Below are 41,486 nucleotides of genomic sequence, written 5' to 3' on the forward strand. Positions count from 1 at the left end.
GTCCTATAGGGCCTTGGTGGATATCGGAGGGATTATTATGAGCTTGGAGCAATACCATAGATTATCAACAAAATATGATAGGTTTGTATATGAAAGTTATCAGGTGGAAACCATAGATGAGAAGTTGATGCTGAATTATCAGTACAGGTTAGAAGGTGACAACCAAACGCCTATAACTTTTTTTCATCGCGTCAGTTACGAACTGATACACGAGTTGGAGGAGCAACTGAATCTTGAGCAGTTAAATAAATTAGATGCCCTCATATTCTCTATTGGTTTGATTGAAGGAATTAATTATTATAAGAGTGTATGTCCCAAATCATATGTGATTGCATGTGGCACCATTGATGTTGATCAAAAAAAATGGTGGCAAAAATTATTTTATCACGGACTAGGGGAATTGATTTACCTAAATGGGATGTCGGATGAGGTGACGGAACCTAATTTGGTTCATTTTATTTGTGACCATAAGTGGCCAAATATTTTTGAAGAGATGGATTTGGATTTGTCTGGGAACTTGATTCCTGTAGGAGGTGGTAAGGATTCCGTGGTGACCTTGGAGCTTCTAAAAGGTATGAAAGAGGATAATCTGTGTTTTGTGATGAGTCCACCTCAAGCAGCGATTGATTGTATTCATATTGCCGGGTATAAGAATTATCTCTTGGCCAAACGTTATATAGATAAGAAAATACTAAAGATGAACGATCAAGGGTTTCTTAACGGTCATGTGCCTTTTTCGGCCATATTAGGCTTTATTGCGGTAATGGGGGCAGCCTTAGTCGGTAAACGCTACATTCCCCTATCTAATGAGCGCAGTGCCAATGAATCAACGGTTATTGGTGCCAGCTTTAACCACCAATATTCTAAGAGCTATGAATTTGAAAAGGATTTTAATAATTATGTGAACCGTTATTTGATTCGGGACATTAATTATTTTAGTTTACTTAGACCATTGTATGAAATAGATATAGCAGAAAGATTTGCTAAGCACGAGGCATATCATGAAGTTTTTAGAAGTTGCAACCGAGGTAAGAAGGATAACAGTTGGTGTGGTCACTGCTCCAAATGTCTTTTTGTTTTCATTATTTTAGCGCCTTATATGTCAGAAGAAGCCTTGATACGTATCTTCGGCTATAATCTGTTGGATAACATGGATTTGGAACCCATATTTCTTGAACTCATTGGTGTCAAAGAGGTTAAACCTTTTGAATGTGTGGGTACCATCGATGAGATTCGTTGGTCTATGAAACACATCATTGAAGAACTTGAAGAAAAGAACAAACTAAAACCAAGTCTGGTCAAAGTTTTTGAACAAATCATACCCCTAGACACGATTAATCCACCGAGTAAGTTTGAAGAAGAAAAGGATATACCAGATCACTATTTGGGATTGCTTGAGGAAAAGTTATGATAACATATTGGAAGGACCAATTTGATAATAAAAAAATTGTGATTTTAGGCTTTGGAAAAGAAGGTATTTCAACTTATCGATTCATCAAGTCCATTACTGATAAATGCCTTATACAGATTATGGATCAGAATATTGCCCAACCGGATAAGCAAGTTCAAAAAATAGATACATCGACCTATTTTTATCCAAAAGAACGGTATTTAGATTTTGACAAAGACATTGATTTGGTTTTTAAAAGTCCGGGCATACCTTTAATGCATATAAAAGGCTTAATAGAGCCAGATAAAATAACGTCTCAAAGCAATGAGTTTATCAAAGTTTATAAAGACCATATGGTTGGCATTACAGGAACAAAAGGTAAAAGTACAGTTTCTACGTTAGTATATGAGCTTCTTAAAGGAGAAGGTATGAATGTTGAGCTGATTGGTAACATTGGGAAACCACCTTTTGACCATATCCCCCCAAAGGCGCTCTCCACTTTTTTTGTCTATGAACTATCATCACATCAATTGGAAACGGTCAGTGTATCACCTAAGTATAGTATCATACTTAATATATTCCAAGAGCATTTGGATCACTATGCGTCTTATGATCATTACGCAGAAGCCAAAATGAACATAGGTCGGTATCAAAGCAATGAAGATGTTCTGATTTATAGCGCCTTGGATGAAGAAATCCCAAAGAGACTGGATGGGTACAAAAGTAAGCTTATACCAATTACAAAGAATGAAGCTGTAAGAGTCGGCCTAATCGTGACCCCTAGTGGTATAGATTTGACAGGTGATTTTAACACAGTGCACTTAGATCAGAACTTAAAAAGACATTTAATGGGCGATCATAACCTAATCAATATTGGTGTGGCTGTATATATAACCTTATTATTAGGTTATAAGCAATCAAAAACAAGAGAAAAGGTCATTGAGAAATTCCCAGGATTACCCCACAGGTTGGCTTTCGTGGCACGTGTCAATGGCGTAGATTTCTATAATGATTCCATCTCAACAATACCTCAGGCCACCATTGCAGCCGTTAACGCATTAGGAAATGTGGATTCAGTTATTATTGGCGGTATGGACAGAGGGGTAGATTATGGGTGTCTAGTGGATTATTTCAATAATCATGAGAAAATAAAAGTTATACTGCTACCGACAACAGGCCACCAGCAATATAGCAGATTAAAACACCCGGACCGACTTTTTTTGGCCAAGGATATGGAAGAAGCGGTTGCTATGGGCAAGCGGATTACGGCCAAAGACAGTATTTGTCTACTGTCACCGGCAGCCGCTTCCTATGGTGTATATAAGAATTTTGAATCACGAGGTAGGCATTTTGAATCGTTAGTCAAGCATCTGCTGTAGATAAGGTTGGCATTGACAAATGATCATTAAAATACTAAAATATAATTAAAGTATTTTATGGTAAAGGGTTCAAAACAATACAGTTGAACTTAAAAAACTTGGTTTTGACTCTATAACCATTTTGTGAAACTAATAATAGAGTTGAAAAACAGAAAGAAAAGGGAGAAATGATATGTACAATGATGGAGGCGCAATTTTTGCACTATTTGGTGGGTTTATATTTTTGTTCTTTTTGATTGGTATTGCTAATTATGTATTGATGGCAATGGGTCTTATGAAAATGGCACAGAACCAAGGCATTGAAAATCCTTGGTTAGCATGGGTGCCTATCGGTAACATCTATATCCTTGGCAAGCTTGTAAGAACAATAGAATTCGGTGCCAACAAATATGAAAAAGCAGAGATGATTTTATTGATTGGATTTGCAGCAACAGTTGTATTAGGTGTTATTCCATTAATTGGTACACTGATTAGTTTAGCTTATATGGTATTGTCCTTTATGGTAATCTTTAAGCTTTATAAGATGTATGCAGCGGAAAACGCGACATTATACCTAATTCTATCCATCGTGTTTGCCATTATAGCACCAGGTATTATCTTATTTAAAATAAAAGACAATACACCTGTAGAAGTAGCATAAAATCGTCCCATTACCATGAGACGACTTATAATGTGATGCTTGAGCAACTAAAGATATATATCTTTAGTTGCTTTTTTTCTAGAATAACAATTAAGCATATTGACTAGGATTTATTCATTTTTCTGCGAAGTTCGTCTAAGGGAATATGGCAATAGCCATAAGGATTTTTCTCTAAGTAGTCTTGATGATAAGCCTCTGCATTCCAAAACTTGATAAGGGGCTGTATTTCTGTGACAATCGGCGCAGAATATTTTTTTTGTTCTTCAAGTTTTGAGACATTAATAGTGTCTAAGTCTTCAGAATCAATGAAATAAATGCCTGTTCGGTACTGCTCACCAACATCCGGGCCTTGGCGATTGAGAACAGTTGGATCTATAATAGCCCAATAAGCTTTAAGCAGCTCAATAAGGCTTATTTTATTTTCATCATAGGATAAATAGCAAGCTTCTGTATGGCCGGTTTTTTTTGAGCAAACTTCTTCATAGGTTGGGTTGGTGGTGTGACCGTTAGCATAACCAACTGTAGATGATATAACACCATCTATGAGCTTAAAATAGGCTTCAACACCCCAAAAACAACCACCTGCAAAAACAATTTCTTTCATGAGAGTAACAACTCCTTTCATAGTTTCATAGTAAAACAAATGTAGCAAAATAGCAACTATTTAATATCGGTTGATAATACTTCTTGAGAAGTAGAAGAAATAATGTTATTATATAAATGATTAGGGTATCAACTAAGATTGGTATACTTTGAAAGTCTTAGTTTTGACATCTTAACCGTTATGGAATTACTATACTATATAGAGGTGATTGATATGAAAGGTACCGTTGTTTCCACGTGGTTAAAAACATGTAAAAAAATGCTGGGTGAAGATTTAATAGAAGGCGCTTTGATTAAGTCAAATATAGATCCTAATCGAGTTTTTTCACCATTAGAAGATGTTGAAGATCGTCAGGTATTTGGTTTAATCTCAAATATAGCTTCAGCAGGTAACATGGAAGATAAAAAATTATGGCGTCTTATTGGTACCGATAATTTAATTACATTTAAGACAGATTATCCAGGATTTTTCAGAAGGGAAAATGCTTATCAATTTTTGAATGCAATGAATGACCTACATGTGATAGTAATGAAAAGATTCTCAGGTGCAAAGCCACCGGCTCTTGACATGACCGTGATAGGCACCAATAAAGTACAATTTAAATACAGTTCTAAAAGAGGTATGTTTGATTATTTCCTGGGCCTTATGGAAGGTGTCAAATCGTATTTTAAAGAGAACTTTACTATGGTTGAGATAGGTCGAAGCGATACTGAACTTACACTGGAAATTGAATTCGAATACCCTGTTGAAGTGATTCATAATTATACACTCAATCGATTTTTTTCATTTAGATTCATTAAAGATATATCTCTAAAAATAAGCCTAGGAACGATGTTGATGGTAGCTGTTTTAGGAACGATTATAAGCCTTTTTGCACCGGAAGTCATTGGACTAAATGGTGTTGTTGGTTTTACATTGTTATCCGGGTTGGCTTCATTAATAAATGCAAAATGGTTAAATAAGCCTTTAAACTTACTAAGTAGGAGCCTTTCAGAGATGCAACAAAAAACATATAGCAAAAAATATATTGTATCATCCAAAGATCAATATGAAGATCTATTAAAACAGATTGAAGCTTATAAGGATAGTTTGAAAATCGATTTTCAAGGTTATAATGGTATTGTTGATGAGATGTCTATTTTCAGTAAAACCATGGATGAGATTTCAAAAAGTATGGCCTTCACTTCAGATGAGATTGGTGATGTGGTGGAACAACTTGCATATGCAGCGACCAGTCAAGCTGAGGAGACTGAAAGTTCAATTTATATGCTCAATGATAACATCAATGAGGTTAAACGTATTGCTCATGAGGAAAATGAGAATAAAGATGAGTTAGAGGTTTCGGTTAAGAAAATAGAAGACAGCTTTGACAATGTTGAAAAAACAGCCCATGAGATTCAAATTATTTTGAAACATTTTGAAAAAGTAAAAGAAAATGGCTTGAAATTAAAAGATAATGCTCAAGGTATTACCAACATTGTATCTTTAGTATCAGCTATATCACAACAGACCAATTTATTAGCACTGAATGCATCCATCGAAGCTGCAAGAGCTGGTGAGGCAGGAAAAGGTTTTGCAGTTGTAGCCGAAGAAGTGCGCAAGTTATCAGAAGCAACTAATGATGCTGTAGGTAAGATAAACAGTAGGCTTGGAGATTTTGTAAGTGAGATTGGTCAGATGGTTACAGATGTGGATCATCAATATTCAAGTCTTGAAGATGAGAATGAAAAATTATCACATGCGGTTAGTGCCTCAGGAGTAGCTAAAGAAACCATACAAGAAGTGGCCAATAAAATGGTTGAAACATCAAAGAAACTAGAGACAGAGACAGAGGCAATCGCAAAAGTGTTTACAAATATGGAATCACTTGCGGCCATTGCAGAAGAAAACTCCGCCTCCGCACAGCAGGTGAGCGCGAATGTCACCAATTATACAGAGCAGATTCATAATCTAAGTGGAAACATTAGTACGTTTAAAGGTATAACAGCAGGCTTTAGTGAAGATTTAAGTGTTTATAAGATATAGTGTTATAAGGCAAGCGTATGTGAACTGTGCGCTTGTCTTTTTTCGTTCTTAGTTTTGACTAAGAGTATTTCATCTAGACCGTCCCTAACCGATAACAGCTTGCCAATAATAATAGAATTCGATATGATAGTAAATAAGATAAAAATCAGAATGGACAAGAAAAGGTGGATAATCAAATGGAGCAGACCATGGAAAATCTAATAATACCCAATGGCTATAAAACAGATTTGGATATTAAGGAAACAGAAAAAGCAATTAAACTTATTAAAGACTTTTTTGAAAGAGATCTAGCAAGAAAATTAAAACTGTCAAGGGTATCCGCACCCTTATTTGTTAGACCCGAAACAGGAATGAATGATAATCTAAATGGGGTGGAACGACCAGTTGCCTTTGAAGTAAAGGCGATAGGAGATAAAGAAGTAGAGATTGTCCATTCTCTTGCAAAGTGGAAGAGAATGGCGTTGAAGCGTTATAGATTTGAAGTGGGTGAAGGTTTATACACAGACATGAATGCGATACGCAGAGATGAGGAAACAGACAATTTGCATTCAATCTATGTGGATCAATGGGACTGGGAAAAAATCATCCATAAAGAAGATCGAAATGAATCTACCTTAAGAGATACCGTCAACAACATTTACAAAATATTCAAAGATACAGAAGTACTCATTGCTAGGCACTATCCGAGCATTGAAGAATTTTTGCCGAATGAAATAACCTTTATGACCACTCAAGAACTGGAAGATCTATTCCCTGACTTAACACCTAAAGAAAGAGAAAACAGGATTACCAAGGAAAAAAAGGCAGTGTTCTTAATGCAAATCGGTCACATACTCAGTTCTGGAGAACGCCATGATGGTCGGGCTCCAGACTATGATGATTGGACATTAAATGGAGACATCCTTTTTTGGTATCCCTTATTAGAACGTGCTTTCGAATTATCTTCTATGGGTATTAGGGTGGATGAAGAAGCCCTTAATCGTCAACTTGTATTATCTGGTTGTGAAGACCGAAGAAAATACCCCTTTCACCAAGCACTTCTAAATGGCCAACTGCCATATACAATGGGTGGTGGTATAGGTCAATCAAGGCTTTGCATGTATTTTTTACGTAAGGCCCATATTGGAGAGGTTCAATCCTCTATATGGCCGGACGCAATGCTTGAATTATGTGGGAGTAACAACATTATGTTACTATAAGAGCATCATATATTGGAGGTCAGTCATGGCATATCAACGCATTTATTTTAAGGACAAGATGCAAGAAGGGTTTTATGATCTTACAGAAGAAGCAGGTCAGAATTTTCATGAAATGTTTGAACCGGAGTTGACACCCAAAGAGATGTTAGCCCTTGGTGTCTTTGGTGGTAAATATATGACGGACTGTAAGGATGAATTTCCAAATTCATGGTTTGAAGGTGCAAAACTATCACCACAGAAGAAAGACATCCGTCTTAATTACTTCAAAGTAGATGCATCCTTACCCTTACAGGTATGGCAGGATAAAGGATGGATTTATCCGGGAGACCCTAGGGGTTGGTTTCAATGGTATTGTAGATATTATCTTGGCAGACGCTTACCTGAAGAAGATCTAAGACAGATTAAGCGATGGAAAGCCATGAGACGCCATATCGGTGCCATTAGAAAAAATTGTCAGCCTCTAGACCTTAACTGTAGAAAAAAGCAAAGACAGGTCTTGTTGCACTGGGCATATGACAGCCGGAAGATATGACCCTATGTCATGACATAGTGAGGCGTTGTTGCATTGACACTTGTATTTTATAGGCTTAGACTGAAGTAAAGATACTGTAATCAATAAAGGAGGACAACCATGAATCTAGCCAAATACATTGACCACACGATATTAAAGCCGGACGCAAGACGGGATGAAGTAAAAAGAATATGTGAAGAAGCCAAAAAATACGGCTTTGCTTCTGTCTGTGTGAATTTAGTATATACTAAGTTCGTGAGTGAAGCATTAAAAGATAGTGAAGTTAAAACTTGTACAGTAGTAGGATTTCCACTCGGTGCGGTATTACCTGAGGTGAAAGCATATGAAACAGAGAAAGCCCTTGAAAAAGGATCGGAAGAGATTGACATGGTGATTAATATTGGTGCTTTGAAAGATCAAGATTATGAGCTGGTTGAAAGAGACATAAAAGCAGTAGTAACAGCAGCAAAAGGTGCACTTGTAAAGGTTATTTTTGAAACCTGTTTATTAACCTCAGATGAGATTGTAAAAGCTTGTGAACTATCTATGGCAGCAGGTGCAGATTTTGTTAAAACAAGTACCGGTTTTAGTTCGGGTGGTGCAAGGGTTGAAGATGTAGCATTGATGAAAAAGACCATCGGCAATGATGGAAAAGTAAAAGCATCCGGTGGTATTCGTGATTATGAGCAAGCGACTAAGATGATTGAAGCCGGTGCAGAACGTATAGGTGCATCTGCCGGCATCGCAATTGTCAAGCATGAAACAAACAAAGGGACAGGATATTAAAGTAATTAAAAAAAGCGGACATCTTTATGCTAAAAGAGTGTCTGTTTTTTTTATTCTCTAGGAAAGTCATACTCTAGCATTCAGCTTTAAAACATAGCTAATGCGTCAAGGTCCGTTCCTTTCCTTCGTTCGGAAATATGAGCAGAACTTCTTTTCTTGTTTGTTTGAAATCATGGCTTGTTTTTTTGTTAGTGTTGGGTTTTATGGTCATCTTGAAGAATGCGTAATAATTCATCCAACAATAAATCATTATCTTCTTTACACAAGATACAAAACCTTAAAAATTTATTGGATAAGAATGGAAAACTTGAAGCATCGCGTATCATGAGATTCTTTTTGATGAGCTTTTCAAATACTTCAAAACTGTTATGTGCACTCAAAAGTTTTATTAATATGAAATTTGCGGTTGCAGGATAAACTTTAACCATGGGCCATTGACCTAAAACATTTAAAATCCGTTGGCGTTCAGTTGAGATCAAATGCCTGCTCTTATCGATATAAGCAAGGTCTTGAACCATAAGTTCTCCGGCATAGGCAGCCAAGGAGTTGATGGTCCAGGGATTTTTCAAATCATTAATTTTATGAATAAGGGCTTTGTTTCCACTGATACCGTATCCAAGTCTTAAGCCGGGAGCAGCATAGAATTTAGATACACCACGAATGATAAAAAGGTTCTGGTAAAAGGGTGTTAGTGATACAGCAGAGATTTCATTTACATCTTCAGCAAATTCCACATAGGTTTCATCAATAACAACATCTACATCTTGCTCTAGACAGAAATCCAATATTTCTCTCATTTCTTTTTTGGAAATGGACGTTGACGTAGGATTGTTAGGGTTACAGATGACCAATAAGTCTGTTTGCTCAGATAGGTGTTGCTTTAGATTTTCAATGTTAATTTCAAAATCATCTTCCTCAAGAAGAGGGAAGTATCTGGATTTCCCATTATTAATAAATATTTCTCGTTCATATTCAGAATAGGTAGGTCCAATGATTAAAGCATCCTGAGGGTGCAGTACTTTGATAAACAGAGATATTAATTCTGTTGAACCATTACCAACCAGAATATCTTCATAGGGAGCACCTATGTATTTCCCTAAGGTTTTTCGAAGGTCTAAATAGTCTCGGTCAGGATAAGCTGCAATCAAATGAATTTGTCTTGCCAGTTCTTCTTGTATGGTGGCTGAGAGCCCTAGAGGGTTCACGTTACCACTGAAGTTGATAATATCGGTTGGGATTAAATGGTAATGGGCGGCAATTTTTTCTAAATCACTACCATGAAAGTGCTGTTTAATGTTTGCCATGGAGATAACCTCCCTATAATTGTACATTAGATGTGTGGTTAGATTAATTATACACAGATATAAAAAGTTTGCAAGATATCTATTCGTTTCTATGCGTTGTTTGCTACCTTAAGGAATGATATAATAAGTATACCTTAAAACCACTCCCATGGATATATTGTAAGTGCAAGATCAAGGAGAATTTTATAATGGATTATGATTTTGAAAAACGAATTGAGGCAGATTATGAGTTACTGTTACCAAGGCCGGTATACTCAGTTGAGCAAATAAATATAACCATTGAAAAAGGTGAAGTATATTGTAGTAAAATCTTTATGGAAAACATAGGTGAAGGTTATTTTTTTGCGTATGTAAAAGCAAATGGAAAAGGTATACGTATAGAGCGCCAACAGGTTGAAGGCAATAAAACGGATTTGGCTTATGAAGTGGATGCTAAGGCATATAAACTTGGCGAAGAAATAGATGGTTTTTTATTATTCACTTACCAAGGCGGGGAGAAGAAGATCACAATAAAGGGGAAAATCATTCAAACAGCCACGTATTCAAATCAATGGATCGAACCCAATAATAAAAAATCAAAAGCTCAACTTCTACCTCAAAAAAAAACCTATCAGATTGTCATGAATAAAAAATCATATAGCACTCAAGAAAAGGCTAGAATTCTTATTTACAATCATGAAATATACCCCATAACGGTTAAAGTAATAAAGAAAGACAAAGACTTAATGGTTGAAGATGCCTTTATAACAGTTGAAGAAATGAACCATCTAGATGTTCATTTGAAAACATCTTTTTTTTCCAAGCTAAGGAATGGTTATTTTAAGAGGTATTTTCCGATTATTGAGAAGCATCTAACATTGGAAATACACACTGAACTTGGATACGAACATATTGAATATAAATTAACCTTTACCAAATTCAAAATTTTGCAAGTTGATACGAAAATAACATCCGAAATGGAGTTCAAACAATCTCTCATTGAGATTCATAAGCTATACAGATCTTATCTTTTGAATCATGAAAAGCATCTTATAAATAAAACGTTAGTAGTACTTAAGCAAGCCATAGCCTATCATATGACCGATATGAATCTTAAACTTTTTTATATCTTGTTATTAATTGATTTAGATGAGGTGGATGAAGTCAACAATCAGCTCTTGGCACTTTCAAAATATAAGCATTATTATCAAGACCTTGACTCGGAAAACTATAGTGAGTTGATGACTACACTCTATAGCTGGTTAAAGGGTGATGAAGTAAGTGATATCGTAAAAAAATGGCCTATGACACCGATGAAGCAAATTTTTCGTATGCATCTTTTTAATCCGACACGTCTTACTTTTTATGACTTTGAAAAGTTATATATAGAAGGTATAAGAAGCCCATTTCTTTATGCGGAAGCAACGGTTCTACTAAATGAAAAACCGATGGTTCCATTGGGATCATCAAAGTTCTATAGATCCTTGTTAAGATGGGCATTAACAAAAAACATGCTATTGGATAAATGGATTGATCTTATTGAGAACAGATATTATCAAGTCATTCAGACGGAAGTGTTAGACAGTAATCTATGTTATATTTTATACACAATGAGATTTTCCATGAATCTGAAAAAATTGTTTTGTACAACGCTGATTCGAGAAAAAAGAATTGATTCAGAGGCGCATGCGATTTATGCTGAAGTATTAAAGGATAAAATTTTTATAAAAGATTTAATGACATATTATATAAAATCTGCTTTTTATAACCGTTTAAACATTGAAGTTGAAAATCTGACTTTGATGACCGTATATCAGAATCTAACTCATGATGAAATGGCATATTGCTTAAAACAATATAGTCAGAAAGCACGTCCAAATGATAATTACTATGGTATGTATAGAAGGCTGTATTATGACTTTTTACCTACATGTATGCATGAGAATATGAACAAGGATGAGAGTGTGCTTATTCTAAAAGAAATAGAATATCTTTTAGAGAGACAACAATGGATTGAACTAAAAGCATTGATTTCAAATAATGGTCTAAAGCAATTGGTTTTGATAGACGAAAAAATCATTAAAGATCTATTGGAACATGGTATTGATGGTCTGGATTTTATATGGTTAGAGAACCAATTAGAATTAAAGATAATAATCCGACTGATTTCAGATAAGTACTATAAAGCATATGTCAATTTATTACTAAACCAAGAGCGCTTTAAAGACCTTATGATACTGGAACAGGAAGGTTTGCTCAAACGTGATGACGGCCAAATTCTCATTACTATCCTAAAGCGACTACGTGAAAAAAAATCAGAATATGCTCATGAGTTAGCCTATAGAATGAACAAGGTAAAAATCAATCATCCTGTGGTTCTAAAAACCATAGCAGAAACATACGAAGATTGCTTAGGTCATATGTTGGATTTTTTAGATCAAATGCAAGCAATAGGCGTTTCATCAAAAACCTATATGGAGCGCGTCTTATATAAAGGTATGATAACGCGCTTGCATCATGAACGGGTGTATGAAGCTTATTTGAATTACAGAAAAATGTTTTATGATGAAATTGTATACGAAGCCTTAGATCGATATTATGCTGCACGTATCTTAATTGAAGAAACTTACGGCACTTATAGACTTATTGAAGTGTTTGAAGAAGACATTTATAATTGTAGACAGGCCTTTCCAATCGGGTTGGCGCTACTTAAATTATATGATCACTATGGCAAAAAAAACGAAGTAATTTCCAATAATCTTATCAAAAACGCTGTAAAGAATGGTATAATATTTCCGTGGTTTGCCAATTTAGCCATTCCTTATTTAGAAACAAGTCGATTTAGAAAAGGCACATTTTTTTCTTATAATTGTAGATCAAAGATGGATGTGACCATGCATTATAGAGCAGACGGACAAGAGACATATCAGGCCCTTAAAATGAAGCATGTTGCTTTTGGTCTTTTTATCGGTTATATAATTACTTTTTACTTGGACCACGTAGACTATTATTTTGTTGAGTCTTCTAAGGATGGAAAAAAAGATATAACAGAAAGCCATCAGTTTGTTCAGTCTCAATTTCTTGAACCACAAAACGAATGGAATGGGTTCGATGTTATTAATACAGTTAAGATGAGTCAAATTATGAAAGATAATGAAAGTTTGGATAAAATCATGAGACATCATATAGGGATTAGAAAAACCATCCGGGATACGATGGAAATACTGTGAGGGATAAAAAATGGGGACATTAACACTAGAATTTGAAAAAGGACTTTTCTTAGGTATCGATTTTGGTACAACAAACACTGTGGTTAGCGTCTATGATTATGATGAAGACAATGTTTATACAATACCTATCGATGGACAACTCATATTTCCAACTGCTATACAATTTGAAATGGATTTGGAAGTAGCCGGAAAACTCAACAGCATTTTTGGTATCCAAGCAAAAGAATCAGCCATTATCTATCCAGAAAGCACGGTTTTATCAGTGAAAAGGCTATTAGAAAAAGATCAACCTATAAAGGTGATAGTAGAAGAGACCACTTATGATTTCAAGCCGGAGGATATTGTAGCTCAGATATTAAGCTATATAAAGATCAAGGCAAATGATTATATCCATGAAGAGAAACATGTTAGTGGCGAATTTGGCGGTTGTGTTATTACGGTACCGGCCAACTCGACGGACAAGCAGAAAAATAAGATGCGTTATGCAGCTATGGTTGCGGGTTTTATGGAAGAGAACATATTTTTAAGGCTTGAACCAGCTGCAGCTGCCATAAGTTATGCACAAATAGCTACGAAAAATAGTCATGTTTTAGTTTATGATTTTGGAGGCGGAACATTTGATGCATGTCTTTTGAATTTAAGATCTATACAAGATGAAGAGCCGGAGATATCTATTACAAGCACATACGGAGACAATCATTTAGGTGGAGATGATTTAGATCGTTTAATGATGGATATGGTTTATGATGCTTTTTTAGAGACAACGGGTCATAAAATCAACTTATTTGATTTATCAAAAGAGGATGGTGTATCAAACCAACAGAAGAAAATGGCTTTAGTTCGTATAAAACAAGTAGCCAATCATGCAAAAGAACAGTTATCCAAGACAACTTCCACCAAAATAGTCCTAGCACCCTTGCTACAGGAACCGGAGTTGATTAACATAAGCCTTGTAATAAGCCGTGAGGCTTATTACAATCATAGAAGAAAGCATAAGTTGGATGAAAGCCCAGAGGATTTCAAACAAATGGAAGGGTTTTCTCTTAAAGACTTAGTTGCAAGAACGATGAACTGTGTAGATGGATGCCTAGAAGCAGCAGGTCTTATGCCTCAGGACGTGGATGAAGTATTCCTTGTTGGAGGAAGTTCAGCCATTGTCGAGGTAGTAGAACAGATTACAAACAAGTTTGAGAAGGCGCCATATAAAACAATGATTAGTCCTGCTCTTAGTATTTCTCAAGGAGCGGCTTATTATTGCAATATGATTATGTTACCGTCTATTAAAGGCCCCAAAGTACTAGAAAAGACAGTTCATCCATTGGGATTAGAAATAGCAGGACGTCGTTTTATGGAGATTATTGAGGCAAACATGTCAATTCCTGAAGAAGGTCTTGAGATTGAAGGGGAAGAGTTACTTTACACCAACTATGATGATATTACTAGTATGGCCATTGTTGTCTATGAAGATACATTAGTCGATGGTGGGAAGCGACTGAAATTTGTAACAGAAAAAGGTATGAAAAGGTTGGGAGCCACGACACTAAAGGGCATTCCTAACGCGCCAAGAGGTGAAGAAAAGGTGAAGGTTGTTTTTAGAGTTAATCGAAATCATCTAATGACAGTTATAGCCACAAGTACAAGCACAACAGGTGTAGAAACTATGTTGGCTGTCGACCAATTATATTAATCATCGGAGGCAAACATGAATCGAATTATAAAAGAAAATGAGATAGAAAAGATTGTACTTGAATATAGGGTCAAAATGCATGCAATTGAAGATTTAACTTGTAATCTTATTAAATGCCAGATTGAGAATATCTCATCAAGGATGCTCTTGGTAATAAATCAGAATCTAAAAAACAAAGATGAATCAAAAAGTTTTGAAAGTTTATATTATATGATGAAAGATACCAAAAGCATATATGAAAAATATATTCGTTTTATAGGCGATCATGAAATTCGAATAGAAAATAAGCAATTGGTGGACTTCGTTACCGGGATTAAAGAAATGGCAGAAAATGCTATATTTAATTTGGAAAATGGCAAGGACAATCCGATTGCCTATGAACGTATGGTAATCATAAGTGGTGGGATTCTTAAAATCAAAGAAGCCTACCGTAAGAAAATGGACATGCTTCATGAGACATGTGCAATTGATAGCCACATAACCAAAGTAGAACTGTTAGATTATATCCGAAGTTATATATCATCGTTTTTTGAAGCTATAGATAAACCGGTAAAAGAAATTATAAAAAATATTCTTGATGATTTATGGGATAGTGTAGAGAAAAAGAAGTATATAGGTCTTTTATTGGAACAAAAAAAGGTTATGGAAGTCCTTATGATGGTTAAGGTAGATGACTTTAAAGGTGCGTTAAAGCGTCAAGAAGTGGATTTTCTTGAGGCACTAACGAGTATCATACATGATGGTTATGAGAGGATTTTGATGAAAGAAGATCAGTTAAGCAGAACCAGGCAAATTGAAGTACATGAAATCGACTTTTTATCAGATGAGAGCATTAAGCAAGCAATAGAAAAAAACATGTCCATCTATAAAGACAATTTGAATACAATGTTAAAATATGTGGATGAGAACCATCAAAATAGTCATGAAGCTTTTATTCATTTGATGTACGATGAACTATACAAAACACATAAAAGCCTGCTGATGAAAGTAAAAAAAGAATCCACAAACTATCAAATTCTAAGCTGTCATATACTGGAAATATTTGATCAATTAGTGGTCGGCCTCCAGAATCTGAACTTGAAATACAAAACAACAGAAGGTCAAAAAATTGGAGATGCCATTTGTGACACAATATATATGAAATACGATACATTAAAAGAAAAAGATACAGAATATCAGTTGGTCAAGAAAGATATCAGTATTATAGAGGACAAAAAGCTCTACGATATGAGGATGTTGATTGGAGAAAAAGCTGAAGGGTTATTAGAAGATGCTATAGATGGGTTGACGGAAAGATTGTTAGATGTTCAGACCCATTATCTAAAAGAAATGGCTCTAATTGAAGAAAAGGTTCATAAACAAAATATAGTCTATCTCAAAAACGACATATTGTTTGAACTAAGAACATACGAAGAGATGATGCGCCATTCACTAAAAAAACTTGTGGATTTGGAAGGTGACCATGTAAAGGCATTATCTTTACTGTTAATAGAAACGCAACGTGCTCTTATGAATGCATTGGATAGGGTACATATAACAGTTATTGAACCCCATGAGCATAATCAATTTGATGGGAAAATACATGAGGCTATTTTAGCAGAATCAATAGAAGGGTTTGAAAAAGGGAGCATTATCAAGTGCCAGAGTGTTGGGTATCAATCAAAATCCGACGTACTTATTAGAGCCATGGTCATTGCAGCCAAGTAGCAAGGAGGTTATTAATGAAGCTCATTAGAATTCATGAAAACCATTATTATGTGGGTGTTGATTTTGGGCATCATACAGTAAGTATGAGTGCGTTAGAACATCGGACAAAAAAACCGGTTATGTTGGATAGGACAGGTGGATATGGACAAATCTATGTGCCGGCCAAGATGGCGTATTTAGTCAAGGAGGCGACATGGCTCATTGGTGAAGAGGCCGTCATGATGCATATAAGTCAAGATACGATATTTTTTAAGAACCTATTGTTAGCCTTTTATGAGAGAAAAATATTTGAAATAGGGAGTGTTAATTACGAATCTGAAACTTTAATTGCCATTTATATCAGTGAACTGCTTAAGCATTTAGAAAATATTAATCCTAATAGTATGATTAAGGGCTTGACCATAACCCTACCGGATAGAGTTGATTATAGGGCGCACTTAATATTGAAAGAAGCTGTAACCTTATACTTAGAAAAATCATATAAAGGATTGAGTAAATTACAGATCCATGTAATCTCTAATTCCGAAGCGATGCTCGCTTTCTTGGAAGGCTATAGTCTAATTGAAAGGAAACAATGCTACTTTATGGATTTCGGTCATGAAGCCTTTAGAGTCTATGATGTCCGCTTAGGGGAAAATATAACCATCCATCTCATCATTGAGTCAAAAGCCTTATCTGGTTATGCTATATTAGAAGAAATAGAAAAATTAATAAGCACAGCTTATTTAAGTCATAATAAAAGAAAAAATTTGGATGAAGAAGAAATTAGACAGATTCAGGATATGTGTAAAACATATTATTTATATATTCTAAGGGCTTATCAAGGCAAGAATGATGTAAAAATAACCTACAAATTTGCACACCCACCTTTTCAGGCCAAGATGTATGCACCTGAATTAACGAAAGCTTTTGAACCTATTGAGTCATTATTTGAAAAACAGTTAGACAAGCTTAATATATTAGAGGGTGATTGTGAGGTTGTGGTTATGGGAAACGGATTCAGAAACTTATGGCCAAAGTATCACCTTCAGGAAAAAAGAATAAGTATCTTGGTGGAAGATTTGGACGCGGCATCAAAAGGGGCTTCATTATGGTCCTTAAAACCTTATAGAAATCAAAAAGTGAATTATATTGGACGTTTAAAAAAAGACTTTGGTGTAATGGTTCAAGAGGGTGAAATAGAGCGTTTCTTGACAATTGCACAATCAGGTAGCCACTATGCTTCAGACTTTGCATCGGTGGGGCTTATTATGGTTAAGGATAAAGACTTAAATCTAAAGTTATGCACAAAGGATGCTAAGGACAAAATTGAGGAAGTTACTGCCATGGAGTTAATGCCTCCTCAAAATAGTGAAGCAATATTTAGAGTCACATTAAAAATAGAATTTGATCATGAGATGCACTTGGTGCCAACGGTCCTTTATGACGAATTATAGACGAGGTGTTATATGAACTGGGAACATTACAAAGAACAGATAAAAATCAAGGGTGAATTAGAAGAAGATTGGTATATAATTGGTATCGACCTTGGCACAACAAACTCTGTTGCCAGTTATTGGAACAGTAGAACAGGTAAACCTGAACCAATTGATGTTAGTAATGGATTTGGCAAGATTCCGATGCCTTCAGTGGTTCAATACCGACAGGAAGAAGAACGTGAAGGAGAATGGGTTATTGGTGAAGAAGCCCTTCAAACCTTCAGAATTTATCCTGAAACAACCATTATGTCCATAAAAAGGAAGATGGGTTCGAAAGATAAAATAAAGATTAACAACCGAGATTATTTACCGGAAGAAATAGCAGCCATGATTTTGAAAGCATTGATTGACCATGTCAGAGGACTGAACCCTAAAATGATTTTGGCAGGTGTTGTGGTATCTGTGCCTTATGATTTTGATGACGCAGCAAAAAAGGCAACCATACGAGCTTGTCAACTGGCAGGTTTAAGTGACGGTCTTATTGGTTTAATGGAAGAACCGAAAGCCGGTACATTGGCTTATAACTTTAGGCATGATTTAAGCAAAGACGAAAACGTGATGGTGTTTGATTTTGGTGGCGGCACTTTGGATATAACCGTCTTTAATGTGGCCGAAAAAGAAGACGAAGCCATCCATCTTAAGGTCATAAGTGAAGGCGGTGAAGCCTATCATGGTGGTGACCATATTGATGCGTTGCTTTATCAACAGATGGTCAAATGGATGGAAGAAAAAACAGGACAGACAAGAGAGATGATGACGGTTGAAAGTGTAGCAGAGCTGACACAAAGAGCGAGGGAGACGAAGGAACGTCTTTCAGGTGTTATAAACTATAGAGTCCCATATACTTTTTGTGTACCTCCCTTTGTACAAAACTTATCTAGAGACGCATTTGAAGATATTATTCGTCCTTTTATAGAAAAGACAAAAGCATTGGTGCTTCAGACGTTAAAGGAAGGGTACAATGGACCTATTAGCCCAGATGAAATAAATAGAGTTATACTAGAAGGTGGATCATCCCAAATGCCATGGGTAAAAAGAATGCTTGGTGAAATATTTGATGACTCAGATAAGATATATGTATCTGAACAACCGGCCCTAGATATATCTATGGGGGCAACTTATTATGCCGCTATGAAGCTTGGTCTTCTGAAACATAGAGATTTACATACTTCAGATCGACAAGTTCATTTTGAAATACCGGTACCCCATGACATAGGTTTTGAGATAGATTATGAAGATAAAAAAGATTTCTATTCAATGATAAAAAGAGGCACACCCTATGCATTAGCAAAAAAAACCATGAGATTCACCTTATCAGGCAATAATGATGAAGATATGACCAGCATAGACCTGAAAATTCTAGAAAGAATTAAGAAAGAGGATCAGCTGGAAAATTGCAAACTGATTGGAGATGTCAGAATACTAGGTCTACCCAAACGTCCTAAAGGTAAAACCCGATTAGAAGTGACATTATCAATTGATGAAATGAGTGGCATAGTGAATGGTCAGGTTAAAGATATGGGTTACAGTGGTGAATACATGGCAAGTGAATTTAACCGTAAGTTTTCTCCAAGCCGCAATGAGATGCAGATCATACAAGCAAACTAAAAGGAGCAGTTATATGGGATTTTTAGGAATAGATCTTGGTACGACAAATTCAGTTGCCGTTATATATGATGATAAAAAAGATGCCTTAAATATTGTCAAAATTGATGGTATAGAAGAGGTGCTGGCCTCTGCGGTGTGTATCTTGGACGATGAGATTATTGTTGGGAATGAGGCGAAAAATAGTGCCATCATATATCCGGAGGAGACGATTTTATCAATAAAACGACAGATGGGAGAATCTTATACCATTAAAATTGGAGAAAGGAACTATCAACCGGAAGACATAAGTGCCATACTTTTAAAGCACTTAAAAGAAGCGGCCCAGTTGCAAAGTGGAGAAACTTATGATGAGGTAGTCATCACCCATCCGGCTTATTTTACTGACAGACAAATATATGCTACTAAGAAAGCAGGAGAACTGGCTGGATTTAAACAGGTACACTTATTATCAGAACCTCTGGCATCTGCTATTGAATATGGTTATAAACAAGGTTATGCTCAAACATTATTAGTTTATGACTTAGGTGGAGGGACCTTTGATGCGTGTGTACTGAAAGTAGTTAAAGATTTGAATGGCCATGAAACCTTTCAAGAGTTGTCGGATGTAGGAGATATGCATTTGGGAGGTGATGATTTTGATCAGATTCTTGTAGATTATATGGTCGAACAGTTTAAAGTGATGACGGGCATTCGGATTCGGGACATTGAAGCGCGTGAATCTGCAAGAGTACTTCATAAGCTTAAGCAAGAAGCAGAGCTACTGAAGAAAAAATTGTCCAGTACCAACAAAGTCAGCGTAAAGATATACCCGCTTATGGTACATGAAGGCATGCCTATGAATCTGTCGCTAGAGGTGACGAAAGATGAATTTGAAGCGCTTATACGACCGATGATTGATAAGAGTAAGGATATTATTAGTGAAGCTTTGAAAAGGGCGCAGCAAATGCCAGATGATATTTCCAAAGTCATACTTGTAGGTGGCTCTACCCTTGTACCGATGGTGAAAAGGATGGTAGCAGGTTTTATTAAAGAGCCATATCGAGCTACAGATCCTGCAAAAAGTGTTGCCATGGGTGCGGCAATGTATAATTATCTGATTCATTTGCCAAACAGTCAAGTAAAAGTTGGGCAGATTACAAGACAAAACTTTGGAACAGAAGCCATCACCAACATAGCTACGCATGAAAAATCATTAATCCCAATCATTCCTATGGGCAGCATCATTCCTATTGAAGTGACTGAGGAAGGTTTTAGCGCCACATCAGGTGCTAGTACCCTTAGAGTAGACGTATTTCAGTGGGAAGAAGGTCATGAAGAAGAAAAAAAATATACAGGCTCTTTAATGTTAGAAGGGATTAGCGAAGAAGCGCGTATTTCAATAAAGTATACCATTAATAGTGACAATATTTTTGAGGTTACAGTAAGAGATAAGAGCACTGAAAAGGAAATATCAGGCGAGTTTGACCGAAAGAAAACAATGCCTATATTGCCGGACGTAGAAAAACATACAAGTGGAGAGGGTGAAGGCCTTAATATTGTTTTTCTTATGGATACCACAGGCAGTATGGATACTTATATTGAAGGAGTAAAAGAAAAAGCCATCGCCTTTTCTAATGTCCTAGAAGCAAAAAAAATAGATTATAATTTAGGCCTTATTGGTTTTGGGGATTTATTAGAAAAAGAAAAGCCAAAAGTCTATAAGTGGACAAAAGACATACATAAATTTCAAAAAAAAATAACAAAAATACCAAGAACATGTGGTGGAGACATACCCGAGTCTTCGATGGATGCACTAGAAACAGGGATAGACTTATTGAATAAACTAAAAGAAGGTGAAAATTACAAGAACATATTCATCTTGATTACCGATGCGCCACCTCATGTGCCGACAATGCGTGGTAAGACAGTGGAAGACGTTGTAAATGCACTAATATCCCAAAAAATAACCACATATGTCGTAGCAAAAAAAGACAATAAAAGTCTTGAGGCATACGAACCCCTTACACGCACAGGAGGTTGTTATTACTCAATGCAGGATGATTTTATGGATATATTGGATGCAATAGCATACGCCATAGCGGATTTAGTTAAAACAACTTAATGCGATATGAGAAAAACTAAAGGTTTGATAAAAAATGTATAAAAGTATAAGCCCTATTGGAATGGAGCATGGTTTCATCATTCATATGATTTCAAAAAACGTCTATAGTTTTGAGGGTTTTTGTTATTGGATGTATCATCATGTAGAAGCATTTACGGACATCATAGAAGATAGAAAATTTATCTATTGGTTAAAAAAAGACCTTGGTTTGACAAAACTTGCCAATGAGATAGAGTGTCTGTATGAGAATAATCATAATATCGAAGAAATTATGGTAGGTATACTTAAGCTTTGTTCATATGCTAAGATGTTTGATGAATATGATTTTTTAAAGCGATTGAGAAACCACTTAGAGAGACCAAAGCATCTGCAGTACAAGCAAAAAGCAGATAAGTTCTTTAAGATGGGGTATTATAAGGATGCTCTAAAATGGTATAAATCAGCTCAAAAAATACACTTTAATCCCTTAGTAGAAAACAATATGGCAGTTGTTTATATGATTTTTGAAGAGTTTGAAATGGCAAAAAAATCTCTTGAAAAATCCCTTCAATCGAATGGACATATTACCATATATCTAAATAAAGTCAAATACCATACAATGCTAGGTCAATATCCTGAAGGGCTTGAGGTATTAGATGAGATTGTAAAAACTTTTGAAGACCCATTGATTTGGTACTATTATGGTCAAATTTATGAGCAACTCAAGCAATATATGGAAGCCTTATCTGCATATGAACGTGCATACGAGTTAACCCATTCTTCAAAGATTCTTAAGGATATGGTTAGGATAGATTTAGAACTTGGTAATTTTGACAGGGTAAACTGGAGGATAAAAGAACAATGTAGTGAAATATTGCTTAAGTTATATATTAAGGCTCAACGAGAGAAAAGATTAGAAAATTGGTCTGAGTATATTTTGTTAATGGACGAAGTTGTTCGGTTGTCAGAATACAATAAAAATTATGTTCTAGAACTGGCTCATTATTATAAAGATTGTCAACAGATTATAAAAGCCGTAGGACTTATTAATATGATAAACAAAAAGGAACGGTACCATGAAGAAGTACTATATACCCAAGCAAGTATAATTAAGCAAACAGGCAATTATGAAGGTTTTGATAACCAAATTGATAAGATTATTAATCAGTGGAAAAAAGAAGTGCGTAGCAACACAATCGACTAAAGGAGAAAACATGGAAAAATTAAAAGTTTTGTACACACCTTTTTTGAAGCTGTTTGACCAAATCAGATTGTATATAAACAAAAAAAACCATATTGAAGAAAGTGTTGTTGGCGGTATTGATATTGATCTTGAACAACTATATGAAGATTCTGAAATAGCAAAAAAACTACAACAACGTTATATTAAAACAATAGAAGACATTGAAATGTTTAAAGAAAAATATAAAGCAGTCATCAATGAAATCACAGCCATGCAACGCATTGAACTTATGTCGAATAGAGGAAAAGCAGAACTTGAAAAACTTTGTAAAGTGTATTCGGAGACATTAGTGAAAAAAGGCGAGTTCAAAGATAAAATAAAAGGGCAAGGCTACCGAACAGTTGATTATCTAGAGCAATATGAAGATCAAATGGATAAAATAATCGAAATGATGAAAGGGCATGAAAAAAATCAGAGCATGGTGAAACGGGATTTGGCCTACTTGGAATCTGAAAAAAGTGAACTGATTTATCAAAGCAATCGGTTAAAAAATGCCTATAAATTTGTAAAAAATGCATTTATCGTTGTTGCCATTCTAACCGCTATAACAGCTTTCATTCTATCCATCATTTATTTTATTAATAGAAGGCCGATTCTTCTTGAGGCAATGATAAGTATGGTCGTCATTATTGCAGCAACGGTATGGATTTATGTATTTAGACGCTATTTGGTCTATGAATTAAGTAAAAATCAAAAAATGATGAAACGAACCGTCGAACTGACAAATAAGACAAAAATCAAATTCATCAATAATCAGAGTGTCATTGATTATCAATGTAAAAAATATAAAATTGACAGCAGTGAAATGTTAGAACTACGCTGGGAAAACTATAAAAACCATATGCATGCGGAAAGACAGTATAAGAATATTAGCAACAGCATAGCCGCAATGATGACGGATATTGAAGACCTATTAGAAAAAAACAATATTATTGAAGTGGACTTTATTTTGGACCACATGGATTATTTTGCCTCTGAGAAGGGTAGGAAAATACTATTAGAAAAACATGCAGCAAAAAAAGATGAACTATACCATAATCTACAAAAAGCAGAAAGAGAAAGTGGTATAATGAACCTTGTTCTGACCAATTATAAAAGTCATATCAGTCATGAAAATAATAAAGATAAGAAAAATTGACTTGACAAACACTAGAACCTATTATACGATTATTTCAATCGAAAATAATACATGCAATGAAAAAGAGGAGTATGTTGAAAGAGATCCCTTAGAGAAGAGAGTCCTAGGCTGAAAGACTCTTGGATAATCCCAACAGAAGGTAGCTTTAGAGCAGTTGTACTGAAAAAAGTAAGTACAAACGTTTGGTCGCGTTATCGACCCATAAGTGCCTAGTTAAGCTAGGAATTAAGGTGGTACCACGGTCTGATCGTCCTTTGTTAAGAGACGATAGGCTTTTTTTTTGTACTTAGGTGTAGCGGCTAAGAAGGAGTGGGTAATGGAGATTTTTGGAAGTATGTTAGCATCAGTTGGACTTATTCTATTGGTAAGTTCAAGATCAATATATAGAAGTGGTGTCAAAACAATAAAAAATTATGAAGACCAACCAAAAGACAATAAATCATATCTTATGCTTATTGCAAGTAGCATGCTTGTACTGAAAATCGTCGGTGGCCTAATGTTGCTGTTAGGTGTCTTAATTTTAATCGCATCATTTATTTAGGAAATGAATGTCAATATATAGGCATAGATTATTGGAGGAATAAAAATGGCAAGAGAACTGGAAAAAACCTATGATCCCAAAAAAGTAGAAGAAAGAATCTATCAGGACTGGATGGATAAAAAGTATTTTCATGCAGAAGTCAATCCTCAAAAAGACCCTTTTACAATTGTGATACCACCACCGAACATTACCGGACAGTTACATATGGGTCATGCCCTAGATAATACGATACAGGATATTATCATCCGTTGGAAACGGATGCAAGGGTATGAAGCACTATGGCAGCCAGGAACGGATCACGCGGCTATTGCTACGGAAGTAAAGATTGTAAAAGCATTGGCGGAGCAAGGTGTCGATAAAGATACACTAGGGCGTGAAGGCTTTATGGAGCACGCATGGAAATGGAAAGAAGAGTATGGTGGCATCATAGTATCACAGTTAAAAAAACTTGGAACTTCATGTGACTGGGAAAGAGAAAGATTTACACTGGATGAAGGGTGTTCAGATGCGGTACTCGATGTGTTTGTTAAGTACTATGAAAAAGGTTATATTTACAAAGGCGCTAAAATAATTAATTGGTGCCCTGTTTGTCAAACCACCATATCTGAAGCTGAAGTTGAGCATGAAGAAATGCAAGGTCATTTTTGGCATATAAAATATCCGATTGTAGGTGAAGATGGTTTTGTAGAAATAGCGACCACACGACCGGAAACTTTACTTGGAGATACAGCGGTTGCGGTTCACCCGGAGGATGAACGGTATGAGTATCTTATTGGTAAAAATGTCATGTTACCAATCGTAAACCGAGAGATTCCAATTATTGCAGATACGTATGTGGACAAAGACTTTGGAACGGGTTGTGTCAAGATTACACCGGCACATGATCCTAATGACTTTGAAGTTGGTGAACGGCATAATTTAGAGAAGCTTAATGTCATGCATGATGATGGCACCATCAATGAACAGGGTGGTAAATATTCAGGTATGAATCGTTATGAGGCTAGAAAAGCTATTGTTAGGGACTTAAAAGAGAAGGGCTATTTAATCAAAGTAGAGGATCATATCCACAATGTCGGTCTGCATGACCGATGTAATACAGTTGTTGAACCACTCATTAAGTCACAATGGTTTCTTAAAATGGATGAGCTATCAAAACCGGCTATAGAAGCTTATAAATCTGGTGAGTTAAAGTTTGTGCCCGAACGCTATGGAAAAGTTTATATGAATTGGCTTGAGAACATACACGATTGGTGTATATCTAGACAACTGTGGTGGGGACATCGTATACCTGCTTATTATTGTGATAACTGTGGTGCAACGACCATAAGTAAAAAGCATCCAACGGTTTGTAGTCATTGTCAATCCAATCATATTCGACAAGATGAAGATAGCTTGGATACTTGGTTTAGTTCTGCGCTCTGGCCATTTTCTACCTTAGGTTGGCCGGAAAAAACACCGGAGCTAGAATATTTTTATCCAACCAGTGTGCTTGTAACCGGTTATGATATTATTTTCTTTTGGGTTATTAGAATGGTGTTTTCGGGTCTTGAATTTACAGGGAAATTACCTTTTGATACGGTGGTTATGCATGGGTTAGTTAGAGATTCAGAAGGCCGGAAGATGAGTAAAAGCCTTGGAAATGGGATTGACCCTCTTGAAGTTATTGAATCCTATGGTGCAGATGCCTTAAGATTAACATTGATTTCTGGAAACGCACCGGGTAATGATATGCGCTATTATCAAGAACGTGTTGAAGCCAATAGAAATTTTGGTAATAAGATATGGAATGCGTCTAGGTTCATTATGATGAACTTAGATGAAAAGAAAGTAGAAACACCATCAGTAGAAGACTTAACACCGGCGGACCGATGGATTTTATCTAAAGTCAATACATTGATCAAAGATGTAACGGAGACATTAGATAAGTATGATTTGGGAATAGCGGTTTTAAAGCTTTATGACTTTGTATGGGAAGAGTTTTGTGATTGGTACATAGAAATGGTTAAGCCTAGATTGTACAATGATGAAGATATCACTAAAAACAGCGCATTATGGACATTAAAGACAGTATTAATTGACTGCTTGAAGCTATTACATCCATTTATGCCTTTTATAACAGAAGAGATCTTTTTAACCCTTCAAGATAAAGAGCCATCGATTATGATATCCAGTTGGCCTGTATTTAAGCAAGAATGGCATTTTGAGAAACAAGAAACAGATATCAGTATGATTAAAGAAGCGGTTAGAGGTATTCGTAACTTAAGGGCGAACATGAATGTACCACCATCAAAAAAAGCCAAAGTATTTGTGGTCTCTGAAGATCCAGCGGTTATAAAGACTTTTGAGGATGGACGTGTCTTTTTTGCAACCCTAGGTTATGCCAGTGAAGTTTTAATACAACATCATAAAATGGATATTGATGAGGACGCTGTATCCGTGATTATTCCAAATGCTACAATCTATATGCCTTTTAGTGAACTTGTAGATATTGAGAAAGAGATTGAACGTCTCGAAAATGAAGTCACTAAGCTAGAAAAGGAATTATCAAGAGTGGCGGGTAAATTAAGTAATAAAGGGTTTGTAGCTAAGGCACCTGAAAAAGTTATAACAGAGGAGCGAGAAAAGCAGTTAAAGTATGATCAGATGTTAGCACAGACCAAAGAACGCCTTAAAAGTTTAAAGCAATAACTTGACAGAACTAAAAAAATGCGTTATGATTATAAAAATTATATTCTAAAAAGACCTTGAAGAGGAGCAGTAGGTATTCGGAAGCATCAGAGAGTTGTTGGCAGGTGCAAAACAACAGTGAATGGATATTGAACTAGCCTTGGAGTCACATGTTGAAGTAACAGTAGGCATTGTCGGGTTCGACCGTTATATCGATAAAGATATGTTAGTATCTTAATGAGTGCATTCTTAAAGAATGAATCAGAGTGGTAACGCGGAAGTCACCTTTCGTCTCTATATAGAAGAGACGAAAGGTTTTTTTATTCTCTAGGAAAGTCTATGCTATGTTAGTGCGTTGAACCGTCGCATTAACGATTATGGAAGTCTTTCCTGCGGGAACAATTTGCTTTAAAAAGCGAGGCGTAGCGCCTTTGTTCTTAATTAAGCGTGTATTTTCTGGAAAAATCTCATAAAAACTTAAATGCAGAAACAAAACAGGAGGGATTACCTATGAAAAAAAGCTATATGAAGTATAAAAAATACCCGACAATGGATTTGCATGACCGTACATGGCCATCAAAAACAATAGAACAAGCACCAGTTTGGTGTAGTGTCGACCTTAGAGATGGGAACCAAGCACTACCCATACCTATGGGTATTGAAGCAAAATTAGAATTCTTCAACTTAATAAAAGCAATGGGATACAAGGAAATTGAAATCGGATTCCCTTCTGCTTCTGATACGGAATATAACTTTCTTAGAACATTGATTGAAGAAGGTTATATAACAGATGACATTAAAGTGCAGGTGTTGGTTCAAGCACGAGAACACTTGATAGCAAAAACGTTTGAAGCCCTAAAAGGTGCAAAAAAGGCAATTGTACATGTTTATAATTCTACATCTACCCAACAAAGAGATGTAGTTTTTGGCAAAAGTAAAGATGAAATCAAAGCAATGGCTATACAAGGTGCAAAATGGTTGCAAATCTATGCAGCAAAATATCCGGAAACAGAGTTTACTTTTGAGTACTCACCAGAGAGCTTTACCGGAACAGAAATGGAGTATGCTTTAGAAGTGTCGAACGCGGTTATAGACGTCTGGCAGCCCACACCAGAACATAAAATGATTCTTAATTTACCGGCAACGGTAGAAATGAGTACACCTAATGTTTATGCCGATCAAGTTGAATGGTTTAGCAGACAGATCAATCGTCGTGATAGCGTATTAATAAGTTTACACACTCATAATGATAGAGGAACAGGTGTAGCAGCAACTGAGCTTGGTTTACTGGCAGGTGCTGACCGGGTGGAAGGCACCTTGTTTGGTAATGGAGAAAGAACAGGTAATGTTGACATACTAACTTTAGCCTTGAATCTTTTCACTCAGGGTGTGGATCCCGGCGTTAAAATAGATGAGGTTAACAAAGTAGTTGAAGTCTATGAGCGATGTACAGGGATGCGCGTGCATCAACGTCATCCATACGCAGGTGAATTGGTTTATACAGCATTCTCCGGGTCTCACCAAGATGCAATAAGAAAAGGTCTAAAAGCCAACGAAAAAAACAGTACGTTCTGGAATGTGCCTTATCTTCCTATTGATCCTGCAGACATAGGACGTCAATATGAGCCGATTATCCGTATCAACAGTCAATCCGGTAAGGGTGGTGTAGCTTATATCCTTGAAGAAGCCTTCGGCTACAAATTACCAAAAGGTATGCACCCCGAGATTAGTCTTCCGGTACAGAAGATGACAGATCAGACAGGTAAGGAATTAACAGCTTTAGAAATTAAAGAAATACTTTTTGATGAATTTATTAATGTGGAAGGTAACTTCCAATTAGAATCATTTAAAAGTACTTATCAGGAAGAGAATGATCAAGTGGTTATAATTGAAGCTAAGTTGATTCAAGATGGAGTAGAAAAAAACATAAAAGGTCAAGGGAATGGTCCGATATCAGCGTTCATTCATGGATTGCAAAAAGAAGGTCATATGAATTATGAACTAATATCCTATGACGAACATGCAATTGGTATAGGTGAAAATTCTGAAGCAATCGCTTATATTCAGTTAAAGAATCATAAAGGTGTTTTAGCTTTTGGTCTCGGCATAGATCGAAATACCAGTAAAGCATCTATTAAAGCGATTATTAGCAGTATCAATAGATTGAATCGATAGCCTTAAGAAACCGGCTATGTTATACTGTAGAGGAAGAGGTTTATAAGTGCATTAAGTGGCCAGTTAACAGAAAGGACGATTAAATGGCGGGTAAATGCTGTGACAAGTGGAAAAAAAATAATAAGTATTGTAAAAACTGTCCTCTACGTATGACGTTAAAAGAGGAAAACATCCCAAAAATTAAGAAAGTAAAAAGGCAAGAGAAAATAGATCCGATAGAAGTAGAAAAAAATAGTAAAGATAAAAAAGTAGAAAAGAAAAAGATTAAGAAGAAAAGTAAAAAGAACAAAAAAAGTAAAAAAAAGTGAGCAAGCAAAAAAGGTTGATTATACCCATCAACCTTTTTTGCTGTTTAGAAAAGTCTTATTGTTGATCCATTATGTCCTTATAACTATAAAGCGGTGCATTTAATGTTAGGATTTCATCGTTACGAATAATACCAACTTCAAGCGAGTCACCAACTTGAGCTTTTTCAAGAATATCAAAAAGAACTTGTACATTCTGGACTTTTTTACCATTAAGACTATAGATGATATCACCAGATTGGATTCCGGCTTTCTGAGCACCACTGAAAGGGATGACATCAGTAATATAAACTCCAAAACGCATGCCTGTACTGCTATAGATGTCGGTAGTAATATCCATAACTTGAACACCTAGAAAAGCTCGGTCATCAGCCAATTGATAAGCGATATCCCCACCGGAACGACTTTCTAGAACTATATCTATGGTCTCTTTTGCTTGATTAATGGGAATGGCAAAACCAATCCCCTCAACACCGGTATCTACGTACTTAGCACTGTTAATACCAATGACTTCACCCCTGCCATTTAGTAGGGCACCACCACTGTTGCCTGGGTTAATAGCTGCATCCGTTTGTATAAGATTAACATAAGAGGTGTTTCTATTAATATATATTTCTCGGTTTAGAGCACTGATGATACCTGCGGTTACTGTAGAAGCGTATTCGGGACCCAAAGGATTACCGATGGCCACAGCCAATTCGCCAATCTGAATAGTTTCTGAATCTCCAAAAGGCGCCAGAACAATCTGATCTATATTACCTTTTAATAGCTTTGTATCAATAGAAAGAACGGCCAAGTCATTGTTTGAGTCATAACCTAATATTCGAGCTGCAACCGTTGTACCTTCATGGAAAATAACTTCAATTTCATTTGAACTTTCTATAACATGATAATTGGTGACGATAAATAATTCTTCACCTTCCATTTTGAATGTAATTCCAGAACCTGTTCCACCGTAAAAGCCACTAGAGTTTCCAAAAATTCCGCCAGGGGTTTGTTCGGAATAGCTGGAGATGGTAACGATAGCAGGACTAACAGCACTAGCAATAGCGGAAATATCTGATGTAGCCTTATTGTCAGAAACAGTTGGCTGTATTTGCACGGTTGAAAGCTGATCAACCATGTTTTGAGTGGTTGTGTTAAGAACACCATTTGCCAATCGATCACCATAGATGAGTGCGGATAAGTACCCGGCACCAAAAGTTAAGCCACTAACAAAAGTGAGTATAAGTACATAAGCGGTAAGCTTTACATACCACTTTCTTGTATGCTTATAAGAATGTAAATGAGTTGCCATTGTTTGCTCATGTTCAAAATGAGTTTGGTTGGATGTATTGTGGTCCATAAAATCACTCCTTAAATATTTTACTATTTTTCATTCTAGCCATACTATGATTATATATGAGCAATATGGATTTAATGTGTAATATAGATGTCAAAACGCGGTCATAAAAATGAATAAATTGTAAACAATCGAACAATCATATCAAGGTAGAGACGACGAATATGATATAATCAGAAAAGTGGTTAAAGTGTCAAAGATAGTTAATGAAACATCTAGATGAATAGGAGCATTTTATATGACATTTGAAGATATTGTAGATGAAATAGTGAAAACACCAAGATTCAGAAAACAACCCGGATTTATTGTTATTAAGACTTTAATACAAAAAATAGGGTATATGAATAGCATGCCTGTTGTACATGTAGCCGGTACCAATGGTAAAGGGTCGGTTGTGATGATGATGGCTTCTATTTTAGAATCGGCAGGTTACAAAGTAGGCACTTTCACATCCCCACATTTAGTAGACATACGAGAACGCATTTGCATTAATCATCAAATGATGTCAAAAGAAATATTCATAGAGATTTATTTGATTCTTAATAAATTCATGAAAGAAATGGTACTTGAGGGGTATGAAAGAGCTTCTTTTTTTGAAATCATATTGGCTATGGCTTTAATGTACTTCAAAAAGGAAAAACCAGACATTTTATTGTTCGAAGCAGGAATTGGTGGACGATTAGATACAACCAATGCACTTGAAAATAAAATATTGACTATAATCACGAATATTAGTATGGACCATACTCAAATACTTGGTGAAACCTTTGAGAAGATTGCATATGAGAAATCCGGCATAATGCGATTAAATACACCGATTGTATTCTATAATAGTAAAAAAGAGGTCAATGATATAATAAAGAAAGTGGCAAAAGAAAAACAGGCCCCATATTTTGAAGTTCTTCCAGTTGACGCTAAAATCATAAAGCGAAATCAAGAAAGCATTGATTTTTCCTTGAGGAACAAGTATTATGAATATGAAACCTTACATATGAATACGAGTGGAGACTATCAGATTGAGAATGTAAAAATAGCAATCACTGCGATACATATTTTACAACAACATTTTAACGTATCTAAAGAACATATTAAAGAGGGTATTGGCAATTTCAAATGGTTAGGCCGTATGACTTATATCACGCCGAGTATTTTATTAGAAGGCGCCCATAATAAGGAAGGCATCGAAGCTTTTGTAAAGCATATTGGTACAAATGAAGGGCATAAAGCAATTGATTTAGTTTTTGTATGTATGAACGATAAGCAAGATGATGAAATGATAGAAGCACTATGTAATATAAAAAGACTTAGATCCGTCTATATTCCAAGAAATAAATATATTAAGGCTCAGAATGAAGTGCGGCTCATGGAACGTTTTAAACAATATGGATTTGAGCACGTGTATCCCATAGAAGAATTAAAGGACTTTATTTTAAGGAGAAAAGATATTAAAGGAAATCAACTTTTGTGTTGTGTGGGCTCTTTGTATCTTGTAGGTGATATTATAAAAATAATAGAGGAGGGCTAGAAAATGATTGATTTTGATGAAGAAATAAAAAAATACCAACCGTGTCTGGAGATTGAAGATGCTGAAGAAGTAATTAATGCCTATGATTCAAAGGACATATCCGATATTCTTAGTGAATTAATACTAGAGCTTAAAAACAGGCAATAAGAGGGGGTAAACAATGGCGAAAATATGTCCTAACTGTGGTGAGCTACTTGATACCCATGGATTTTGCAAACATTGTCATGTGGCGATTGAAATTTATGAAAAAATTATTATTGAATCAAAAAAACTATATAATTTGGGATTGAAAAAAGTTGAAATCCGAGATTTAAGTGGCGCGATTGACCTATTAAATAAAAGCATAAAATTAGATAAAAAGAATATCAACGCTAGAAACTTATTGGGTCTTGTTTATCTTGAAATAGGTGAACCGATTATGGCCTTTAAGCAATGGGTCGTTAGCAAGAACATGAAGCCGGTAGATAATGAAGCAATAACCTATATGGACCAGATACAAAACAATCAGGTACATTTGGACAAGTTAAATAATGCTGTTAAAAAATATAACCAGGCATTGGTATTTGTTAATCAAAACAGTATCGATTTAGCCATTATACAATTACGAGCGGTCATTGGTCTGAATCCGAACTTTACGAAAGCCTATTGTTTATTGGCTTTATGCCTTATCCATGAAAACCAAATGGATAAAGCTAAACATAAACTGCAGAAGGTGTTGACGATTGACCATAATCATTATACGGCTAAGAAGTACATGACATGGATTCAATCGGAAGGACATCCGGTTGAGGTGTTTGAAGAAGACAAGGAAAAAGAAGCGGGCTATTTTGGATTGCCAACACTTGGTCATAGTGCAAAAGTATCCATGAACAACAGTATGTTTCAATTTGCAGCGGTATTAGTTGGTGTTGGGATTGGTTTAGCTGTTATGGCCTTTTTGATTGTACCAAGTATAGTGAACAGCCAAAAAAATAAAAACATAGAAGCGCTTAATCAGGTAAATGCCCTTGAAACCAATCAAAGCATTTTAGAAGAACAAGTTAAAAGTATGGAGCAGAGTATTCAACAGGCAGATACCGAAATAGATACATTATCGACAAACTTAGAACAAAACCAAAAGCAATTATTACAAAGTGAGAAATTGCTTTTGGCTTTAAGTCTTTATGAAGACAATAACGTCCTTGAAGCAGCGCACTTACTAGAAGAAGTTGAACCGAGTGCATTAAGTGAAAGTGCCTTGGCTACATATGAAAAACATACAATAAAAATATTTCCCGAAGTAGCCCTTAATGCATATAATCAAGGTTATAGAGATTATAGGAACGGTAGATTTGAAGAAGCGATAACGAATCTGAAACTGGCATATAGCTATGAGAAAGACGATTATTATTCGGATGAAGCATTGTATTATTTAGCAAGAAGCTATCAAAGATTAAATCAGAATGATTTGGCGATAGGTGCCTATCAGAAGATGTTAGATACCTATCCAAATGCTAATTTTAGAAGTGACGCAACGTATTTTTTAAATGCTTTGACCAATAATTAGATCAGACCAATTGGTTGAATAAATTCTATAAAAAAACGGATAAGTGGGAATAAAATGCATTTGACATTAGAATTGAGTTTGGAGGCAATACTATGATTAGAGGTATTGGCGTTGCAGAAGGAGTTACCATAGGCAAAGCCTTTGTTAAGCGTGAAGTAGAGATGAAGGTTGTATATAGAAAAGTCGAGAACCCTCAACTCGAGCTTGAACGTTTCAATACTGCTGTCGATAAGTGTCGAATTGAACTAGAAAGGCGTTATAATAAAACCCTAAATATTTTAGGACAAGAAGAGGCTGAAGTTTATAAAAGACATTTAAGTGTTTATGATGGCTCCATATTATTGGGTCAAGTTCGAAAAGAAATACAAGAGCAAAAAATCAATGCAGATTATATTCTTAATGAAGTCAAAAAAAAATATGCAGCGATGTTTGATAAGGTTGCTGATGATTTTTTGAAAAAAAAATCGGAATCTATAAAATATATTGCACAACAAATAATTAAAGAGCTTATTGGTGTAGAAAACAAAAGCCTAAGTGATTTAACGGAACCGGTCATTATTTTTGCCAATGAATTGGATGGCAATGACATCGTTCATTTAGATAAGAATCGAGTGCTTGCCATAGTATGTGAACAAGGGGGTAAAACTTCTTATGGTGCACTTATATCCAATAATTTCAAAATACCAGCTGTTCTAGGAGCAAAAGGCATTATGTCCCTTGTAAAAGATGGCGATGAAGTTATAGTAGATGGACAAAAAGGTGAAGTATTCATTAATCCTGACAAGGAAATGATTGACTTCTATTTTAAAAAGGTAAATAAAGAAAAAGAACTGGAAGATATCTTTTTAAGGTTTACAAAACAAAAAACACTAACAGAAGATGGTCATCCTTTTGAGATTGCTACAGAAACTGAAAACAATAACGCTTTATTAATGTCTAAAGAAAAAGGTGCTGAAAGTATAGGCGTATTCAAAACAGAATATATATTTCTAGGACAGACATCCATGCCGGATGAGTTGGTTCAACTAGAAGCCTATCGTGAAGCAGTTATGTTAGCTGAAAATACGACAATTATATTTCGAATGATGGACTGTTCATCTAACCATGATATGCCCTTTATATATTTTCATGAAGAAAGAAATCCTTTGCTAGGTTATAGATCCTTACGTATCACCCTTACAGAGCGAACACTCTTCATAACACAGATTAAAGCCTTACTTAAGGCCAGTGCATATGGAAAAATGAAAATATTATTACCTATGGTTACGAAGATGGAAGAACTACTAGATGCAAAGATGGCTATTGAGGAAGCCAAAGTCGAATTGGATGCACGTCACGAGTTATATGACAGCAACATAGAGATCGGTATGATGGTAGAAATACCTGCAGTAGCGATGATGATTGAAGTATTTGCAAGAGAAGTGGATTTTCTTGTTATAGGTTCATCGGAACTTATAGAACTCATGATAGCGGTTGATCGGTCAAATGAAGAACTTTATGAGCTTTTTGACATGTATCACCCAGGATTGCTCCGTACAATCCGACAAGTGGTTATAGCGGCACATAGAGAAGGCACATGGATTAGCATTGTTGGTGATATGGCGAACAATGAAATACTGCTACCTTTTATGATCGCAATTGGTGTAGATCAGATATGCGTAAACCCAAGTATGGTTCCTAAAGTTAGGTGGTTAGCGAGTAAGACCAACAAAGCCATATGGGAAAATGAAATCGATTATTTGCTATCTTTAAGCTCCGGTAATGAAATTAAAGAATATCTGGAAAAACGCTATTATGAAAATTATGTTTGGTCGTAAAAGCAAATCGAGGGTAAAGCCTCTTTGTTCTTGACGGAATTTGTAAAGTATTATATAGTATATTTGAGCTAGGATATTGTTAAAAATTATGGTAGGATAAGATAAAGGCTATGATCGAAAGAGTAGTTGTATCAAGAATCACAGAGAGAATGGAATGAAGCTGAGAGTCCATTTGTTTTATTGATTGATGAAGTGCATTCGTGAGCTTTTCAAGTGAAGTAGTAGTAGCTTGATGCGGGTATCGACCGTTATATCGATATCAAGTGGAAGCAAAGCTTCAACAAGAGTGGAACCGCGGATGAACCGTCTCTTATTTTACTAAGAGGCGTTTTTTATTTATTAGGAAAGTACAACTTTGATTAAGGGGTCAAACATAAGTTTTACTAAATTTATAAACAACATATAGTTTTGACACTTAAACCAACTTTTTAATCAATAAAAAGTAGATTGAGGAGGTAATTTGATGAACATTATTAAGTATATAAAAGAAGAGATTGAGGTCATTAAAGATAGGGACCCAGCAATCAAAAAAAAATCTGAGGTTTTTTTGTATCCTAGTTTTCATGCCATTTTGAGATACCGATTTTCTCACTGGCTGTTTCTGAAAAAACATTATTTTTTTGCTAGGTGGGTTTCTCAACGTGCAACTCGGAAAACAGGTATAGAGATTCATCCGGGTGCAATTATTGGCTCAGGACTGTTCATTGATCACGGCCATGGAGTAGTTATAGGAGAAACGACGATTATTGGCAATAATGTGACCCTTTATCAAGGGGTAACACTTGGTGGTACGGGTAAAGAAAACGGTAAGCGTCATCCAACCATTGGAGATAATGTTATGATTAGTGCGGGTGCAAAAGTGTTGGGATCATTTACGGTAGGGGAAGATTCAAAAATAGGTGCTGGTTCGGTTGTTTTAAGTGAGGTGCCTGCTAATTCGACTGTTGTGGGAATTCCGGGAAGAGTTGTTAAGAGAAACGACAAAAAAATAACCCATCCTCAAGAAACGTTGGATCAAATACACTTTCCTGATCCGGTTCGTCATGAGATATGCCGACTTCAGATTAGAATAGAAAACTTGGAAAAGGGTAAAGGCGTTCTAACCCTAGACGCTCTAAATGCCTTAGAAGAAGAAAGATGTAGAAACTGTCCAGATCATATTGAAGAAGAACAATGAGGTGACGCGTAATGAAGCTATATAACACACTAACACGAAAAAAAGAAACATTTGTGCCGGTTGAGCCTGGAAAAGTCAAGATGTACGTATGTGGACCGACGGTGTACAATCATATTCATATTGGCAATGCCAGACCATTTATTGTTTTTGATGTTGTTAGACGCTATTTTGAATATAAGGGATTTGATGTGACCTATGTTCAGAATTATACGGATGTAGACGATAAGATTATTAATAAGGCCAAGGAAGAAGGATTAACTTCGGAAGCGGTTGCAGAAAAATACATTCAAGAGGTAGAGCATGATGCAAAAGGTCTTGGTATTCATAAAGCAACCCACACACCAAAAGCAACTGAAGAAGTGCCACATATGGTAGATATGATTCAAGTATTGCTGGATAAAAAGTTTGCTTATGAAGTAGGGGGTACAGTCTTTTTTGCAACCAGAAACTTCAAAGAATATGGTAAACTATCCAAGAAAAATCCGGATGATCTCGAAGTGGGTTCTCGGGTTGCAGTGGATAAAGCTAAAATCAATCCAATGGATTTTGTTTTGTGGAAGCCCAAAAAAGAAGGTGAACCGTCCTGGCCATCACCATGGGGAGATGGAAGACCAGGTTGGCATCTAGAATGCTCGGTTATGGCAAAACGTTATCTCGGAGACACGATAGATATTCACTGTGGTGGTACGGATCTCATTTTCCCCCATCATGAAAATGAGATTGCCCAAAGTGAAGCAGCAAACGGCAAACCCTTTGCCAAGTACTGGCTTCACAATGGTTTTATTAATGTCGACAACAAAAAAATGTCCAAATCCTTAGGTAATTTTTTTACGGTCAGGGAGATTACGGAAGAGTTTCCTTATGAAGTGATACGATTTTTTATGCTAAGTGCCCATTATAGAAGTCCAATTAACTTTAGTCGTGAGTTGATGGAAGCAGCATCCAATAGTTTGCAACGTATTCAAACAGGAGCAAAAAATCTTATATATCTTCATGAACACAGTGTACTTGAAAGCATGACAGAAACAGAAAATACGGACTTAAAACGGTTAGAAAGCTTTAAAGATAAGTTTGAAGAGGCGATGGATGATGATTTCAATACAGCCGATGCCGTTTCTGCTATTTTCGAGTTGATTCGTTTTGCCAATACGCATGTCAGCGTATCTTCGTCCAAAGCCTTTATTCAGAAAGTTTCTAATACCTTACAGGCCTTGTGTGATGTTATTGGTATTGACTTAGAAATAGAAGAGGACATATTGGATTCTGATATTGAAGCGTTGATTCAAAAACGGCAAGAAGCAAGAAAGAATAAAGATTTTGTTCTATCAGATAAAATAAGAGATGACTTAATGAAAAAGGGTATTATAATTGAAGATACAAGAGAAGGTGTAAAATTCAGAAGGGTATAGGGTGAATGTAGTGAATGATTTTCTAACATTTTTAGAAAAAGAGTTGTCCTTGGATGAAATGAAAGTCCATACATATTCACCACTGGCTTTAGCATATATAGGTGACTCCATTTATGACTTGATTATTCGAACCTATATCATTAGCAAAGGAAGTAAAGCAGTTGGTAAAATGCATAAGGAAACCAGTCTCTATGTTAATGCGAAGACCCAGGCTAAGATTTATCATACCATTAAAGATACATTAACTGACGAAGAGATGAGTATGATGAAAAGAGGTAGAAATGCTAAGTCGGGTTCTAAACCGAAAAACACAGATTTGATTACATACAAACATGCAACAGGGTTTGAAACACTTATTGGCTATTTATATGTCACTAAGCAACTTGAGCGTCTTGTGGCACTTATTGCCACCGGGCTAAAGACAACCCAATTAACCCAATCAAATAATATTTCGGAAACCATAGAAAATGAGAAGCCCTATAGTGGTTAGGCTATCCTAAAGCCATTCAGAAAGAAGGATTAGATGAAACAGAATAATCAGAATAATAAAAGAAGAAATCTGGACAACCAAGAATCAGAAGAAATCAACGAATTAATCGTATTTGGGCGTAATGCTGTCATAGAGGGTATGAAATCAGGTAGAAGCGTGGATAAGCTTCTGATGATTGAGTCAGGTCATCAAGAAGGCAGTGCCCAAAAAATATTAGGATTAGCCAAAGATATGAATATTCTTGTACAATATGTTGCAAGAGAAAAACTAGATCAATTAAGCAACCAAGGCAAACATCAGGGTGTGTTGGCTTTTATGGCTGCTCATGATTATGTAGAATTGGAAGTCCTATTTGAAAAAGCCAAGAAAAGAGAAGAAGCGCCATTTTTTATCATTTTAGATGGTATTGAAGATCCACATAACCTGGGTGCAATCATTCGTACGGCTAATATTACAGGTGCTCATGGTATTATTATACCAAAAAATAGAGCGGTTTCATTAACAGCAACAGTAGCAAAAACGTCAGCCGGTGCTATTGAATATACACCGGTCTGCAAAGTGGTTAACCTTGTAAGAACCATTGAAGACCTTAAGAGTAAAGGCATCTGGGTAGCCGGATCGGATATGGAAGGCACAAGTATGTATGAAGTGGATTTCAAGGGACCTATGGCGCTTGTTATTGGTAGCGAAGGCAAAGGTCTTAGCCGACTAGTAAAGGAAAAATGTGACTTCATTGCCAGAATACCTATGAAGGGCAATGTTGACTCTCTAAATGCTAGTGTTGCAGCAGGGGTTTTAATGTATGAGGCACTTAGACAAAGAAACATATAGGAAAATAGGGCTTAACAATATTGTAGAAATCTGATATACTAAAATCCTAAAATTACTCCTAGAGAGGCGGTTCTAGCGTGGATAAAGAAGTACTTCTCGTCGATGGGTATAATATTATACATGCATGGCCAGAGCTTAAGATAATGGCGATGGAGAGTCATCTTGGCAATGCAAGAACACGTTTGCTAGAGATTCTAAGTGATTACCAAGGCTATAAAAAGAATGAAATCATAGTGGTTTTTGATGCTTATAAGGCGAAAAACACAGTCAGAAGTATTGATACATATCATAACATTCATGTTATTTATACAAAAGAGCATGAGACAGCTGACCTTTATATTGAAAAAGTAGCTACAGAGTATGCTAGAGATTATCAGATTCGAGTTGCGACTTCCGATGCCCTTGAGCAAACAATAATTATGGCAAAAGGCGCAGCAAGGATGTCAGCAAGAGAACTTCTAATTGATATTAAAGCGACCCAAAAAGAATACAAGTCGGATTATTTGGAAAAGCCTACAGGAACAACAAATCGTCTAGAAGGTCATTTAAATAAAGAAACTTTAGAATGGATGGAAAAATTTCGTCGTCAAAGATAGGGGTTGTCTTAAATAGAACGAGTTATAGCATTTGAAGAATTAACCATTTATACAGATGAAGAAATCGTTGTACTTATTAGAGAAGGTCATGATTACGCATTGGACTATTTGATGAACAAATATAAAAAGCTGGTGGAAAAAAAATCAAAATCCTATTTTTTAATGGGGGCAGGCAGAGACGACTTAATACAAGAAGGGATGATTGGATTATTCAAAGCAATTAGAGACTATAGAAGCGATACGGCATCATCCTTTTTCTCTTTTGCAGACCTTTGCATTACACGTCAGATCATCACTGCAGTAAAAGCAGCTACACGGCAAAAACATATGCCTTTAAATTCCTATATTTCTTTAAATAAACCTGTATTTGAAGAAGACAATGACAAAACGGTTCTAATGGATCTTATGCCTTCAAAACAGATTGTCGATCCAGAAGAACTGATTATTGATAAAGAGAATATTCATATTATTGAAGATGAGTTGGCAGATAGACTAAGTGATTTTGAGAAAGATGTTTTAGAATATTATGTTGAAGGTATTGGTTATGTAGAAATAGCTGAGATTTTGGAAAAACAGGTAAAATCTATAGACAATGCCCTTCAGCGCATTAAGAAAAAACTGGAAATCATAATGAAAGAAAAAAATAAGAATTCTTATTGACAAGTGATAAGATATGGTTATAATAGAGAAAGTGGCCTAAGTAAGAAGGCTGATTATAACCATATTCATGCTGGTATAGCTCAGTAGGTAGAGCGCATCCATGGTAAGGATGAGGTCACGAGTTCGAATCTCGTTACTAGCTTAAGAAAAGAATCTCATTAGGGGTTCTTTTTCTTGTTCTTCAGGAGCGTGTCCAGCAAAGCTGGCCACTTGCAAGTATATGCTATATTAATGCGTTGAAGCATAGCATTAACTATCAAGGAAATATTTCCTGCTGGAACAATTTGCTTTGCAAAGCAAGGCGTAGCCTCTTTCCTCTTCGACTCTAAGAAAAAGACGCACCACTGTTCAAACATTCCAATCGCGTGTATAATTAAAGCAGGTGATTTCTCATGAGATGGAGCATGTCTCTAATGA

At 35.8% G+C, this 41,486-nt stretch carries 32 protein-coding genes, 1 tRNA gene and 3 other annotated features; of the genes, 30 read left to right on the top strand and 3 right to left on the bottom strand.

The window, feature by feature from the left end:
- The 3 genes from AC6F8J_RS04365 to AC6F8J_RS04375 all read left to right on the top strand — a co-directional run.
- Window positions 1-1,411, top strand: a 1,411-nt coding sequence (locus tag AC6F8J_RS04365; RefSeq protein ID WP_500721308.1) for a MurL-like N-terminal domain-containing, incomplete at its 5' end; no start/stop codon positions are given.
- Window positions 1,408-2,769, top strand: coding sequence for a UDP-N-acetylmuramoyl-L-alanine--D-glutamate ligase (murD, locus tag AC6F8J_RS04370; protein ID WP_500721310.1), 1,362 nt, complete (start codon window positions 1,408-1,410; stop codon window positions 2,767-2,769). The genes AC6F8J_RS04365 and murD, both read left to right, overlap by 4 nt.
- A 172-nt stretch (window positions 2,770-2,941) precedes the next feature.
- Entirely contained in the window at window positions 2,942-3,409 is a 468-nt protein-coding gene (locus AC6F8J_RS04375; RefSeq protein WP_500721311.1) for a hypothetical protein, read from the top strand.
- 103 nt (window positions 3,410-3,512) lie between these two features.
- On the opposite strand, the gene msrA is transcribed toward AC6F8J_RS04375, so the two are convergent.
- On the bottom strand, window positions 3,513-4,013 hold the full coding sequence (gene msrA / locus AC6F8J_RS04380) for a peptide-methionine (S)-S-oxide reductase MsrA (RefSeq protein WP_500721312.1): 501 nt from the start codon (window positions 4,011-4,013) through the stop codon (window positions 3,513-3,515).
- A gap of 213 nt (window positions 4,014-4,226) precedes the next feature.
- Between msrA and AC6F8J_RS04385 the strand changes: the two genes are divergently transcribed.
- The 4 genes from AC6F8J_RS04385 to deoC all read left to right on the top strand — a co-directional run bounded on the left by AC6F8J_RS04385 (window position 4,227) and on the right by deoC (window position 8,534).
- The gene (locus AC6F8J_RS04385; protein WP_500721314.1) at window positions 4,227-6,038 is read left to right on the top strand and encodes a heme NO-binding domain-containing protein; all 1,812 of its coding nucleotides are present in this window, start codon (window positions 4,227-4,229) and stop codon (window positions 6,036-6,038) included.
- Between the two features lie 188 nt (window positions 6,039-6,226).
- Window positions 6,227-7,237 (top strand): aspartate--ammonia ligase, encoded by a 1,011-nt coding sequence (asnA, locus tag AC6F8J_RS04390; RefSeq protein WP_500721351.1) that lies wholly within the window; start codon window positions 6,227-6,229, stop codon window positions 7,235-7,237.
- 25 nt (window positions 7,238-7,262) lie between these two features.
- Window positions 7,263-7,769 (top strand): hypothetical protein, encoded by a 507-nt coding sequence (locus tag AC6F8J_RS04395; RefSeq protein ID WP_500721315.1) that lies wholly within the window; start codon window positions 7,263-7,265, stop codon window positions 7,767-7,769.
- A gap of 99 nt (window positions 7,770-7,868) precedes the next feature.
- Window positions 7,869-8,534, top strand: coding sequence for a deoxyribose-phosphate aldolase (gene deoC / locus AC6F8J_RS04400; RefSeq protein ID WP_500721317.1), 666 nt, complete (start codon window positions 7,869-7,871; stop codon window positions 8,532-8,534).
- Between the two features lie 188 nt (window positions 8,535-8,722).
- Here the strand turns inward: deoC and AC6F8J_RS04405 are convergent, their stop codons facing one another.
- Entirely contained in the window at window positions 8,723-9,838 is a 1,116-nt protein-coding gene (locus AC6F8J_RS04405; protein WP_500721318.1) for an aminotransferase class I/II-fold pyridoxal phosphate-dependent enzyme, read from the bottom strand.
- A 188-nt stretch (window positions 9,839-10,026) separates the two neighbouring features.
- Between AC6F8J_RS04405 and AC6F8J_RS04410 the strand changes: the two genes are divergently transcribed.
- The 12 genes from AC6F8J_RS04410 (at window position 10,027) to AC6F8J_RS04465 (ending at window position 29,679) form a co-directional block, all read left to right on the top strand.
- Window positions 10,027-13,047 (top strand): DUF5717 family protein, encoded by a 3,021-nt coding sequence (locus tag AC6F8J_RS04410; protein ID WP_500721320.1) that lies wholly within the window; start codon window positions 10,027-10,029, stop codon window positions 13,045-13,047.
- A gap of 10 nt (window positions 13,048-13,057) precedes the next feature.
- Complete coding sequence (locus AC6F8J_RS04415) at window positions 13,058-14,734, top strand: Hsp70 family protein (protein WP_500721322.1); 1,677 nt, start codon at window positions 13,058-13,060, stop codon at window positions 14,732-14,734.
- A 15-nt stretch (window positions 14,735-14,749) separates the two neighbouring features.
- Window positions 14,750-16,441, top strand: coding sequence for a nucleotide exchange factor GrpE (gene grpE / locus AC6F8J_RS04420; protein ID WP_500721323.1), 1,692 nt, complete (start codon window positions 14,750-14,752; stop codon window positions 16,439-16,441).
- Between the two features lie 14 nt (window positions 16,442-16,455).
- Entirely contained in the window at window positions 16,456-17,877 is a 1,422-nt protein-coding gene (locus tag AC6F8J_RS04425; RefSeq protein WP_500721325.1) for a DUF5716 family protein, read from the top strand.
- Between the two features lie 12 nt (window positions 17,878-17,889).
- Window positions 17,890-19,527, top strand: a complete 1,638-nt coding sequence (locus AC6F8J_RS04430; protein ID WP_500721327.1) for a DUF5716 family protein — start codon at window positions 17,890-17,892, stop codon at window positions 19,525-19,527.
- Window positions 19,528-19,540: 13 nt separating this feature from the next.
- The gene (locus AC6F8J_RS04435; RefSeq protein WP_500721328.1) at window positions 19,541-21,628 is read left to right on the top strand and encodes an Hsp70 family protein; all 2,088 of its coding nucleotides are present in this window, start codon (window positions 19,541-19,543) and stop codon (window positions 21,626-21,628) included.
- 34 nt (window positions 21,629-21,662) lie between these two features.
- Complete coding sequence (locus AC6F8J_RS04440) at window positions 21,663-22,811, top strand: tetratricopeptide repeat protein (protein ID WP_500721329.1); 1,149 nt, start codon at window positions 21,663-21,665, stop codon at window positions 22,809-22,811.
- Between the two features lie 10 nt (window positions 22,812-22,821).
- Window positions 22,822-23,988, top strand: a complete 1,167-nt coding sequence (locus AC6F8J_RS04445; RefSeq protein ID WP_500721330.1) for a hypothetical protein — start codon at window positions 22,822-22,824, stop codon at window positions 23,986-23,988.
- Between the two features lie 47 nt (window positions 23,989-24,035).
- Window positions 24,036-24,246 (top strand) — a binding site (T-box leader).
- A gap of 58 nt (window positions 24,247-24,304) precedes the next feature.
- Entirely contained in the window at window positions 24,305-24,529 is a 225-nt protein-coding gene (locus AC6F8J_RS04450; protein ID WP_500721331.1) for a hypothetical protein, read from the top strand.
- Between the two features lie 45 nt (window positions 24,530-24,574).
- A complete protein-coding gene (locus AC6F8J_RS04455) occupies window positions 24,575-27,217 on the top strand; it encodes a valine--tRNA ligase (RefSeq protein WP_500721333.1) in 2,643 nt (880 codons plus the stop codon).
- A 47-nt stretch (window positions 27,218-27,264) separates the two neighbouring features.
- Window positions 27,265-27,495, top strand: a binding site (T-box leader).
- A gap of 211 nt (window positions 27,496-27,706) precedes the next feature.
- A complete protein-coding gene (gene leuA / locus AC6F8J_RS04460) occupies window positions 27,707-29,371 on the top strand; it encodes a 2-isopropylmalate synthase (RefSeq protein ID WP_500721334.1) in 1,665 nt (554 codons plus the stop codon).
- An 83-nt stretch (window positions 29,372-29,454) separates the two neighbouring features.
- Window positions 29,455-29,679 carry a hypothetical protein gene (locus AC6F8J_RS04465; protein WP_500721335.1) on the top strand — a complete coding sequence of 75 codons (225 nt, stop codon included), beginning with the start codon at window positions 29,455-29,457 and terminating at the stop codon, window positions 29,677-29,679.
- 55 nt (window positions 29,680-29,734) lie between these two features.
- Here AC6F8J_RS04465 and AC6F8J_RS04470 read toward each other — a convergent pair whose 3' ends face one another.
- The gene (locus tag AC6F8J_RS04470; protein ID WP_500721336.1) at window positions 29,735-31,021 is read right to left on the bottom strand and encodes a trypsin-like peptidase domain-containing protein; all 1,287 of its coding nucleotides are present in this window, start codon (window positions 31,019-31,021) and stop codon (window positions 29,735-29,737) included.
- Between the two features lie 235 nt (window positions 31,022-31,256).
- Here AC6F8J_RS04470 and AC6F8J_RS04475 point away from each other — a divergent pair, with 235 nt between their 5' ends.
- The 11 genes from AC6F8J_RS04475 (at window position 31,257) to AC6F8J_RS04525 (ending at window position 41,211) form a co-directional block, all read left to right on the top strand.
- A complete protein-coding gene (locus AC6F8J_RS04475; protein ID WP_500721338.1) occupies window positions 31,257-32,543 on the top strand; it encodes a Mur ligase family protein in 1,287 nt (428 codons plus the stop codon).
- A 3-nt stretch (window positions 32,544-32,546) separates the two neighbouring features.
- Entirely contained in the window at window positions 32,547-32,690 is a 144-nt protein-coding gene (locus AC6F8J_RS04480) for a hypothetical protein (protein ID WP_500721339.1), read from the top strand.
- 13 nt (window positions 32,691-32,703) lie between these two features.
- Complete coding sequence (locus tag AC6F8J_RS04485; RefSeq protein ID WP_500721341.1) at window positions 32,704-34,089, top strand: tetratricopeptide repeat protein; 1,386 nt, start codon at window positions 32,704-32,706, stop codon at window positions 34,087-34,089.
- Window positions 34,090-34,181: 92 nt separating this feature from the next.
- Window positions 34,182-35,906 (top strand): phosphoenolpyruvate--protein phosphotransferase, encoded by a 1,725-nt coding sequence (ptsP, locus tag AC6F8J_RS04490; RefSeq protein ID WP_500721342.1) that lies wholly within the window; start codon window positions 34,182-34,184, stop codon window positions 35,904-35,906.
- A 101-nt stretch (window positions 35,907-36,007) separates the two neighbouring features.
- Window positions 36,008-36,220, top strand: a binding site (T-box leader).
- Window positions 36,221-36,369: 149 nt separating this feature from the next.
- A complete protein-coding gene (gene cysE / locus AC6F8J_RS04495) occupies window positions 36,370-37,083 on the top strand; it encodes a serine O-acetyltransferase (RefSeq protein ID WP_500721343.1) in 714 nt (237 codons plus the stop codon).
- An 11-nt stretch (window positions 37,084-37,094) separates the two neighbouring features.
- Window positions 37,095-38,492, top strand: a complete 1,398-nt coding sequence (gene cysS / locus AC6F8J_RS04500) for a cysteine--tRNA ligase (protein ID WP_500721345.1) — start codon at window positions 37,095-37,097, stop codon at window positions 38,490-38,492.
- 1 nt (window position 38,493) lies between these two features.
- A complete protein-coding gene (locus AC6F8J_RS04505; protein ID WP_500721346.1) occupies window positions 38,494-38,982 on the top strand; it encodes a ribonuclease III domain-containing protein in 489 nt (162 codons plus the stop codon).
- A 33-nt stretch (window positions 38,983-39,015) separates the two neighbouring features.
- The gene (rlmB, locus tag AC6F8J_RS04510) at window positions 39,016-39,813 is read left to right on the top strand and encodes a 23S rRNA (guanosine(2251)-2'-O)-methyltransferase RlmB (protein ID WP_500721348.1); all 798 of its coding nucleotides are present in this window, start codon (window positions 39,016-39,018) and stop codon (window positions 39,811-39,813) included.
- 77 nt (window positions 39,814-39,890) lie between these two features.
- A complete protein-coding gene (locus AC6F8J_RS04515) occupies window positions 39,891-40,409 on the top strand; it encodes an NYN domain-containing protein (RefSeq protein WP_500721349.1) in 519 nt (172 codons plus the stop codon).
- Window positions 40,410-40,433: 24 nt separating this feature from the next.
- Entirely contained in the window at window positions 40,434-41,069 is a 636-nt protein-coding gene (sigH, locus tag AC6F8J_RS04520; protein ID WP_500721352.1) for an RNA polymerase sporulation sigma factor SigH, read from the top strand.
- A gap of 69 nt (window positions 41,070-41,138) precedes the next feature.
- Window positions 41,139-41,211: transfer RNA gene (locus AC6F8J_RS04525), tRNA-Thr, on the top strand.
- Window positions 41,212-41,486 lie beyond the last annotated feature (275 nt).

The sequence above is a fragment of the Petrocella sp. genome, from assembly GCF_059865615.1.

Coding starts and splice junctions, on each gene's coding strand:
- murD (WP_500721310.1), top strand. CDS start 1,408: ATGATAACATATTGGAAGGACCAATTTGATAATAAAAAAATTGTGATT.
- AC6F8J_RS04375 (WP_500721311.1), top strand. CDS start 2,942: ATGTACAATGATGGAGGCGCAATTTTTGCACTATTTGGTGGGTTTATA.
- msrA (WP_500721312.1), bottom strand. CDS start 4,013: ATGAAAGAAATTGTTTTTGCAGGTGGTTGTTTTTGGGGTGTTGAAGCC.
- AC6F8J_RS04385 (WP_500721314.1), top strand. CDS start 4,227: ATGAAAGGTACCGTTGTTTCCACGTGGTTAAAAACATGTAAAAAAATG.
- asnA (WP_500721351.1), top strand. CDS start 6,227: ATGGAAAATCTAATAATACCCAATGGCTATAAAACAGATTTGGATATT.
- AC6F8J_RS04395 (WP_500721315.1), top strand. CDS start 7,263: ATGGCATATCAACGCATTTATTTTAAGGACAAGATGCAAGAAGGGTTT.
- deoC (WP_500721317.1), top strand. CDS start 7,869: ATGAATCTAGCCAAATACATTGACCACACGATATTAAAGCCGGACGCA.
- AC6F8J_RS04405 (WP_500721318.1), bottom strand. CDS start 9,838: ATGGCAAACATTAAACAGCACTTTCATGGTAGTGATTTAGAAAAAATT.
- AC6F8J_RS04410 (WP_500721320.1), top strand. CDS start 10,027: ATGGATTATGATTTTGAAAAACGAATTGAGGCAGATTATGAGTTACTG.
- AC6F8J_RS04415 (WP_500721322.1), top strand. CDS start 13,058: ATGGGGACATTAACACTAGAATTTGAAAAAGGACTTTTCTTAGGTATC.
- grpE (WP_500721323.1), top strand. CDS start 14,750: ATGAATCGAATTATAAAAGAAAATGAGATAGAAAAGATTGTACTTGAA.
- AC6F8J_RS04425 (WP_500721325.1), top strand. CDS start 16,456: ATGAAGCTCATTAGAATTCATGAAAACCATTATTATGTGGGTGTTGAT.
- AC6F8J_RS04430 (WP_500721327.1), top strand. CDS start 17,890: ATGAACTGGGAACATTACAAAGAACAGATAAAAATCAAGGGTGAATTA.
- AC6F8J_RS04435 (WP_500721328.1), top strand. CDS start 19,541: ATGGGATTTTTAGGAATAGATCTTGGTACGACAAATTCAGTTGCCGTT.
- AC6F8J_RS04440 (WP_500721329.1), top strand. CDS start 21,663: ATGTATAAAAGTATAAGCCCTATTGGAATGGAGCATGGTTTCATCATT.
- AC6F8J_RS04445 (WP_500721330.1), top strand. CDS start 22,822: ATGGAAAAATTAAAAGTTTTGTACACACCTTTTTTGAAGCTGTTTGAC.
- AC6F8J_RS04450 (WP_500721331.1), top strand. CDS start 24,305: ATGGAGATTTTTGGAAGTATGTTAGCATCAGTTGGACTTATTCTATTG.
- AC6F8J_RS04455 (WP_500721333.1), top strand. CDS start 24,575: ATGGCAAGAGAACTGGAAAAAACCTATGATCCCAAAAAAGTAGAAGAA.
- leuA (WP_500721334.1), top strand. CDS start 27,707: ATGAAAAAAAGCTATATGAAGTATAAAAAATACCCGACAATGGATTTG.
- AC6F8J_RS04465 (WP_500721335.1), top strand. CDS start 29,455: ATGGCGGGTAAATGCTGTGACAAGTGGAAAAAAAATAATAAGTATTGT.
- AC6F8J_RS04470 (WP_500721336.1), bottom strand. CDS start 31,021: ATGGACCACAATACATCCAACCAAACTCATTTTGAACATGAGCAAACA.
- AC6F8J_RS04475 (WP_500721338.1), top strand. CDS start 31,257: ATGACATTTGAAGATATTGTAGATGAAATAGTGAAAACACCAAGATTC.
- AC6F8J_RS04480 (WP_500721339.1), top strand. CDS start 32,547: ATGATTGATTTTGATGAAGAAATAAAAAAATACCAACCGTGTCTGGAG.
- AC6F8J_RS04485 (WP_500721341.1), top strand. CDS start 32,704: ATGGCGAAAATATGTCCTAACTGTGGTGAGCTACTTGATACCCATGGA.
- ptsP (WP_500721342.1), top strand. CDS start 34,182: ATGATTAGAGGTATTGGCGTTGCAGAAGGAGTTACCATAGGCAAAGCC.
- cysE (WP_500721343.1), top strand. CDS start 36,370: ATGAACATTATTAAGTATATAAAAGAAGAGATTGAGGTCATTAAAGAT.
- cysS (WP_500721345.1), top strand. CDS start 37,095: ATGAAGCTATATAACACACTAACACGAAAAAAAGAAACATTTGTGCCG.
- rlmB (WP_500721348.1), top strand. CDS start 39,016: ATGAAACAGAATAATCAGAATAATAAAAGAAGAAATCTGGACAACCAA.